Origin of the sequence: Niallia sp. 01092, assembly GCF_052318935.1 — a bacterium.
Classification (GTDB): Bacteria; Bacillota; Bacilli; order Bacillales; family Cytobacillaceae; genus Niallia.
Window position 1 is genome coordinate 1 of record NZ_JBQRKO010000008.1, and the last position, 57,671, is coordinate 57,671.

Sequence of the window (57,671 nt, forward strand, 5' to 3'; positions counted from 1 at the left end):
TCACACTTTTCAGGGTAGCAAAAATAAAAAAGGACCATATCCGTTAAAAATCATAGATTTGGTCCCTTTTTTATTTTTTTAGGCTGTTTTCTAAATGTTTGTTGTTTTTGCATAAAACAATAAACATGGTTGAAACACTGAGCAGCCTGAATACTCGTAGACTCCTGCTTAGAAAAGCGAGAAAGACGAGACTTGTGCAGGAGCGCTAGCGACGAGGAGGCTCGGCACTCGTCCGCGAAAAGCGAAGTGTATGCCGGCTGAGGGGTAAATAACAACTATCTATTGCAAAGAGCCATTTTTTATATCTCAATCCTTTTCCCCATTTTTTTAGCGCTTACATTTTCCACTAAAGATAGTTTATTTCCTGATAAGGTGAAGATGGAGAAAACGGTAAATACAAAAGCAATGGATCCTAGTAAAAGATAAGCGCTTTGGAAGCCTACCGTATCATACATATTTCCGGCAATCGTTGATAAAAAGATGGCACCAATTTGTTTAGTGAACTGGAAACCAATTAAATAGATGGTTGCTGATAAACGCATATCAAAATGTGCAGAAATATATTTAAATACTGCCACTAATAGAATCGGAACCTCTAAAGCATGCATTAGTTTCAGTAAACTGATTGCAATTGGTCCTTCAGCAAGACCAGAGCCTATAATTCGAAAGGACATAATAAATCCTGCGTACAATAAAGCATTTTTCGCACCAATTTTTTTGATAATAAAAGGAGCTAATATCATGATAATCCCTTCAAGAAAAACTTGTAATGTTACAAGATTTCCAAAAACCGCTGTTCCTTTTTCAGGTGATGAAAAGAAATGGGTGAAATAGACAGCAAATTGTTGATCATAAACGTCATAAACACAACCAACTCCAAGCATATAAATAATAAAAAACCAGAATTTTTTATTTTTGAAAAGCGCTTTTGTTGATCCTTTTGGCAAATCAGGCTGTGCTTCCTTATTATCTGAAACGATGTGGGAATCTCCCATTCTAGCAAAAACAAATACTACTGCCAAGATAATGGCCATCACCGTACTAATCCAAAAGATTAAATTTGGATTTGAGTTGAATAAATGGCCCTGTTACAAATGTACTTGTCGCAGCACCAATATTACCAAATACTCGAACACGTCCATATTCAAAAGAGTTGGCATGACTAACTTTTTCAATATACGCTTCGATTGCTCCAACTCCACCGTTAAAAATTGCTCCAAGATAAGCGCCGCCAATTATAGCCCCTATTACAATATTAGCTTTTAGCAATGCGGGAAATATATAGACAAAAAATGGTGCGATAAAGATAAGCAAGAAAATAAAAACCCAAAGCAAATTCTTTTTTAACCCCAGCTTATCGGAAATGATTCCAAAAAACGGTTGATAACAAATTGCAGCAATCGAAATTGCCGAAAAGATAATACCCGTCTGAGTAGAAGTTAAACCAGCTTCTTTTGTTAACCATAAGGATAAAAACATGGTACAAGCTGCCCATATGAAGAAATAAATCATAAAGAATACACCGAAAATCCAATAATTTCTGTTTAGTTTTTTCAATTTGATCTTCTCCTTAAACAATTAGAATAACTATCGGTAAAACGCTTTCAAAAAGATAACTAGTTAACTTGTATTTTTTTTACTAAAATAAGTATATCAAATACAACGCTTACATACATAATTTTCTGATTTTTATTATTTTTTATAAAAACTAGTCTATACTTAACTAGTTTTTTACTGAAATTTTTACTAAAATAAAATGAATTTTATTTATTTTATATACCATTCCATAAAAAAATGCCTCAATTTTTTTGAGACATTTTTTTATCATAGGCTATTTTCTCAAAGTTTGTTGTTTTTCACAAAAAAAAATGGGAGAAGACGTTCTCAGCAGACGGAATACACGTAGACTCCTGTGGGAATGCGAGAAAGACGAGACCCCACAGGAGCGTATGCGACGAGGAGGCTCGACGCTCGCTAAACGGACGGAGTGTATTCGGGCTGCGGGTTTAAAAGCAACAACCTATACGAAAATAGCCTAATCATATGATCTTCTTTTTAAACCTCAACAAATCGCCAAACATGACTTTTGAAGTCGCCATGCAATTCAACAGGGATACTTACACCTACATATGCAAGCTCATCTCCTCCATAAACTTGATCTGTTCCAGCAAGCTGATATTTCTTCGTTACATCCACCCCTTGTAATTTTAAAAATTTCAAAGGTGCTGCTGGTTCAGCTAGAATAGTAAAATAGAAGGCAATCACTTCTGATTTATCTGAATTAGCAAACAGCCATGCCGTATCATTTCCTTCAAATGGACTAAGCAAACGATAAAAATCTCCAAATTGAATAATCTTTCTTATTTCTTTATATGTGGAGATTTGCTGTTTAACCGTTTCTTTCTCCTCATTTGTCAGCTGAGTTAAATCCAGTTCATAGCCTAAATTGCCAGACATCGCTACATCGCCGCGCATCTTCAGAGATGTACTTCGATGCACTTGATGGTTTGGAACAGCTGATACATGGGCGCCCATCGTGATAATTGGGTAGACAAGGCTTGTTCCATACTGAATTTTAAGCCTGGAAACAGCATCTGTATTATCACTCGTCCACGTTTGCGGCATATAGTAAAGAATTCCTGGATCAAATCTTCCTCCTCCACCTGAACAGCTTTCAAATAACACATCTGGGAAAGCTGAAGTAATAGCATCCATCACTTTATATAAACCAAGCATATACCGGTGAGCAGTTTCTCTTTGTCTATCAGCAGGAAGGGCAGCAGAGCCAATTTCTGTCATATGACGGTTCATATCCCATTTTACATAAGAAATAGGTGCCGCATCTAAAATAGCGCTTACCCGTTTAATCATCTCATCACAAACATCGTCACGAGAGAAATCGAGAATTAATTGATTGCGACTTTCCGAACGAGGCCGATTCTGCACATGAAGACACCAGTCTGGATGCGCCCTATATAAATCACTATCAACAGAAATCATTTCCGGCTCAAACCAAAGTCCAAATTGAAGATCCATCTCATTAACACGTTGGGCAAGACTTTCTAAACCATCCGGAAGTTTTTCTATATCGACAATCCAATCCCCTAATGAAGACAAATCATCATTTCTTTTTCCAAACCAGCCATCATCCAGTACAACTAATTCCATCCCAAGTTCTTTTCCTACTTTTGCAATATCCAAGATTTTTTGTGCATTAAAGTCAAAATAAGTTGCTTCCCAGTTATTAACTAAAATTGGACGCTCTTTATCTCGATAATTCCCTCTTGTCAGCCGTGTGCTATATAAGGAATGAAACGTTCTTGACATCTCTCCTAGCCCTTCAGATGAGTAAACCATTACCGCTTCCGGCGCTTGAAACGCTTCATTTGGATCTAGCTTCCAACTAAAATCAAAAGGATTAATCCCCATTGTTACTCTTGTTTGTCGAAATTGATCCACTTCTGCCTGTGCAAGGAAATTTCCGCTGTATATAAGGTTAAAAGCATAAACGTCTCCACTTGTTTCCGTTGTATCTTTTCTAAGTAAGGCCATAAACGGGTTGTGCTGATGACTGCTGGCGCCTCTAGAGCTATCGACAAACTGAATACCATGTCTAAGTGGAGTTCTTTCTATATGTCTTTCTTTCACATGCGCCCCATATAAGTGAAGAAAGTCAAACTCTGCATCATGAAAATCAATATTTAAACTTAATGCTCTTAATAGTTTAATAGATTGAGAGCCAGTATTGACATATCTAACCGATCTTGTTATCACATTAAAGTTTTCGAATACGGTATAACATAAGACAACCTGCAAGCCAGTTACTTGATCCTCCATGATAATTTCAAGCGTTTCTGCTTCCTCATCCGTCTCCACATAAGTAGCCGGCAGACCTTCCAGCGAGGGTTTGCCTTTTCTTATTTTGTGTGAATGATACCGTATATCCGAGATAGTGGAGCCATCCTCTAATTGTACTTGATAAGCAGGTTTGCGAAAATCAGTGTTTCCATATTGAGGAAACTCTTGTGGTAGCGTATCTAATGAATATGCCCGATCTTCCTTATATGGATTGCCAGAAAACCCTCTGTCCAACAGTTGAATTTTATTCGAATGGTGGTATTCATTTATCTTTCTCCCCCAATAAAGATGAAGCAAATATCCATCTCTAACAATTTCCATGACATAACTTGTGTCTTTTCCTTGCAGATGAAACAATCTTTTTGCAGAATCAAAGTGAATTCCCATTTATCAAACAGCTCCTTCTTATGACACTATTTTCGTTTTCTGTCTCAGCTGGCTTATTTTCAAAACTTAGACTTTGTACTGTCTCGAATAACAAGCTCTGTTGGCAAAATAACTTTTAATGGGATGTCTCTTCCCGTTTTGATTCGATCATACAGCAGCTTTACTGCTGATTTTCCCATTTCTTCTGTATGAACTTTTACAGTAGACAAGGCTGGATTTAAAAAAGCAGCAGCGTCAATATCATCAAAGCTGAAAATCGAAATATCCTCAGGAACATTAATTCCATTTTCTTGTAACGCCTTCATTGCACCAATTGCCATCGGGTCGCTTGCAATAACTACTGCACTTGGCAATGGACCCTTTTTTATTAATTTTTCCATTAAGGCATATCCGCTCGACGGACCAAATTCTCCCAAGAGGACATTTTCTTCTTTATAGATCCCCTTTTCTTTCATTACTTTTTCAAAAGTCTTTTTTCGCACATCCTCTTTATCCATCCTTTTTCCATTATGGATACTCCAAATGGAACCTTTTCCGCCAATATAGGCAATTTGGCGATGTCCCCCATTAAATAAATAATTTACTATTTCACTAGTAGCTGTTTCAAAGTCTGAAAGCACCACATCGCATTTTTCTCCTTCTGGGAAGAAATCTACATACACGATATGGTTATTTCCTTTATAAACTTCTTGTAATTCCTTCATATTTACATCACCAAGAACAATCAATCCATCTAATTCTGCCATATCCTCAACAGATAAATGAGTTTTCCTTAAATGAAATATAGAGGAAATATGAAAAGAATAATCTTGGCAAACCTTCTCAATCCCTTGCCTTATTGACATAAAATACGGATCAACTGCCTCATCATTTGTTATGACAAGCCCAATGCTATACCTTTCTGATTTAATCGATTTCGTTTTCTTTTTTCTGCCTGGTTGATAATTCAACTCACTTACAATATTCAGCACTCTTTGCCTTGTTTCACTTGAAACAGAAAGCAATGGATCATTATTTAAAATCCTAGATACCGTAGCAGTTGAAACATTTGCCATTTCTGCAATATCCTTAATCCTTGTCATATAAAGCACCGATCCCCTCACTTTACTTATTTACTAAAAATTTAGTAAATTAATTCTATTTTATTACTATATCAGAGAAACCGCTTACAAACAATGTTTTTATATAAAAATCTTTAGTGTTAGCGCTATCTTTTTCTATTAACTTCGAACTTCGTATTTACATTGCTAAAAAAAAGAAACAAATTATACACCTGTCGACTATCGAAAAATTACCAATCAAGATTAAAAAACGTATTAGTAAAGCTAATATGAAAAAGGCAAATAATATTTTAACAAATATTGGCTAATTAAAAACCAAAACTATTCGAGAAATGCCGAAATACTAGCTGCTCTATATCAGAATGTCCACCCATTTTTAATTCTTTTTAAGTCCATACCTGAACATGCTATACTTAACCTTGGAGGTGTTTTTTATGCGTTTAAAAAATAAAAAGGTAATTGCGCTTGTTAGTCCTGATTTTGAGGATTTGGAACTTTGGTATCCGGTTTTGCGTCTTCAGGAAGAAGGGGCGGCGGTTCATTTAGTTGGAGAAAAAGCGAACGAAACCTATATCGGAAAATATGGAGTGCCGGCTGTGTCCGACTATGCTTTTTCGGACATTCAAGCATCTGATTATGATGCCATTCTTGTCCCTGGCGGCTGGGCACCAGATAAATTACGCCGCTACCCTGAAGTTTTAGATATGGTCCGTTATATGCATGAGCATAAAAAGCCTATCGGACAAATTTGTCATGCTGGCTGGGTGCTGATTTCAGCGAAAATCCTAGACGGAGTCAATGTAACAAGTACACCAGGAATTAGAGATGATATGGAAAATGCTGGAGCCGTTTGGCATAATAAGCCAGTTGTTGTCGACGGTCATATTATTTCAAGCCGCCGACCACCCGATCTTCCACCATATGCAAAAGCCTTTGCCGATGTTTTGGCGGAGCAGTAAAGAATACAAAGCGAGCGTGGAATACCTGCTCGCTTTGCATTCTTTTACTTCCCATTGTTAATGAGTGAATAAACTAGATTATCTAATCTCCCATCTGTTTGTTCCAATCCACTACTGATTTTCGCATAACAACAAAAAAGCTGCTTCATTAAGCTATAGACATTACCTATCCGAATATAAAAATCTATTCGATTCGTATTTCTATAGCTTAAGAAGAGCTTTCTTCCATGTATTCCTGATCAAGTAGAAATAAACATATTTAGTTTTTTTTACAGCTATAATTCTATCTCCCTATCATTTAGTTATAATTAAATCAACTAATCCTTTGTAATTATACCAATGTTTCAATATTATTTCTTCTAAAAGCAAGACAGACAATCTCCACTCAATTCCACTTATCTACTCTTCTGGAAACAATGCTGTAGATAAATATCTTTCTCCTGTATCGGGAAGTAATACGACAATCTTTTTGCCTGCATTCTCAGGTCTCTTAGCAATTTGAACTGCTGCAAATGCTGCTGCTCCAGAAGAAATACCTACAACGAGACCTTCACTTCTTGCTAGTAATCTAGCTGTTTCAAAGGCTTCTTCATCTTTTACTGTAAAAATTTCGTCCACTACAGCTTGATTGAAATTGTCTGGAACAAAGCCAGGTCCAATCCCTTGAATTTTATGAGGTGCCTTCGTTCCTCCAGAAAGGACAGGAGAGCTATACGGTTCGACTGCTATTATTTTTACAGATCTTTTTCTCTCTTTTAAAACTTCCCCCACTCCACTAATAGTACCTCCAGTACCAACTCCACCTACAAAAATGTCTACCTCTCCATCTGTATCCTTCCAAATTTCTTCCGCTGTTGTTTTTTTATGAATTTCTGGATTGGCTGGATTTTTAAATTGCTGCGGTATGTACGAATTTGGTGTCTTTGCAGCAAGTTCTTCAGCTTTTTTGATTGCACCAGGCATACCGTCTGCAGCTGGTGTAAGAACGAGCTCTGCTCCTAATGCAATCAGCAGCTTTCTTCGCTCAATGCTAAAACTCTCTGGAAGGGTAATAATGAGTTTGTATCCCAAAGCTGCAGCTGCAAAAGCTAGAGCCACACCCGTATTTCCACTTGTTGGTTCAATAATCACTGAGTCCTTATTTATAAGTCCTTTACTCTCTGCATCTTTTATTAGAGCAAAACCAATTCTATCTTTTACACTGCCAGCAGGGTTGAAGTACTCTAGTTTGGCAAGAATTTTCCCTCCCACTTTATTTTCTTCATTAAATTTGACTAGTTCTAACAATGGAGTGTTACCAATCAATTGTGTTAAATTCGTTGCGATATTAGTTACTTTATTAGCCATTTTCGTTCCTCCATCCAAATTTAATTCCGATTTATTTTATCGGTTAAATCAACATTACTACTTTTTGGAATAAAATACAAGTATCATTTTTTAAAATTAATCCTATTTTTTTGCCAATAAAGGTGTCTCTCCCCCCATGCTTTAAAGCATTGGGAGACAGACACCTTTATTCATTACTCCTATTATAAGTGATAAGTGATAATCGAATGTTGTTTAAACTATTTTGTTTATCTTTAACATTAAAGAGAGTTCAGAATATAAAAATCCAAATTTTTTATATGACTCATACTCAATATGAAAAAATGTGATCTATTTTTTTTATGAGCACATTCACCCTACTTTCCGAAATCGCATCCATTTGGAACCATTTTTATAGAAAGCAAACAATATTGTGAGAATAACGATAATAACTAGCGCTACAAAAGATGACCTAAACAGCAATAGTCCGAATAAAATGCTCAATGAAACGGCGACCCCTTTCATAAACGGACTCTTGAATAATTTGATTGCCGAAAGAATGCCAATTAAAGCATTTGAGATGAAAAATGCATTTGCTAAAGCCACAAGATTTTCGACTGTAACAATATGAAGAAGTACAAATGTTGCAACAGTTATATGAATGATAATGAGCAGTAGGATAGAAGCGATTGGTGCTCCGTTTTTGGATTTTCTTGTTAGGATATGGAGTGCAGGAACCGACTGTGCAAGAGACGCAATTAGTCTTGATACTCCCCCTGCAATCATCAAATAAGTCGTTAAGCAAAGCCCCACCGCTACAATCGTCAATAAACCAATGGATACCCCTCCAAACAGAGGGTACAAAACGCCAGTTAATTTAATCGAAAATTGGTTGCTTGAAAAATCCGTCCATTGTACAGCTGTAGCAATGAGCAGATTGACTGCCGTAACCACAAAAGCACTTAAAAAAACCGCTTTGCGAATAGTACTTTTTGGATTTTTCACTTCAGCCGAATAGTTCCCAACGATTTCCCACCCAACCATAATCCAAAAAAGCAGCAATAAGCTATGTCCAAATGAAGGTGCATGAAATTCCTGCAACATGAATTCACTGCGATGATAAAACAGCAAGGAAACCACACTCCCGCTTGTTAAAATGAAAACGGCAATAGACGAAATAATAAGGGAAAGATTCCCAAGAAAAGTCAATCGAAATAGCAAGGTTAATCCACTTAAGGCTAAAAGGGCAATGGCAATCCACTCCGTTTTAATCGCAGATTTAAATAACCAAGTATCCAAATATTCAGCAGCCGTCATCATAACAGCAATCGGTCCCATAAATGCTGCGGACATTAAAAAAATCGACGAAAGATTTTTCATTCGCTGTCCAAATGCCTCTGCAATCGCATTGCCGATGCCAGCCTCCCCCGGAAACATCAGCGTCAACTCCCCGCAAAGAAAGGCGAAAAACACGCCAATAATTGACATGATTAGCCATGCAAAAATCGCATAATCTCCAGAAGTATCATAAATAATAGGCGGCAATAAAATAATGCCTGACCCTAGTAGAGGTCCGATTATTAAACCACTTAACGTAAGTGCACCAATTTTTCTTTGATTCATATTCCTTCCCCTTTTCAAAATAATAATGTTTTAATCCTCGAGAAAACACGCGTATTTTTTTCTTTATCCTTATTGTATTCACAGGTCATCATTCAGTAAAATAGATATGTATGATAGATGATATCGGATATTCCGATAATTGGAGGGATTAGGTTGGAAATTCGTCATTTACAAACGTTTAAATCAATAGTAGAGGCTGGCGGATTTGCGAAGGCAGCACTTCAGCTCGGCTATGCGCAATCCACAATCACAGCCCATATCCAAGCATTAGAACATGAACTGGAAGGACCACTGTTTGATCGACTTGGCAAAAGTGTTGCCTTAACAGAGCTAGGAAAGTCTTTTCTTCCGTATGCAAATGAAATGCTGCGCTTGCATAAAGGAGCAAAAGAGCTTCACCAGTCTTCTGTTACAAAAAAAGGGCAAATTACAATTGGTGCCTCAGAGTCTCTAACCGTTTATCGTTTGCCTACTATCCTTCAGTCTTATAAAGACAAGTATCCCGATGTACATTTATCGGTTCGAGTTGGAACATGTGAGGAAATCCAGCATTTAGTGGAAATTGGCGATTTAGATATTGCCCTACTGCTCAATTTAGATTTTAAAAAACCTCCTACCCTTGAAATGGAAAAAATGATCGACGAGCATATGAGTATTATTTTTTCGCCAAACCATCTTCAGCCTAATTCCATTATCTACTCAGAAGGAAACTGTCCATATCGTTCATTAATGAATAAATTTATCGCAGAGGAAAAGATGTCTCCAACATCCTTTCACGAATTCTGGAGCATCGAGGCCATAAAGCAGTGTGTCCAATGTGGATTAGGCATGGCGCTTGTTCCTGAAATTACGATTCAGAATGAATTAAAGGAAGGAAAGCTGGCAGCGAAACGTCTACATGAAAAGCATGGCAAAGTTGCTACATTCCTTTTTTACCATAAAAGCAGATGGGTTTCTCCAATCGTACATTATTTTATCGAGGAAGCAAAACAGTACTTTGAAGTCGAAAAACAAAAAACATCTTGCTGAGTATGTAGCAACATATTCTTCAACATATTTTTTAAATATCCATTTACTTTTCAGAAAAAACATGGATACAAAGCTTTAGGGGTATCTGTCAAAAAGAAGATTAACTATCTAAGCCTCTCGTATGATGAAGCCCAGAAAAAAAAAGAGCCTTAAGCCCTCCATTTATCAATTAATCGTATTATATACATCCATATTATACCAACAGAACAAATATAGTAAAAAATAAGCAGGATCCATCCTGTAGGATCAATCGGGAATAAGGATGTAAGTGTAATTAGCGGGATCACAAAGTATAAAATATCCTTTAAATAATTGGTTATAATTTCCGGAGAAAGTTTCCAAGTCACAAATGATTTAAAAAGGCCAAAAAGAAAATCCAGCAACATAAATCCAAACACAGCCCAAACGGCATATATCACCCAGCTTGAAATTTGAATCATCTCCTTTCTTTCACTATAGTACTTTATCCTATGCTGAAGGTATTAATTGTGACTGTCCATTTTGTCGAAAAATTGCCGACAAAAAACAACCACCTTTTGATGGTGCTCATGCACCTAATTCCACAAGAAAAACCGAGCCATTACGCTCGGTTTTTCCTTTTACTTATGCAACTTCATGCTCACTCTTTTTATTTCGTTTGTTCTTTCTTTTTGGATGAAAGAGGCTGTATAGAACTGGAATGATAATTAACGTTAGAATCGTTGATGTTGTTAACCCTCCGATTACAACAACAGCTAAAGATCGGGATACGAGTCCTGCATGGCTTGAAACAGCCATTGGAATCAAGGCTCCGACTGTTGCAATGGCTGTCATAAGGATCGGGCGAATTCGGACAGCACCTGCTTCAAGCAAGGCTTCGTGGATGCTTAAACCAATCTTTTCGTTTTGCTTTACACGATCTAGCAGCACAATCGCATTGGTTACAACAATTCCATTTAGCATCATGATGCCGATCATGGCCGGCATTCCAATTGGTTCTTTTACAACAAACAATCCAATCAAAGCTCCAATTAAAGAGAATGGAATTGCAAAAAGAATCACAAATGGTGCCTTTCCTTCTCCAAAAGAGATAACCATAACCATATAAACTAGTAAAATACTAACCGCAATAGCGATCGTCATGTTTTTAAAGCCTTCATCCATCGCAGCTGAAGCTCCTTCTTTATACCAGGATACTCCATTTGGCAAATCTAGTTTTTCTAGTGCTGCATTGGCTTTATTGCTTACTTCTCCTGTATTAGAATCTGTAATGGCTGCTCGAAGCATTACGTATTCTTTGCCATTTAAGTAGCTAATAGAAATTCTATTTTTTACTTTTTTAAGCGTGCCAAGGTCTTTTAAAGCAACCTCTTGACCTAATGGGTTCTTAATTTTTTGCTCTCCGAGTGCTTTAATGGATGAAACATCGTCTAATTGAAGCTTTAATTGCAAATCTGTTTTATCGCCATCCATCTCAAGTTCTGTTACCGTATCACCCGTAATAAGGGTGCGAAGGCTTTGCGCAACCATTCCTGGCATAAAGCCATGTTCACTCAGCTTTTTCTCGTCTAAATCCATATTAATTTCAGGCTTTTCTCCTTCAAGGTTTGTGCTGATATCTGCTAATCCATTTATTTTTTTAAGCGCTTGAGTCATTTGCTCGCTTCCAGTTTTTATATCTTCTATATTTGGACCATTTACAATAATCTCTAAGTAAGATTGACCGCCACCAGTCATGTCTCCAGTGCTAGTTAACGTGATTTCCTTTGCACCATTTATGTCCTTAAATTCATTTCGAAGCTCTTTAGCTAATTTTTTAGGATCTTTCACCGAATCCTTCATAACAAAAGAAACAGATGCTGAACCTTCCCCTACTGAAGTTGCAATTTGCTTCACTTCTTTTCTAGTCATTAAAATACTTTCTACTTGACTAGCAAGTTCATTTGTCTTCTCTGCTCCAATTCCTTGCTCCATAGAAATAGAAGTTCGGTATTCAAGCGTTTCTTCTTGTGGCAAAAAGGTCGTTCCAAGTCTTGGCGCAATCGTCACTATACTTGTAGCTAATAAAAGTACAGCGATTATTAAGGTCACTGCTCGATGAGAAAGTGCCCATGCCAATGCCTTTCGATATGCTTTTTGAATCCCGTTCTCTTTATGTTCCTTCGGTTTAATGTTTAGTAAAAAGATTCTAGATAGCAATGGAACAATTGTGACTGCTGTCAATAAGGAGAACAATAACGAAATAACCACTGTCCATGCAAGCGGTGCAAAGAATCTCCCTACAATGCCAGGGACGAATGCCATTGGCAAAAAGACAGCAACCGTCGTAATCGTCGATGACGTGATGGCGGATGCCACTTCTCTTGTCGACTCTTCAACTAGCTTTTGATCACGATTTTTGGAAGCACTCACTCGACGGAATACATTTTCAATGACAACGATGGAGTCATCTACGACTCTACCAACCGCTACTGCAATCCCTGCTAGTGTCATAATGTTTAAGGTGTACCCTAACATTTTTAACAATAAAAACGACGAAAGGATGGAAAGTGGAATAGAAATAATCGCAATAAGGGTTGAACGAATGTTGCGCAAGAATAGCAGCGTAACAATAACAGCCATTACAGCACCTAATATCGCTTCACGCAGCATCGATGAAACCGATTCCTGAATGGATATCGACTGATCGGAAAGAGTAATCAGTTTATAGTTTGATGGGATATCCATTTCTTTTAACGTTTTATTTGCTTCTTTTACAATCGCAACTGTATTTTCTCCCGATTCTACCGTTAAATCAATAATGACAGCTGGGTTGGAATTGATCCTTGTAAAACTTTTTTGCTCCCCATTCCCATTACTGACATTTGCAATTTCTTTTAATTTTATCGATGGAATAGACGGTGCTGATTCTCCCGCTTTCACCGTTGCTTGATTAGGTAAAAGAACGTTGATATTTTGAATGTCCTTGACTGAGTTAAGCTCCTTGCTCACACGTACAGGCAATACTTCGTCATTAACTGCTACTTCACCTGTTGGAATGGATAAATGATTGGCCATGATTGTTTGCTTTACTTCATCAAGCGTCAATCCATATTGGGTTAGCTTTTCCGGTAAAAGCTCGACATACAGCTTGTTTTCATCAATGCCTGCCGCCTTGACCTCTGCTACTCCTTCAATTCCTTCTAAAGCAGGAACCACTTCTGTTTTTACATAGTTTTGAACATCCTTCTGTTCTCCATCGGCATAAATACCCACTTTATAAACTGCTTCACCGTCAGGAGATTGGCGCATGTATTCAGGCTGACCTACTGTTTCTGGCAGCTTTACTTTGGAGATGGCTTGTCTTGCTAGATCCTCCCCGTCATCCATATCTACACTCATTTCGTATTCGAGTGTGATCCAAACTCCCCATGCCGAAGCTTCGGAGTATACGTTTTTCACTCCATTAATATTCATCGCTTCCTTCTGAACAGGCTCAGCAATATCTTTCGATGCCTGCTCCGGCGATGCCCCAGGATAGGAAATGAACACACTTAAATAAGGAATATCCACTCCAGGATATTTTTCAACGTTCATTTTCTGTACGGAATAAATACCCCCTCCAATCAGCATCGCCACAATTAAACATAAAGCGACCGTGTTTTTCATACTAAAACGAATAATTGATTTCATTGCATCCTCCTAAAACTTTAATAATTGCCTGCTTTATTATACTAAACTTTCCACATTTTGTATAATGCACCAGAGGTTTAATTATAACTACGACCTAAGACGTAGAAAGGGCTATGGGTGCCTGTTCCCATAGCCCTTATGCTAATCTGCAAACCTATCGTTTTTCTCGCGGTGGTTTCGTTTTTCTCGCGGTGGTTTCGTTTTTCTCGCGGTGGTTTCGTTTTTCTCGCGGTGGTTTCGTTTTTCTCGCGGTGGTTTCGTTTTTCTCGCGGTGGTTTCGTTTTTCTCGCGGTGGTTGCCTGTCTCTCAGCGCTTTTAAAGCACTGGAGACAGGCAACCTTATTAGGATAGAGACCCTAAACCATTCTCTATATAGTATTCGTCCATTAATAGACTACGAACTTGCTGCTCCCAGACTTTCTTGCTTTTAAGCAATCGATCAAAATCTTTATATAATTTTTTAACCATTTCCCTGTTGACAATAACAGATTTATCTAGAAAGCCTAATTCGATTTTCTCTAAGTTTCCAATTAATAAAAAGGTAGCAGTGGAGTTATAAATGATAGACTGATTCACAAGTTTCGTACCAATTTCTGTGCTCGGAAGATGGTAGTTTACTTTTATTGTGAATATATCAGAAAGTAGTTGAAAGTCTTTTTCGACTTCGTTCAGTGGTAAATGATTAAATAAAATGATGACATTGGACGCATTGCCCATATAAGGCTGCTTATACGGAAGAATATACTCCAAATCATGAGTAAGTGGTCTTCTTTGATTGATTACATAATGTTCTGCAGCAGCATGCTTTTTCGAATTGATAATAAACTGAACAACAATAAACATTAATAACCATGAAACTAATAATCCTGCAATCAGTACTCCTGACTTATTCATACAAATCCCTCGCTTCATATTATGGTTATAGCTTGACGATTTCATAGACACACTCTTTTTTTAACCCCATTGAATTATAGCTTATTAAGCCTGCCTAAACAATATTTTTCACAGAATATTCAATCAATTAATAGGATTTAAAATGAAAGGTGCTCCTCTCAAAGTAATAAATGAAAAGAAGCGACCTTCTTTAATGAAGAATCGCTTACATTACTTAAGTTTTCAAAATGTGATATAGCTCACACATCAAAATCCTGATCATTAAAATGAACTATTCGCATTAAATGATTCCTTCGGTTTTCTTACTAAACTCATTATTCCTGCTATCAAATACAAAATGGCTGGTAAAAATCCTCCACCAAGGGTAGAAATACCGATAATAAGTGCACTTAGGATAAACAATATTCCTGCTTTTTTAGGGTTCTTATTCTTTTTCACACTTGCTATTGCAACAATACCAAGGATGAATACTAAAAGAGCTGCAATACTAATTAACCACCCTCCACTTGTCATCGAATGCATAAAACTATTTAAATCAGCACCGGAAATTCCAGAATCTTGCAAACTCGATCTTATTTTCGATTGCGTACTTTCATTATATTGTAAAATCAATTTAAAAACCCCAAGAATTACAAAAAATGCTGACAATATAACACCAATTACTCCTAAAACTATTTCTCCTGTACGTTTCATTACGAATCCTCCTTTAATTCTTCCAAGTTAAATGATACCATTTTTGTTAAAAATATCAATCGTCCCAAGCAGATTATTTTAGAAAATATTGAATCCTACTTTTACTTCTTCTGCCTACTCATAGCACTTGAACTCCTTTTTTTGTAACACGCAGAATAACTTGCAGGTAATTTTCAAAAACCTCCCCTCATTCTACAATTTTCCTTTTTCCATTAGATTTTACGTCTTATCCTTTAAAAAGTTTCAACTAAAAAAATTCTCAACTCCTAAAAGAAATAGAGATTTTTTTAATATACTTAAATAATACGAGTTGGCTAAGGGAGCCTGTCTAAGCGTTGAAGGACAGCCATTAATTTTAGAAAATAATATAGATTAATCCTTCTTACATATCTCCTGCTGTTTTATAGACATATCTAAGAGTATATTCGTTCCAATCAAAAATAACTAATCCAAATAATATTGAGAAACTAAAAAGAAGGCAGTCACACTAATCTACATTCCTAATGCACTATTTTTGTACTAGTACTTTTTTTAATCATCTTTGAACTCGCTTTTTGTCTAAACCATTGAATGATATAAGGAAAAACAAGTAATAATAATAAATCAGTAATAATGATTATGACTTTCATATTCATTTCTAGTGTATTAATATGTTTTAAAATAAAATAAGTAGCAGCAATTATTGCTATTAGGATACTATAATGTTTAGAAAAATTCATTCGTAAATTTTTGAATAGAGAACTAATGAAAATAATGAATCCGCAAGGGAGATAACCAATGAAAATAGCATAAAACCAATCCCAATTCCCTTGATTTGGCACTACAAAAAGGAAGTAAATAAATAAAGAAGTTAGTACACAAAAGAAGAAAGAACTCCCATTTGCCAGAAAAAGCTTCTGAATGCGTATTATGGAAAAGGGGACATCTAGTAATTGAAAAACATCTGAATTTACTTGTTCTTCCCGATTTATTTCCTCAAGCACTCCAAATGTAAAGATCACTCCCGCTAAGGAAACAAAAACAGATAACATTAGATTATATGGGAGATATTTAGGTAATTTCCACCATAACAGCGCAATAAAAAATAAAATTAGTAATAAAAATAAGATAATTTTCTTGAAATTAAAGAATAACCGTATATCTTTATAAAAAAAAGCGTTTAAAGTGGATGAAGCATTAATTTTTTTCATTTTCTTTCCCTCTCGTAATTATGAATTCGAAAGCTAAATAACAAGTACACCGCTAAAAATAGAAAAAACATAATCGTATTTGTAACAGTAATATTCATATGTGTTAAAAATAAAGTAAGTATTGGGACTATTAAGATCATTGGATACACACATAATTTTTTATACGTATTTATATACTCCATTAAAGTTACAACAAATAGTATATTTACTAGAATAAATATCCAAGCCACTAACAACATCGATCCGCTTAAATGTACTTTAAAACTCAATACAATGAAATTAAGTAAAAAAAACATACTCCCTACCATTATCTCAAAGGAACTAATAATAAACGGAACAAAATATAGTATGTTTATTTTATCTATTTTTAAAAAATCTATCAGTGTATGATCGGCTTTTCTATGTTCTGATAATAGAAGGAAAGGTATTACTATAGGCAGTATAGTTAATCTTAACAATAGAAATCCTTCCATTAGTAAAAACGCTGATTTTTGTGAAGCGGAATACCATGTAATAAGTGAACTAGCCATTAAGAAAAAAGCTACGCTTCTAATTTTCCCTAAATATAAATAATATTCTTTTTGATAATATGCCTCTATTAAATTAAACAATTGAGTTTTTAATTTCATTATACCACCAGCATTCTTGCACTTTATTTTTCTGTACCATTGTACGCGCAGAACAACCTTCACAAATCTGTTTATTTTCGCATTTTTCACATGAATTTTGATTAGGAGAAGATAACTTAGCAAATTGTCTACCAATTGTTCCTAATATAGTAGTTAAACTTTGATCATATATATTACCCATTTTTAATAAGTGTGGAGCACAAGGATATACATCGCCAATTGCATCAATCTTAAATATTTTATAGCCAGCTCCACAATTTTTTTTAGACTCAGTTGATATATCTATCTCATCTTGAAGAACAACAAAATTATTATGCTTGCTATTCAAAGATTCTATTAGCTTATTTAAACTTACACTATTCCATTTGCTTTCTAGGTCGTTACTAGATGCTCTTCCTTGTTCATTTAAAAGACCTAATCTATATTTGTTAACGCCTTTCTTAAATAATAAATCACATAAAAGTTCTATTTCTGATTTTTTTTGTTCAATTAAACAAGAGGCAACCGTTGTTTTGATATTTTTATCAACTACCTGTGTTACAAACTCAAGAGCCTTTTGAAAAGCTTTTGTTCGTCCCCTTATAGAATTGTGGGTTTCTTCTAAACCATCAATACTAACTTGAATAGATAATTTTCTATTCTTATTTAATAAATTTAGTTTTTCGATAATAGCAGTATTAAAATACGATCCACTGGTGGTGATTTCAACTCCAAAATCATATTCATGTGTTAGTAAATCAAGCAACTCAAGAATATGCTTATAGAATAAGGGCTCTCCACCAGTTAATTGAATAATATTTACGCCTATCTTTTTTAACTCTCCTAGTATACTATGTAATTCTGTCCTACTCATTGAAGGACCATCACCAGCATTTATATAACAATGTTGACATTTTAATGGACATCTCCGCGTTAATTCCAATGTAGCAATAAATGGGCTGTAAAACTCTTTTCCATCGAAAACCTCCCCTTTACACCTGTTTGGAATTTCAGAAAAAACCAATAATTCCAATGAAACTAATTGTTTAAGAAATTCAATAACCTCAATTTCATTAACCTTTCCGTGAAGGTTCTCCAAATAAGTACATATATCTTCTTCAGAATTTTCTCCATTACAAAGAGTTAAAGTATCATAAGCAGATTGATTAACTCTTTGAATTAATAAAGTATTTTTGTCATTATAACAAAAATAATACTCACTATTATTATATTTTTTAATTCTCGATCCATTTTTTAAATAATAGTACACAAAATCGCTCCTTTATGTATATACTATAAGGGGACCCTTAGACGTAGGAATACAGCCTAAGGGTAATAACTATTTGAGGGCTCTTAAATAACAGATTACTTAAGAGTCCAATTTTTTATCCAGCTGCTACTGCAACCCAGCCACAAAGTGTTATTAAGGCTAGCCCTTCTGTAATTACAGGTATGGCAATTTCAGGTTGAACAGCACAAATTCCAACGTTTGCATCTAAAAATTTTGGTGCTTCCATTTTTCTCAACTCCTTGTATATGCAACCTTTTTTTGGTTTCTGGCAAGAATGCTCAATTTTCCAATTAACTTCTATTCACTATTTAATAATTTTAACCAGCTGCTACTGCGACCCAGCTGCAAACTGCTGCTATGGCTACCCCTTCTACAATTACAGGTATGGCAATTTCAGGTTGAACAGCACAGATTCCAACGTTTGCTTCTAAAAATTTTGGTGCTTCCATCTTTTTCACCTCCTTTCATATGCAATGACATTATTATTATCTTGACAGGGTTCCCAATTCATTATCGTTAAATTTTTCTACTTAAAGATTCTAGCTATCTGCTATTGTATCCATCTACAAAATGATTGAAAGACCTCCTTCAGTCATTAAAAAATCACAATTTCCTATTACATAGTACAAATTTCAGCATTTAGGATGAACTTTTCGTTTCATGTTCCCTCTTCTTCCATATTACTTTTTATAATAGATAAATACGTTTCGCGAATATTAAATCCTAATTCGTCTTTATTTCCATTAAACAGCAATTTACCATTATCCAAAATCATGATATAATCGGCAATTTCCTGTACAAAATATAAATCATGTGTTGCTAATATTACTGTCTTTTGATTTTCCGTAAGGCCTTTTATAATTCTAATAATTATTTCTAGACTTTCGGGGTCTATTCCAATTGTTGGCTCATCTAAAACTATGTAATCAGCTTCCTTCATAAGAGTAATGAATAAACCAAGTCTTCGCTTTTGTCCTGTAGATAAATTTTTCACTTTTTGTCTTTTAAAAGAATTAATTTGTAATTGTTGAAAATAGGTATTTAATGTTGATCCAACTTCCTTAATCCCGAACAGTTTTTTATAAAAATTTATATTTTGATCTACAGTTAAATCTGCATAGATAGGATTTTCAGAAGGAAGATAGGAAAAAGTAATATTATTTTTATCTATAGACCCCTGATTCGGTTGAAGAAGATTCAATAATAAACGAATGAACGTAGTTTTTCCTGCACCATTATGCCCTAATACAGTAATAATTCCATCACTTGGAACAGAGGTTGAAAAATTATTAAATATGCTATTATTTTTATCATAAAAGAATGAGACCTTATTAAAATTAATTGCTTTCTTCATCTATAATCTCCTTCAAAGTTAATAAAAACATTTCCCCTTTGCAACAATGTATAGAATTCAATAGATTTAGAACATTCGTGTTTATATGAATTATTCCCAATTCTGTAATCATTGTTATCATACAATCAAGAGTCATATAGTTGACCACAAGATTTAAATCCAATATTTCTAAGTATTCATGTATATTTTTATTTAAATACTTATCTTCTTTAATACATAATTCAATGTTATATTGATTTTCTAGTAAAGATAAATTAGAGTAATTAGCAAATCCAAGACTTTCATCATTATTTATACCAGCATAAAACTCGTTACTAATAAAATTAATAAGTCTACCTTTTTCAAAAATAGGAATAAATTTGGGCATATAGCCATCATCATCTAGATATAGATTTTTAATTGAAATTGTTAATTGATTTTTTAATAATTCGCGATTTTTGTCTTTAAAATCAAAATAACTTTTTTGATTAATTATTAAATGAGCATGAAATGGTAACAAAGCATTATTTATTAACTTGTTTAGTGTTCTTTTATGAATTTTTAAATAATCATGTGTTTTTAATATTGAATTAGATAGTACGTCTTTGTGTACAATTGCTGTAATAATCTTCTTCGTATTTTCTAAGTCATTTATATTTTTAAAATCACTAATAAGAACTGGCTTAGATTGAATTTCTAAATATAGTGCTTGTTCAATAGTAAATATTTCCTGTTCCGCAACTAATGCATTATGTTGATTTATGTATGTTTTGACTTCTTTTTGTATGCTAACTTCTTCCAAATGATACCTAACGGAAGATGGTTGAAAATATTCTATTAGTTTTTGAATATCATCTTTTATCACATACTGTGAGGTCTTATACTTATTTATTTCTTTATTTGCATATCTATTTTTTAAATATTGTGAATGCATCAAATTGTATATTTCTTCACCATTTAAGCTATCCTTGTTTTTTTCTATGCTAATCGTATTAAAATTTGGAGTTAGATAGTGATTCCTATAATACATATTTTTTTCATCTATTCCTATAGAATAACAATTATTAACAGTGGAATTAATTGTCTCCGAACTACTATTATCTAAATTATATATTTTCTTTGAGACAGATTTTTTTATTTGTCTAATAGATTTATTTTTTGATTTTAATTCATTTATTAGTTTCAACAAAATCACCCTGTATGTTGATTTTTTCTATTTCGATATCAGGAGATCCAACAACTACTGGAATTGTTTGTCCCATCTTATGACATAAAACTGGTTTCCATTCAAAATTGGATGAATCTCCTATATAAACTACGTTTCTTAACGTCTCTATAGAATTTCCTGTAATTAAAATATTATTTGAAAATAAGGATTTTCCATCGTCATGAATTAAGTATCCTTTACCTTGTAAAAAAAATTGTTGTGTTGATGGTATTACTTGTCCGTTATAAATATCAGTTATAATGACATAATGATTATTATTTCCTATACTAATTGAATTTCCATGATTAAATGGCTTAATGAAGGTCGCCCTCATTCTTGGTAATAACTTAGAATATATACTTTCTCTTCTATAAACACCTTTATTTCCTTCAATAATTTCTTTTAAACTTCCATTCTCTATTAACTTTATTGCTGCTAATTTTGTACCTGCATCATCATAACGATTTAAGTTAAGTGCATTCTCATAACGTAAAGGTGTATCTTCTACTGATAAAAATTGTGGGAATTCTACATTTTTAAACACATTTTCTAGTTTATAATTGTAGAAATAATCTTCTTCAAGTAAATGTCCTACAGTTTCATGAATAAAATATCCTCCAGTAGCCTTTGTAAGTAGTATATTTGTTTGTAAAGTTATCCTTTTTGTTTCATTACGTAAGTAAATTAACTCTTTTCTAAATTCTGCAATTAGGCTGGAAAAGAAATCGACAGTTAAACTAGAAAGTTCAATTTGTTTAAAAACTGTATTTTTTTTATTTTTCTTATCTGTTAATATGATACGAGCAATATTATATTTTCGATCATCAACTTTGAGAAAATTGTCAGAGCTAATTTCTAGATAACTCTTTTTATTGTTAATATATACGTTTAAAAAAATATCCTCTTTTTGTAATTTTTCCCATGTCTCACAAATAAATTCTTTCAAACTCAATGTTAAAATAGAATTTTTTTCTTCTACCATACTCTCGATAAAATCTTCCGGGATATTAATTTTTTCAATAGGCATCGTTCGGGTTAAAATGTTATTATTTAAAAAAACAGTTGAAGCAGATGTACAATGAAAATCAAAAAATAATTTTCCTTTGTATAGATTCCCGATTTCTTCGCACTCGACTTGTTTTTGCCTCATGTAATCACCTTTTTAACATATTGTTATAACTAAATTGATAGAAATTTCAAACAGTACTCTTAATTATCTTCTCATTAAAAATACAAAACAAATTTTCAAAAAAAAACCTTCTTTATAAAAGTGTGTACTTACACCCCAAAATGTATTTAGCAGGAGAATTACTTGAATTAATATCATAGTTATAAAATATTTATTTCTACATCTCTCTTTACTTTTTTATAATAATCTTCCTTATTTTCAGCAAAAGAAACATGTTATGATAATCTTGTAGTAATTCATCTTCATTTTGTACAATTTGAATATAACAAATTACCTTTAATCTTTTATCCGTATTTCACGCAAAATAATAACCATTCAAAAAACAGACACAAATTCTATTTTATCTCTATGACACCATTTTCCTATTTTCTCTTTACAAAATAATGTAGAATCCAAACTATATTTCACGCAAAATATTTTTTTAAAAGTGATTTTTTGTAGAATAAAAAGGGGAAAATCTGTTATTATTAAACTAGGTAATCACATACATATTTAGGAGGTAATTAACATGGATGAAAGATTATGGGACATTATTAAACTACTATCAGAAAGAGAAGAAATTGCTTCAGCAGATATGGCACTTGCTGAAGAGTATTTAGACCCTAATGTATTTTCAATATTAAAAGCACACATTGAAAAAGGGATTACAATGATGGTAGACCCTTGGTTATAATGGTATACAAATGAATATAAAAAAAAGTATAAGTACTTATCTTCATGGCTATTTGAATAATGATGAATTGGATAAAAATATACAACAAGTGGTTTATGATCTTTTACATATAAAAGGAAAAATCTTCAATGATGAAACTTATTTTACATGGAGTGAATTTTTCTACTATGCATCCTCCATTTTTTTAAATGAGGATGTTCATCAACAGAAAAAAATCGCATATGCAGGAGCTGTTGAATTTCTTATTTTAGCCACAGACATTATCGATGATATTGTAGATAATGACAGTGAAAGTGAGATTTTAACAAAGCTACCAACTCCAAAAGCTCTTACTATCTCCAATGTATTATTAATGGAATCATTATATTTGTTTCTACAGTATTCAAAAACAAATACAATTCAAGAATTTTATAGTATTATCTGTAATTTAAGAACTGCAGCTATGGGACAATGGAAGGATATATCTTTTACTATTTCACAAAGTATTCCTACTGAGGCTGATTATTTTGCTTTAATTAAACAAAAATCAGTTTCTTTAGTTCGATTAATTTTCGAGCTGCATCATTTAACAATCGAATCTAGATGGGATATGATAGCTACTCACATTGGAATTGCAGGTCAATTAAAAAATGATGCTAAAGATATTCTCATTGAATCGAAAAGTGATTTAATTAATAAAAAAGCAACCTTACCTCTAATAAAAGCTTTAGAGTTTAGTAAAGAAAAAGATCAAGACTGGCTGCTTAAAACCATTCTTCAAATGGACTCTAACAACAAAGATTTGATAAAAAAAATAAGAAATTATATTCAGAAAACGGGTGCTATCGATTATTGTTTAATTTTATCTAAACTTCATATCAACAAAGCAATTGCACTGCTTAAGAATCAAAGTACTAATAACAAATCGCAAATGGAAGCACTCATTAAATATCTTGATAGGTGAGGATTTTGAATAAAAAAGTTTACCCATTAATGCTTATATTACTTTTTTTTGCTCTACATATATATAGCCTATATAAGTTTATAAATTTAAAAGAAGCGAACGGTTTAGTAAGTTTATGGAAAAATCCCATTTCATTTGATTCTTTAAGCTTTATCCCGACTATCATCTCTCACTATATTTCTTTGTTTTTGATCGGATTATTTTTTATTTGTGTTGGGCTTTATTGTTATCTAAAAAAAACAAAATCGATGGTAACCTTACATTTTTTACATATAATGTATGTAAGCGGATTCGCTATCAGTCTCTCTATTCCATCAAGTAAGGGAATATTTTTAGCTAAGATATTCGAGGCATTAACGGTTAGCTTTTCCCCTTATTTTTTAATGCTTTTTTTTGAGTACTTTCCTGCTTCCTCTAAACCAAACGTTTTTAAGAAAATAAGATTATTTATTATGTGTATTGCTATCACAATCAGTGGAAGTATCCTAACTTTAATCCTTTTTAAGCTACATAACTATGCTGTATTTCATCAATTAGCTATAACTGGTATTGTTTTCAATTTCACTTTGTCAGTCTTTGCTTGTATTGGTCTGATCTTCTTACATTTAAAATTGAACTCTGCAAAGGTTAAAAACCAACTTTATTTTTTAATTGGTAGTCTAGTTATTTCTTTTTTACCTGTACTTTTATTTAGCCTTATTCCAGAAGATATATTCTATCTACCGAATATGCCTTATTACTACAGTCTCAATTGCATCATTATATTTCCTATAACTTTAGCTTATCTCTTAACTAAACAGGAAATCATTGACTTTAAAATCAGCCTAAAATGGCTATTTTATAAATTGGTCACAACATTATTATTGCTTCTTTTGTTCAATACATTAGCATCTTTCTTTTTCAATTTAACAAGAACATCTTATTACCAATTAAACATTTTTATTATTACCATTCTCGTCGTTAATAGTGGAATTCAAAAGGCCCTAGAATTGTTAAAAAAGAAAAAATGGAAGAATAAAACAGACATGGTTCAAAGAGAAAAACAAATAATTTTTCAGCAACTATTACAGGGACAGCATATTGCCACCTGTGCTCGACTGTTAATCGATTTAATTCAAAAAACGATTAAGGTAGACAGTGCCTACATAATTTGGAACAAAGCAACACCTATTGTTCTTGCTAAAACTGAGAGTTTTATAGATATCAACGAAGTAATCCAACAACTATCGAACAGTACAAATAAAAATTATTTTCGAATAAATTTATTGCATATATTCCCCCTAGAAGTAAAGAATGGAATAAAAGGCTGGATGATTATTGGTGAAAAGGAAAACGCTGCAAAAGTGGCTAAAGAAGAACTTTTTCTATTAGAGAAAATAAAATTGGAAGCAATTGCATTATTAACAAACACTGAATCACTGTATAATATCGAAACGGAAGTAAAAAAATCTCAAAAAGAAGCTTTAACCGTAGAAAAGATCAATCAACTGCTTTTAATTGAAAAAGAGGAGGAAAAAAAGCGTTTATCGATTTTTCTTCACGATGAAGTTCTTCAAAACATCATCCTTCTTTCAAATAAATTCGTTTTGTTGCATCAAGAGGAAATAATAGAGGATGAGGCCAGGCTAGAAATAAATGAAATGTTTTCTAATTGTATTTATGAAATAAGAGAAATGTGCAACGAATTATACCCTGTAATGGTTGAGGACTTAGGACTGGAACAAAGTGTTCAGGCACTAAAAAGGACACTGCAAATGAACCATAATATTCAGATTCAAACAGATTTCCAAATTTATTTAAAAATGATTCCTAAATCGCTTTCTATACACATGTTTCGAATCATAAAGGAGCTGTTACATAACTCTATTAAACATGCAGACTCTTCTATCATATGCGTTTCCATAAAAGAGAATCATGATTCATTAAACATTCATGTTAAGGATGATGGCAAAGGTTTTGAAGTACCAAATGATCTATCTAGCTTATCCGAAAAAAATCACTTAGGTTTGCTATCCATACAAAAACGTGTAAATCAACTAAACGGAACACTAGACCTTTATTCAGAACTAAATTTAGGTACCAATATTACAATTACTCTTCCAATAGAATGGAGTGAGATGAATGACAATAAACGTATTATTAGTAGATGATCATAATTTAATGTTAATGGGTTTAAAGCAACTTTTAGAAAAAGAGCAGGATTTACATATTGTTCATACGATATCCGATCCTTCGACTCTTGAAACCGATATACTTACCTTTCATCCAGATGTACTAGTAATGGATATTAAAATGAAAGCTTATAATGGAATTGAGCTAACCAAAAGAATGAAACAAACTTTCCCTGAATTAAAAGTTGTCATCCTATCTGGTTATGATTATGTGGAGTACATCGAAGCGGCTCGTAAAGCAGGAGCTGATTCTTATGTTACAAAAGAAAAATCAAACATAGAGTTAACAGAAGCAATTCGACAAGTGTATCAAGGTAACAAACTATTTCCTAACTTTTATTCTGCACATATCGGCGAGCAGCTTACTGCGAAAGAAAAGGAAATCTTAACATTAATTGCAGCTGATTTGACAAACATAGAAATAAGCAACGAATTAAAAATCAGCAAAAGAACTGCCGAATATCATATTTCATCCATTATTCGCAAGCTAGATGCTGATTCTAGAGTAGGAGCTGTAGTAAATGCAATTAAACAAGGATTATTAAATGTTTAAAATTTGTACTAAGGATTCCTATCCCCTGGCGAATATAATTTCATCTTATTAAAGCATTTTTCACAAATTATTTTTCCTTCATTTTGTAAAAATGCTTTAACTTCTGTCATCCCTCTGCTTTTTGGATAACGCATCTTCACATAAATTTCTTCATATGCGTGAATTTCTTTGTCACAAACAGAACATTTAGCAGTAACTTTAAACAAAACTTATTCCCTCCTTCTTTATCTTTTTACGAATTATTCCATAAAAAGTTTCAACAAATTAAAAAAAGCCCCAACCCCTAAAAGGAATTGAGACTTTATTATAGTTTGCTTAAATAACACGAGTTGTAACGATGCCTTCGATTTGTCCGATTTTTTCCTTTAATCCAGGAATGATATCGCCATTTACTTCATTTTCAATATCAATCATCGTATACGCATATCCATCACGGCTTCTGTTCACCATATCAGCAATGTTTAAATTATAGCTTGAAATTGCAGATGTAAGCTGGCCAACCATGTTTGGAACGTTTTGATGGAAAACTGCCACGCGTTTTTTTCCTGTATATGGAAGATAAACGTTTGGAAAGTTCACTGAGTTTTTAATATTTCCTGTTTCTAGATAATCCTTTGTTTGACGAGATGCCATAATCGCACAGTTTTCTTCTGATTCTTCTGTAGAAGCTCCTAAATGCGGAACTGGAATAGTGTTTTTCATTTTTAACACTTGCTCATTTGGGAAGTCCGTAATATACTTGCCGACTTTTCCACTTTCAATTGCAGCTTCCATATCCTCTTCATTCACAAGTCCACCACGTGAGAAGTTTAAAATAGTAACGCCATCCTTCATGATGCTAAATGTTCCTTGGTTAAACATTTCTTTTGTATCAGCAGTTAACGGAACATGGACCGTAATAAAATCAGAATTAGCAAACAATTCTTCAATTGACATAGCACGCTGAACATTGCGTGACAAGTTCCAAGCTGTATTAACAGAGATGAACGGGTCAAACCCAATAACATCCATATCTAAATCAAGAGCAGTATTTGCTACAAGTGCACCGATTGCACCCAACCCGATTACACCTAGCGTTTTCCCCTTCACTTCATTTCCAACAAATTGTTTTTTTCCTGCTTCTACAAGCTTTGGAATTTCTTCACCTTGATCTGCTATTGTCTTTGTCCAAGCAACACCATCAAAAAGGTTGCGAGATGAAGCCATTATTGAAGTTAGCACCAATTCTTTTACAGCGTTAGCGTTAGCACCAGGTGTATTAAATACAACAATTCCTTGCTCTGTGCATTTGTCAACTGGAATATTATTGACACCAGCACCTGCACGCGCGATTGCTTTTAAATTATCGCCAAGTTCAATTGAATGCATGTTAAAGCTACGAAGAAGAACTGCATCTGGATTTTCGCTATCATTGTCGATCGTATAGTTATCATTATTGAATACTTTAAGCCCGCTTTCGGCAATATTATTTAACGTTTTAATAGTTTTTACTTTTTCAGCAATTGTTGATGTCATTTTAGTTCTCCTCTTCTCATTTATGATCGTTTTTAAATTACTAAATAAATGCATAAGATTTAGGTCCGGGATCTAGCCACTATTCAACTTTGATGAAATAATCTATCTTTTCCATTAAAAGTAGTATCGACTTAAATATCCCCTCCTAATAAGCAGAAAGAGGCAAGGGATAAAATCCCTTACCTCTGCCCAGGCGAACGGCTACGACACTATGTGCTCCCTCACGGTTATCCGCGTTTCGCCAGTCACACATAGCCTTTTCAATTACCTTAACTTTAACAAATTCCTGAGCATTCTTCAACCTCTATTTAAAGTTTTCCATATTTTTATTTCTTAGGCTAAGTGTTGCAGTTAGAATTTTACTGTTTGATTATAGCATAACTTAATAGAAGATTACTATGCGAATTAGTAAAGTTATGAATTTACTGATAATCATCATATAAATAGTAGAAAGGACTTAAGATTTTAGAACAATAGTCTATTCCAAATACTTCATTCTATTATAAGCATAAATCATTTTCATCAAAATTAGTGACACGATGACAATAAAAACAATCGCGGCAAAAGGCAATAACAAAGGATATCCGAAAACATTAATAACTTCAAAATTTTTAAATAAACCACTTACTTTCATTAAACCATAGGAAGTAAAGCAAAGGATTATTTTTGCAATTTTCGAATATGCATCCAAATCAATCCAGATAAAGTTTATATAAACAAACCCGCTAACAGCAAAAGAAATAAATGCATTTTTAGACAACGATGAAACGAGCAGAATAAATAAGCAATAGCTGATCGTTGCAATGAGTTGAATTCCTAGCTGTATAAAATAATATTGCCCCATTGTTAGAGCATAAGGAGATTCATAAAACGAATATACATATTGAAGAAGTGATGACCATCCAAAATGACCATTACAGAATTTAATTAAACATAATGCATATAAATGAAAAGTAATACAGACAATTGTTGAAAAAATAACCGCTGCTAATATTTTTGCCGTAACGATCTCTTTGCGGCCTTTTTCAGCGCTTAAAATCAGCTGATCCACCCCAGTTGTATTTTCGATTGAAAAGATGCCCGCTAAACCGATCGTAATCAGTACAGCTATTAAAATAGCAATCGTTTCCGAATAGTAAATTAAATCCATCAACCCTATATCTTCATAATAAACTGGTTGTGAAATGTTCTTTAATAACTCTCTTTCCATTATACTTTTACGATATTCAAATCCTTCCCCTTTAAGCGAAGACAGTTTTTCCTCAATCACTTTCGTCCGCTTATCTAAGTTTTGAAGAATTTGGACATTGTTTACCATTTCCCCATAAATTTCTGATGGTATCTGTGATTTTTGTTTATCATTAGCAGTGCCTGAAACCATTGAAATAACTTCTTCTGGTATAGGTCCTTCATATTGCGCTTTATTAGTTGTTTTGTCTTCAAAAGAAGCATTACTGATAATTCCTAATGACAAATATCCAAATAGAAAAATACTCAAAAAATAGATTGGCTTTTGCTGAAATATTTTATATAACTCAAACTTCAATAATTGTTTCATACCATTTCATCCTCACCAAAAGATTTATAGCCGTTTCACTGCCATTTTTAATTTCTCTTACTAACTCCTCGTCTGGTATCATTGTTCCACCACAATTAATAGAACGAGACATGGATATAAAAGGTTTTAAAATCTAGTAGTTTTTTTGAGGTTATTAGCGAACGATGATTTGAAAATAATCATAGGCTTAACAAGCATATCTTTTCTGCTTTTTCCCTAATTTTGCTAATATGAAAGGTGAATCAAACAAAAGGAGATGCTGCTCTGTGACGAAACTTACGAAATTAGGAAAATCAGATTTATATGTAAATCCAATTGGTCTTGGGACAAATGCAGTTGGAGGGCATAATTTATATCCTAATTTAAATGAAGAAGAAGGCAAAAACCTTGTACGTACAGCTTTGAACAACGGCATAAACTTTTTGGATACAGCTTTTATTTATGGACCAAAGCGTTCAGAAGAATTAATCGGAGAAGTAATCAAGGAAATTGGAAAACGTGAGGATGTTGTAATCGCTACAAAAGGTGCTCATAAGTTTGTTAATGATCAAGTAGTGTTTGATAACTCTCCTTCCTTCTTAAAGCAATCGGTTGAAGATAGCTTAAAACGCCTTCAAACAGACTATATTGATTTGTACTACATCCATTTTCCTGATGAAGCAACACCGAAAGATGAAGCGGTGGGTGCTTTAAAAGAGTTAAAGGATGAAGGGAAAATTCGATCGATTGGTGTATCCAATTTTTCTTTAGAACAATTAAAAGAAGCAAACAAAGACGGCTATGTTGATGTTATTCAAGGAGAGTATCATTTACTTCAGCGAGATGCGGAAAAAGAAATGCTGCCATATACTGCCCAAAATCAAATTTCCTTTATTCCTTACTTTCCACTAGCTTCCGGTTTATTAGCAGGAAAATACAGCAAAGAAGACACCTTTAATGACTTACGATCAAACATGCCTCATTTCCAAGGGGAAAATTTCATCAAAAACTTAGAAAAAGTCGATCAGCTGCACCCTATCGCAGAAGCCAAAAATGCAGAAATAGCTCACATCGTTTTAGCATGGTATCTAACGAAAGACTCCATTGATGCCATTATTCCAGGTGCAAAGCGATCAGAGCAGGTTTTAAATAATCTTCAAACGTTAGAAGTTCAATTATCACCAGAAGATATCAATAAAATTGATCAGATTTTCAAATAAAAACGTTGCTTAAATTTTTGTCAAATAGGTGGGCAACATGATGAATAAGAACTGTCCATAAGTGAACTGCACCCTAATTTTTAGGCAACGTTGAGCCGTACCCCGATTGTTAGACAAAAAATCTAATAATTGGGGTTTTTTAGGTAAGGTGTAGGAATAGCCGTTTTCTACTTCCATCCGGCGAGTTTCCTTTCTTGTCCGGCGGATTTCTCCTTTTGTTCAACTTTTAAAGCATAAAAAATAGAGGCTCCCACAAAAGACCGTATAATACGGCTTTTGAGCACCCTCTACTAAGACTTTTTATTAATTATTCTCTTACACAATCGCCTTAAAAATAGCTAAGACAATTCCAATTAGAAAACCGCAAATAGCACCATTCACTCGAATCCATTGCAAATCTTTCCCGACGTTTTGTTCCATTAAATGAATAAGCGTTTCATTATCTAATTTATCGAGATTTTCTTTTACAAGCATACCTATTTTGCTATGATTATTTTCAATAAAATAAGAGATTTGTGCTTGAATCCAATTTTCCATTCTATCTAATTTTTCAGGATCAGCTTTTATTCCATCTATAAAGTCTCGAATAAATGTAAGCACATGCTTCTCTATAAATTCTTTATCTTCTGTTAGCAGAAGCAATTTATTCTGAAACTGTTCCAAGCTTTTTGTAATTTGCTCTGTTGGACTCCAACTGCTTACCATCTCATCTTTCCATTCATTTATATCTGCTATCAGCTCTGCTCGATCTTGCACACTTTCCAATTCTTTGTGAACTCGAGCAAGAATCAAATGGCGATATGGATTATCACTCTCTTGTAAAAGAGCGATTCTTTTCAGAAAAAATGGTTGAAGCATATTCCCAAGCTTCTCCTCATTAATTAAATTGCTAAACGAATGAAGAGCCATCTTTAAAAAGCCATCTGCTTTCGTATTGTCCAGCATTTGTTTCGCCATTACCCCAATTTTTCGTTTTGTATCTTCTTTTGCCAGCCACTTTTCCGTCTCCACCAATACATAATTCAGCGCTTTTTCGTCCAAATTTCGATTGATCGCTTGATTGACAAGCGACTGTAGAAAGTTCTTTACATCAAACGAAAGAATATGTTTCTTTAGCTCCTTCTCGATAATTGGTGCAATTTTTTCTGGATTCACATAGCTAATAGCCTGATGAAGCATCGATCCAATCCTTTTATAAAAGCCATCTGAATTCAATTCTTTCTCTGCAATTTGCAATAATTTGTCTGTAAATTTTATTTGTTTTAATTTCTTCTGGATGCTTTCTTTTGTCAGCCAATTATTTTCAAGCATGGAAATAAGACCGTTGACCAAAGTAGCACGCTTTTTTGGAAGCAATGCAGTGTGTGGAATCGGAATGCCAAAAGGGTGGCGAAAAAGAGCGGTAACAGCAAACCAATCGGCCAGTCCTCCTACTAGCCCTGCTTCAAATCCTCCTTGTAGCAATCGGCCTATTATTGAATCTTGAAAAGGAATAGTGAGGAGAAACCCAGCTCCCATTATTCCTAATGAAATTTTTGCAAAGTATCTTGATTTATTCTTTTGTTTTGACATCGTAATTAACTTCCTTCAAATATTAATTTTTTCACTATACTATAGAATAACATTTTTCTTATTTATAGTAAAAACATCCATTATTTTTAATGACATTTATCTTCAATAAATAATTATTTTTTAAATGTGCAACATAGGTAGTATGGAAATTGGAAGGAATGAAGGAGGAGAGATAATGGAATCAAGTGTAATGAATATTGTTCAACATGAACTATATATGTTGACGATGGTGTTTATTTTTGGACTTATTGCAATGAAAGCAGCAGAACGTATTCATATTCCTGATGTAGCATTGTTTATGATTGTAGGTATTATTTTAGGCCCAACGGTTTTAAATTTAATAACAGCACCAATTGAATCAGTTTCTTATCAATTCATTATTGTACTAGGTTCTATCTTAATCCTATTTGAAGGCGGCAGAGCCATTCAAATTTCCATTCTTAAAAAAGTATGGTTGACCATATCCCTTTTATCTATAGTAGGTGTAGTTGTTACCGCAATAGTTGTTGCAATTAGTGCCTATTATTTATTAGATCTTCCACTTTTGTATGCTCTTTTATTAGCATCTGTGATTGCATCTACAGATCCTGCAACTTTAATTCCCGTTTTTAAACAAGTTGCCATTAGGGAAAAAGTAAGGCAAACGGTAGAAAGCGAATCTGCTTTTAATGATGCAACAGCTTCCATTTTAACTTTTACCTTATTAGGTGTTATTCTTGGACAGACAAAATTATCTTTATCTTCTAGTGTATGGAGTTTTTTGCGTGAAGCTGGCGGCGGAATTATTATCGGAATATTAATTGGCTTCATTGGTATATTTCTGACTGCTGAACATAAGTGGGGATTATTGCAAAAATACAGTTCAATAGTAAGCATTGTTATTGCCATTAGTGCTTATTTGACTGCAGGGGTTATCGAAGCTAGTGGATTTATGGCTACTTTTACAGCAGGACTTATTCTAGGGAATCCACAGCTGTTTCGTTTTCAAATTACACAAGAGACTAATTTAACTGTCTCTCGCTTTTCAGAAACATTAACTTTACTTCTAAGAACACTTATTTTCATGCTGCTAGGAACCCAAGTAGATTTTAACGTATTAAGTCAATTTTGGATGCAAGGGATACTGATTGTATTTATTTTTATGTTTGTTGCTAGGCCGCTCACTGTCTTATTGTGTACTTTACCAGACCGAAATGCAAAATGGAGCTGGAAAGAAATTGTCTTTATGTTCTGGGTTCGTGAAACAGGCGTTATACCAGCTGCTCTTTCTGGAATGATTGTCGCTGCAGGGGTTGACTATGCAAATAAAATTTCTTCTGTTACCTTTATTGCCATACTTGTAACTATTCTTTTGCAAGCAAGTACAACTAGTTTTGTTGCAAAAAAGCTGGGTATTATTTTAAAATCTCCTATGAAGGGAGCAAGAAATTAATTGTATTTAAAAAATCCATTTAGTTAGGAAGATTAAAATGAAAAAAATGTATTTAGATCCTCCAAAGATACTAGTACTAGGCTTTGCGACAATCATCATTATTGGAGCTATTCTTTTAACCCTCCCCATTGCTACGGTTGATGGAGAAGGATTATCTTTTTTAGACGCATTATTTACAGCTACATCTGCTACATGTGTAACAGGGCTTGTTGTAGTAGACACAGGATCTACCTTTACTCGATTTGGACAGGCAACCATTCTGTCCCTTATACAAATTGGCGGACTAGGATTTATGACGTTTGGAACATTAATCGCTTTTCTTTTAGGAAAAAAAATCTCACTAAAAGAAAGATTGCTGCTTCAGGAATCATTAAATAACATTTCAATTGAAGGAATTGTGAGGTTGGCTAAAAGAATTTTAATTTTTACTGCAGTTATAGAGTTTGTCGGAGGTGTCATCTTATCTTTCCGTTTTGCTCTAGATATGCCGATTGGTAAAGCCATTTATTATGGTTTTTTCCATGCTATCTCCAATTTCAACAATGCTGGTTTTGATTTAATGGGAGAGTTTAGAAGTTTAACCCCCTATGTAGATGATCCAATCGTAACCTTAACTGTTTGTGCTCTTATCACACTTGGGGGCATAGGTTTTATTGTTATGAATGAAATTTATGAATACCGTCAAACCCGTCGTTTTTCTTTACATACGAAAATAGTTTTGATAACTAGCTTATTTCTTACTATTGGTGGGACGCTCCTAATTATGCTGTTAGAGTATTCAAACAGTAAGACCTTGCAGCCTTTATCCTATTCTGGGAAAGTACTAGCATCATTTTTTCAATCGGTTACGCCTAGAACAGCAGGCTCTAATACATTGAATATTCCAGACTTGACACAGCCTACTTTATTTCTGATCATTTTCCTTATGTTTGTTGGGGCATCTCCAGGTTCGACAGGCGGAGGGATTAAAACAACTACTTTTGCAACATTATTAGGTACAGTACGAGCACAGATAAAAGGGAAAGAAGATGTTATTTTCTTTCGAAAGCGGATTGCTTTTGACACGATATTTAAAGCCATTACCGTTACTTTTAGTGGCGCATTTTTGGTTGTAGTCATCACTATGCTGCTGTCTATCACAGAGACTGGAAAAGATTTTTTAATGATTTTATTTGAAGCTACTTCTGCATTTGCCACGGTAGGACTCTCCATGGGCTTGACCCCTGAGTTGTCTCCTATTGGCCGCATACTTATCATTTTTACGATGTTTGCAGGAAGAGTTGGACCTTTAACAATTGCATTCGCAATTACAATGAGACGCAAACCGGATCCTTTCCGTTATCCAAAAGGGAAAATTATGATTGGTTAATTAAAACTTTAAGGAGTGTAAAGATTATATGCCAGAACAACAATATGCTGTCATTGGACTAGGACGTTTTGGGTCCAGCGTTGCTGAAAAATTATTCGAGGCTGGACAACAAGTAATGGGGATTGATATTAAGGAGAAGCGTGTTGAAGATGCAGGTTCATTGGTTACTCACGGCGTTGTTGCAGACACTACGGAAGAAGAAGCGCTAAAATCTATTGGAATACGAAATTTTGATACGGTAATCGTTGCAATTGGAGATGATATGCAAGCAAGTATTTTAACTGTTTTACTCTTAAAGGAATTAGGAGTAAAACAAGTGATCGCAAAAGCGGTGAATAAAAAACACGGAAAAGTTTTACAAAAAACAGGAGCTGATTGGATTATATTCCCTGAAAGAGATATGGGTGAACGTGTTGCTCATCAGCTTTTATCTCCAAATGTTTTAAATTTTATCGAACTTTCTAGAGATTATCATATTGAAGAAATAAAAGTTCCTTCATTTATGATCGGAAAAAGTTTAAGTGAACTTGATGTGCGTGCTCAATATAACTTAAGTGTCATTGCCATTGTTAGAAACGGAGATATTATTATCACTCCATCTCCTGAAATAAATATTCAACAATCCGATATTTTGGTCGTGATCGGGAATACAAAGGATTTAACAGCTTTTTCGAGGCTTGATTAGCAATCTGTACTCCTCCTTATTTTTGAACAATTTATGACATCTGCAGAATGGTGATTTATATCACTATGCTCGATAAAAATCAAATGTATGCTTATTGTATCAATGAATGAGGGAGAGAAGTAAAATGTTTTGTTATCAGTGTGAGCAGACGCCAAAGGGTGGATGCAAGGTCATCGGCGTTTGTGGGAAAGATGAAACAATCGCAAGTTTACAAGATACGATTATTTTTGGATTAAAAGGGATCGCTGCTTATCGTACCCATGCCGCTCAGCTCGGTGCGACAGATCCTTTTGTGGATGCAACAACCCACGAAGCATTATATATGACACTGACTAATTCCAATTTTAATGTGCAGGAACATATTGATATGGCAATGAAAGTAGGTCAATCAGCTGTTCGTGTCATGGAATTGCTTGATGAAGCTCATACCAACCGATTAGGCATTCCAGTGCCTATTCGAGTTTCACAAAATAAGATAGAAGGCAAATGCATTATCGTAACAGGCCATAATTTATTTGCATTAGAAGAATTATTAAAGCAAACAGAGGGTAAAGGAATCAATATTTATACACATTCCGAAATGCTTCCTGCCCATGGTTATCCGGCATTAAAAAAATATTCCCATCTGAAAGGAAACATAGGAAAGGCTTGGTATGATCAACGCCGTTTATTTGAAAAATTCCCTGGCGCCATTCTTGCAACAACAAATTGTGTGATGCCAATTAAAGGTTCCTATGCGGATAGAATGTTCTCTTATGAAGTAGCTGGTTTGGAAAATGTCCAAAAGATTGAGGGAGATGATTTTTCTGTTCTAATCAATCGAGCATTAGAGTTGCCAGAAGCGAATATCGAATCTGATGAAACTCTAGTAACCGGCTTCCATCATGAAACAGTGCTTGGGCTTGCCCCCGAAGTCATTTCAGCAGTGAAAGACGGAAAAATTAAACGTTTCTTCGTGATTGCAGGCTGCGATGCTCCAGGAAAAGGGGGAGAATATTATCGTGAACTAGCAACCTCTCTCCCACCAGAAACAGTCATTTTAACGACTTCCTGCGGCAAGTTCCGCTTTAACGATGTCGATTATGGTGTCGTACCTGGTACAAATATACCAAGATACATTGATTTAGGCCAATGCAATAATTCTGGTTCTACGATTAAAATTGCAAAGGCGTTAGCCGAAGCATTTGAATGCTCTATTCATGACTTGCCAATCAGCATAGTTCTTTCATGGTTTGAACAAAAAGCAGTCGCTATTTTATTAGGTTTATTTAGTTTAGGCATTCAAGATATTCGAATTGGACCAAAACCTCCAGAATTTATCTCAGACGGAGTTATGCAAGTTCTGCAAGAAACTTTCAACTTAAAATTAATTGGTACAGCACAAGAAGATTTGCAAGAAATGCTTCAATAAAAAACGGTGAGCTACTCACTGTTTTTTTATTGAAATAATCGATCAAGCAATTTGTCCGGATGTATGATGATATCTCCTTCATAAGTACGGATTAATTGCTCTTTTTTTAGCTTTGTAAATGTTCTGCTGACCGTTTCTCTTGTTGTTCCAATCATATTCGCTAGATCTTTATTGGTAAATTCTCCTGTTAAAAGAACAAATCCGTCCTCTAATTTTTTCCCATGCGTTTTGCTTAATCGAATCAGCAATTTGATGATTTGCTGATATGTATTGTTTAATATTTGCTCCCCTAACCGATCTTGAAGATCCACAATTTTTTCCCCTAGTACTTTAAATACTTTAATACATAGCTCGGGATTATCTATTAACACTTTTTCAAACTCTTGAATGGGAATAACGACCAATGATGCTTCTTCCTGCACTTTTGCAAAAGCTGGATATCCACCCTTTCTGAAAAAACCTACATGCGGGAACATTTCGCCTTTTTTTAAAACCGCCACGATTTGTTCTTTTCCATTTAGATCCGTTCTATAAACTTTCACTTTTCCATCAAAAATAAAATACGTATTTTTAAGCGGTTCACCTTGCAGAAATACGTGGCTCCCTTTCTTAAATGTTCTAACCATGCCTATTTCCACAATCCTTGCTAATTCACGATTATCCAACTCTTTAAAAAGAGAAAATTCTGATAACAGTTTATTAATGTCTTGACTATTCATTATGCACCTCTAAAGTGAATGGCTTTCTATTATTTTACCAAAAAAATTAAATTGATTTAACGAAAAAAAATCTCACACTTGTTAACGTTCAAAGTGTGAGAATGAAGGAGTGAAAGGATTAAATAAATAATATATAATGTTTGTTTTGGAAACTTTGAATTATAGGTTGCCTATTTTTTTATTTATTTTCATTAAATAATCAATAACTTCTCTTCTCCTGATAATCACAATAAAAATCTCTTTGTCATCTAATACAGGAATAAAATTTTGTTCTAATACTCGTAAAAATACATCTTCAATTTCAGCATTAATTGTTATCGGTTGATTAACTCGATGAATTGGCACTTCAGAGATGTTGACTCGTTCTGTATTTTTAAAATTTAAAGTTGGTGTATGTTTTAATTTCCAAAGTAAATCACCTTCAGTAAGTGTTCCAGCGTACTTCCCTTCTTCTGTTAATAAAGGAATTGCCGTATATCGATGGTATTCCATTTTTTCTAATGCTTGCCTCATTGTTGATTTAAAAGGAAGATATACAACATCTTTTTTCGGAATTAAGAAAAATGCTATATTCATTTTTTGTTTTCTCCTTACTTTCCAACTGAAACAATATGAATTTCAATATTGGAAGTTTCCCTCATAATGCTGTTGACAATGGAGCCTCTTATTATTTCTTCCCATCTAGATTTTGCAGATTGCCCTAGTAGGATTTGCGTTATTTTATATTGTGCTGCTATTTCTACAATCGCTTTTGCGGGCTTACGTTTATTTGCTTCCTGTAATAAAAATTCAGCATTAAATTGTTTAGCTAATTGCTTCCACTGGTTAATTTTTTGTTGTTTCTCACTAGAAATATTGCTGGCATTTCCTATTACATTTAAAATATAGAGTTCTGCTTTCAATCGACTGGCCATGCGAAACCCTCTTCTAATTAACCTTTCAGCAGTTGGTCCATATTGTACACACACTAGAATTTTTTCATGTACCCCCGTGTGAAGCAATGAAGAATTTGAAATATTTTGCATGTTTTTTTCATCTACATCGTCAGCCACTTCTCTTAAAGCTAATTCTCTCAATGAAGATAGATTTGAAGATGTAAAAAAATGATTTAAACTCTGTGCTATTTTTTCTTGCTTATAGAGCTTTCCTTCTTTCAGCCTCTTTTGCAGTGTTTCTGGTGTAACGTCGATCAATTGAACCTCATTAGCTTTTTGAATAAAAGTATCAGGCACTCGTTCTCTAACAGCAACTCCAGTGATTTGATAGACAATATCGTTTACACTTTCTAAATGCTGAATATTCACAGCTGATAGAACATGTATGCCAGCATCTAATAGCTCTTCTACATCTAAGTAGCGCTTCACATGTTTGGAACCGGGAATATTTGTGTGTGCTAATTCATCTACAAGCACAATTTCTGGTGAACGACTAATGATTGCTTCTACATTTAATTCATAGAATATTTTCCCTTTGTATTCAATTGCCTTTAGCGGAACCTGTTCCAAATCCATTATTTGCTCTTCCGTTTCTGCTCTGCCATGTGTTTCAATTAGTCCGATGACAATATCCTTCCCCTCTGCCCCCAGTTCACATGCATCTTGCAGCATTTTGTAGGTTTTTCCTACACCTGGTGCTGCACCTACATAAAGTTTTAGTTGTCCCCTCTTTGATTCCGCTATTTCTTCTAACAGTTCCTCAGGTGTTTTCCGTCTAAAATAAGGATGATTTTCTCCCAATTCATTCACCTCATAAAAAAAGCTTAGGGCGCCTTGCTCAGCTCCGAAGAAAAATGTTCATTCGACTTAGATAAAGTGCTTTTTACTTTTAGAGGCAAAGGGTTATTTCTCACTGGGGCTTAGCTAGAGAGCTAGACACTCATCTAAGTTCAAAAATTTTATACTTCTTATCTTCTAAATCTATGGAGGCCGACTCTTAGAGTCAACCTCCTTCATCCTTTACTTTATTCTTTTATCAAGATATAGGTTTAATAACAGAACATTAATACGTTCTTCGCCTAATAAACCTAGTTCTTTTCCTTCTGTGTGTTTTTCTACTAATTCTTTTAATTCATTAGTAGAAAGATTTGTTGCTTTTGAGATGCGGTCAATTTGAGCATATGCTGCCTCAGGACTAATATGCGGGTCTAAACCTGATCCCGAATTTGTCACAAGGTCTATTGGTACATGATGAATTGGAATATTAGGGTTTTCTTTCTCCCATGCTGCTATAGACGCTTCTATTCGTTTGACCATTTCTTTATTTGATGGAGCATAGTTATTCGATCCTGAACTTGCACCATCATTTTTAATGCTTGATACTCTTCCATGGAAATACTTTGATCCTGTAAAATTTTGACCAATTAACCGTGAACCAATAACTTCATTATCCTCATTATATAATAAACTTCCATCTGCTTTTTCTGGCATCACTACCTGGGCAATCCCAGTTACAACAAGTGGATAAACTAAACCACACAAAAGCATCATAACCAAGCTTATGCGAATGATTGGACCAATTATTGATTGTTTCACTTCCATTCTATTCCCTCTTTTCTAGATAAATAATGATACAAACATATCGATTAATTTAATTGCTATAAAAGGTACAATCACCCCGCCAAAACCATAAATAGTTAAATTTCTTCTAAGCAGCGCATTGGAACTCAATGGTTTATAGGCTACACCTTTCATAGCCAGCGGTATTAACATTGGGATAATCAACGCATTAAAGATTAGAGCTGATAAAATAGCAGAAATCGGTGAATCTAGTTTCATAATATTTAACGCATCCATTTCTGGAATTGCAATCATGAACATGGCAGGAATGATTGCAAAATATTTGGCAATATCATTCGCTATACTAAATGTTGTAAGCGCCCCCCGAGTCATTAACAATTGCTTGCCAATCGAAACAACCTCAATGATTTTTGTCGGATTTGAATCAAGATCCACCATATTTGCTGCTTCTTTGGCTGCCGTTGTTCCACTATTCATCGCAAGACCAACATCTGCCTGTGCAAGGGCTGGTGCATCATTTGTCCCATCACCTGTCATCGCCACTAACTTGCCCTGCTGTTGTTCATATTTAATCACTTCTATCTTATCTTCCGGTTTGCATTCAGCGATAAATTCATCAACACCTGCTTCTTTTGCTATCGTTGCAGCAGTTAGAGGATTATCCCCTGTACACATAACCGTTTTTATTCCCATTTTTCTCAGTTGATCAAATCTTTCCTTCATCCCTGGTTTAACTGTATCCTTTAAGTAAATCAACCCATAAATACGGTCATTCACTGCAACAGCTAAAGGAGTGCCGCCAGCTTTTGAAATTCCACTTGTTTTCTCATCTAAGTTGTGTGGAATGGTTCCTCCTTGTGAGCTTACCCATTTCTTAACCGCATCGACTGCCCCTTTTCTTACCTTCGTTCCGCCCTTTAAATCTATTCCACTCATTCTTGTTTCTGCTATAAATTCAATAAACTCTCCACCATTTGCAACTTGTTCATCATATTTATAATCATGCTGCTTTAAAAGTTCCAATACAGAACGACCCTCCGGTGTTTCATCACGCAGCGAGCTTATCGCTACCCATTTTGATAAGTCATCTTGACTTTCTTCACCGACTGGAATAAAATCACTCGCCATTCGATTACCAAATGTAATAGTTCCGGTTTTATCTAAAATAATCGTGTTAATATCACCAGCTGCTTCTACTGCTTTACCTGACATTGCCAAAACATTGAATTGAGTAACACGGTCCATTCCTGCTACACCAATAGCTGAAAGGAGGCCTCCAATCGTTGTTGGAATTAAACAAACAAGCAATGCAATTAGCACTGGTATTTCCAGTTGAAAATCTAAATAATTCGTAAAGAAAGGCAATGTGACAACAACAATCATAAAAATTAATGTTAAGCTTGTTAGAACAGTATTTAAGGCAATCTCATTAGGTGTCTTTTGACGTTCCGCCCCTTCAACAAGTGAAATCATCCGATCTAAAAACGATTCACCAGCATCACTTGTTATTCTCACCTTAATCTGATCGCTGACTACTCTTGTTCCACCTGTGACAGAGTTAAAATCTCCTCCTGCTTCTTTTATAACCGGAGCTGATTCACCTGTTATGGCCGATTCGTCAACAGAAGCTAAACCTTCTATTACTTCTCCATCACCTGGGATCATTTCCCCCTGAGAAACAATTACGATATCTCCTTTACGTAAATTTGCTGATGAAATCTGTTCTGTCTGTCCATTTGCTAATAATTTATTCGCTTGGATGTCTTGCTTTGATTTTTTCAATGAATCCGCCTGTGCTTTCCCTCTACCTTCTGCAAGAGCTTCTGCAAAGTTGGCAAAAAGAACAGTAAATAGTAAAATAAATGTAACTGACCAATTAAACCACGGTTCAACATGCTGATGTCCAAATATATTTGGTGCTATGGATAAAATAAGTGTAATGACAAATCCAATCTCTACGACAAACATAATTGGATTTTTTACCATTTTACGTGGATCCAGCTTGATAAAAGATTCTTTTAATGCTTGAATGACCATTTCTTTTTCCATTGGTTTTTTACTTCCACCTTTATTTCCAGGTTCAGATTGACGACGGTTATTTCTTTGACTATTTGGTTGAGACTGCTGTGGAAAATCGTTCACGCTGCCTCTCGCATTTAATGATTGATTAGCCATTTGCTTTCCTCCATTCAACTTATAAAGTTAAATATTCTGCTACTGGTCCTAATACTAATGTTGGAAAGAACGTTAAAGCCCCAACAATAAAAATTGCGCCTACTAAAATGACACCAAACAAACTTGTGTCTGTTCTAAACGTACCTACTGTTTCTGGGATGACCTTTTTAGCAGCTAATGAACCAGCAACAGCTAACATCGTAACTAATCCAAAGTATCGGCCTAAATACATCACAATTCCTGTTGAGATGTTCCAGAACGGTGTGGCATCTCCTAATCCTTCAAAACCAGATCCATTATTGGCAGCTGCTGAGGTGTATTCATAGACAACTTGGCTAATGCCGTGGAAACCAGGATTAGAGATCCCCTCAACTCCTAATGGGCTGAATAATGCGATGGCAGAAGCACCAAGGATAAGCAACGGATGCATTAACATGGTGATGGCAATTAATTTCATTTCCTTGCCTTCAATCTTCTTGCCTAAGAATTCAGGTGTACGTCCAACCATTAAACCTGATAAGAATACGGCAATCATTGCATACATCATGACATTGATGAATCCTGCTCCAACACCGCCAAATACAGTATTTAAAAGCATGTTGGATAAAGCTATCATTCCGGTCATTGGTGTCAATGTATCATGCATCGTATTGACGGCTCCTGACTCTGAAGCGGTTGTTGCTACAGCATAGAGAGTAGATTGACCAACACCAAAACGAACCTCTTTTCCTTCCATGCTGCCTTGGTCATGTTGAATTCCTAGTTGATTTAAAGCTGGGTTCCCCTGATACTCAGAAACTAATGCTGTACCTAAGAAAACCACGAAAATCATCGCCATTGATACAAATAAAACTCGACCTTGCTTAGTATTTCCAACTATTTTCCCATAGGTAAATGGCAATGCTGTTGGCAATAGAAACATTAAGACAATTTGGATAAAGTTGCTTATTGCATTTGGATTTTCAAATGGATGTGTTGAATTTGCTCCAAAAAATCCTCCACCGTTATTGCCTAATTCCTTGATGGAAAGGAAAGAGCCAACTGGTCCACGAGCGATGGATTGCTTTGCTCCTTCAATCGTATTTGCTGTAACAGTTGGATCAAGTGTTTGAGGAACACCTAAAGCAATAAAGATAAAGGCAGCAACAAATGAAATTGGCAATAAAACCCTTGTGATCGAGCGAACTAAATCAACAAAAAAGTTCCCCATTTCTTTTCCAGAAAGCGCCCGAACAAATGCTATTGCTGCAGCAAGAGCTGTACCTGGTGCAACAAACATCATAAACAGAACGCCAATCATTTGGGATAGATAACTTAAACCACTTTCACCGCTATAATGCTGTAAATCCGTATTCGTCATAAAGCTAATAGCCGTATTAAACGCTAATGCAGGATTCATACCTAGGATATTACTTGGATTTAAAGGTAGAACTCCTTGAAATCGAAAAACCAAGTAAACAAGAAAAATTATAAAAGCATTGGCTACAGCTAAAGATAGTGCATATTGCTTCCAAGTTTGATTTACATTTTTTATGCCTCCAATCTTAAAGAGAAGCTTTTCAAATGGACCAAACACTTTATCTAAACCTGTTTCGTTATAGTCAAACACTTTTGCTAAATATAAGCCAAAAGGTTTAGCCAACAAGAATACAACCGCAAGTAGAATGACAATAGTAAGGATTGTTAAACTCAATGTTACTACCCCCGAATTAGAATTTTTCTGGATTGATTAACACATATAAAAGATAGATAGAAACCAAACATGCCAACACAAATAAAATAATCATTGCTTTTCACTTCCTTGATTAATCACTTGCGACGACCACTTTGTTAAACCAACCATAAGAATTGGCAAAAGAATAAAGATTCCAACCATTAAAATATCGAGCATGATTCCATTCCCCTCTTTCATTTCCATAGGATATTTTTAGTTAGTACATTAATAAAAAAGTTTGTGTACTTGTTTAAATAATTATACTTATCTCAAAAATGAATACAAAAAACCCGCAAGAAGAGGACCTTCATGCGGGTTTTAGACATCACTAAAGAAGCATTGTCTATCCACAATTTTTTTGGTTCCTCTCACAACGCTTACGGGGTTAGCTGTCGGATTCGGGACAGAGAGTATCCCTTCTTAACATTTTTGTTAAGATTCACCCCTAGCATGTAAAAATCATGCAAAATGGTTCCCCCGCTCTTTAATAAGATTAAGCGACTTTTTTTGTAAAATATGTTATTTTTTTCTTATAAAGGCATAAAAAAGACCACTGAGGGTTCTCAGTGATTTTTAAAAATCACAAGAAATCCCCTCTCTCATAACGCTTACGGAGTTAGCTGTCGGATTCGGGCTATAAGAGTAGCCCTACCAGTTTCCTGGATTCACCCCAAGTGATCACTTTGCATCACAAAATTGGGTCCCCCGCTCCTATCGGATTAAGCGATAATAGGAATCATTCTTTGCCTTATTTAAATTCATCTACTTTTCTATGTCACTTCCTTTCTCTTATAACGCTTGCGAAGTTAGCTGTCGGGTTCGGACAATAAGAGTTGCCCTAACAAAAAGAATTCACCCCAATTTATGGTTCCTCCGCTCCAACATAGGATTCAGCGACTGTTTAAAATGTTAATGCAACATTTTATGAACGTAATATTACTCCTCAAATTTCTGCTTGTAAAGGGATAAATATCCTTTAATTTAACTATTTTCGTGCAAAATTAACCACTATTTATGATTTTTATGGTAAAAACTAACTCATAATACGTTTTTCTCATATTTTCTATCAAAAGCATTTTTTCTTTATGATATTATGGATGATTTTATAGGTTTTACTATTTGTAAAGTTATTATTAATTTTCCCCACTTTGTATTTTAAGGGTTTAGACATATAGATAATCAAGATCTAACCAAGTGAAGTATACTCTTTCACCTCATTCCCAAAGTTTTAGCTTACTGAAACGAGTTTACTAGTTTTCTGCTTTTGACTGCTTATTTTTAATTGGGCAATTGCCACAATAACCGATTCCTTCAACATCTTTTTCTAATTTATAGTACATGCAGCACGTTTTCCGACATGGATTCAATTTAAGTTCCTCTCCTATTTTCAAATAATATGTAATCGGATTCTCTTTTAAATTAAACAAGTCTCCACTTGCATTTTTCAAGAAATGAAAGTCGCTGTTTACCCTTTCTATTTTAATAGGATCACATTCTTCTGCTAGTATTTTCCGATAAATTGAGTTAATCCGAATGGCCACGTTTTCCCACAATATGGATGTTGGAATGCGGGATGTCTTATTCAATATCTCTAAAACCGGCGTTATATGTGATGAAAAAAGATCGCGCAGTACGTTTTCACGCCATTGTTCCCTCTTCATACTCTTTACTTCCTGCCATTTACACATACCTGTTTGAATACATAATTTCCGTTCTCTACTTAATGTGCAAGCTTTTACTGGAAAATGGAGAATACCGTTGAACTCTACCATGCTATATAAAGTGGACGACACGACAAGATAAGCATATCTTTTAGAAAACATGGAAGCTGCTATCGAAAAATTCGGGGCTTTTATCTCAGTCATATGTTTTTGTAAAAATGCCAAACATTTTTCTTCATTTAACAAATCTAATATGGCAATCTCCTTAGAATTCTCATGTTCAAAATGTATATCAAACGCTTTAAGCTTATTCATTACAATGCTGCTCATTTTTTATCATCCTTAAATTGAATTGCGATTATTAGTCAGTCAAAAAGATGGTTCATCCATACTAGATATAATAACTTTTTTTATTGTAATCGAAATGTTTTATATAGGTATTCCAGTTTTTAATTCAAACTACAATTGCATTTTCTTTTACTTTTCTCCCTTTTCCATGCGGAATACATAAAGGAGTCCCAAATAACGGATCTTTCGTAATTTCACAATTCATGTGAAAAACATCTTTGACCATATCTTGAGTTATTACTTCTTCTGGCCTTCCTTGTGAATATACCTTTTGATTACTAACAGCTACAATATTATGGGCATACCGGCACGCTAAGTTTAAATCATGTAAAACCATTACCACGGTTCTATTTTCCTGTTCATTTAGTTCAAATAATAGGTCTAAAATTTCGATTTGATGGGTCATATCTAAATAAGTTGTTGGTTCATCCAGTAAAATAATATCTGTATCCTGCGCTAAAGTCATCGCAATCCATGCTCTTTGCCGCTGTCCACCTGATAAGGAATCAACTGTTCTTTCTGCAAATTCTTTCATTTTGGTAGCTTCAAGTGCTTGATTAACAACTATTTCATCTTCAGTTGACCATTGCTTTAACCAGCTTTGATGCGGGTATCTTCCTTGTTTCACAAGTTGTAAAACGGTAAGGCCTTCCGGTGCAATTGGCCCCTGTGGTAAAATAGCAAGTCGTTTTGCCACTTCTTTAGTAGATAAATTTTCTACTGCATCTCCTTCTAGAAGGATTTGACCAGATTGGGGTTTTAAAAGTCTAGCAAGCGAACGCAATAATGTCGACTTCCCACAGCCATTTGCTCCAACGAATACTGTAATTTCTCCAGTCGGAATCTTTAAATCAAGATCTTCTATAATAATTTTGTCACTATAACACAGTGTTAGAGAACTTGCTTCCAGCACACTCATCGTCACAGCTCCTTTTTAAAAAGTTTTATTAATTTACATATTACGATTTTTGTATAATAAATAAATAAAAAATGGTGCACCCATACCAGATACAAAAACTCCTGCAGGCAGGTCTAGTGGTAAAAAGGCTGTTCTCGAAACAATATCTGCTAATACAACTATTATTCCCCCAATTAACGCAGAAACTGGTACTAAACTTCCGAATGATCTTCCAACAAGTTTTCTAGCAATATGAGGTGCAATTAAACCTACAAAACCTATTCCTCCGGCAAATGCAACTGCAGCACCAGCCAAAGCTACACTAATACCTATTAAACCAAAGCGAGTTAATTGCACTTTTGACCCTAAACTTAGTGCCAGATCATCCCCTAGTTCAAGAACATTAACTTTTCGAGACATTATTAATGAAAGCGGAACAAAGATTAACACCCATGGCAACATAGAATAAACATTATTCCAATTTGCTCCATAAACGCTGCCTGTCAACCAAATATAGGCTTCACTGGTAGAGTACGTAGGACTTAGCACCATTAACATCGTTATAATAGCTCCCATTGTAACTTGAACTCCTATACCAATGAGCACAAGCCTTATTGGTGTAACTCCCTTTTTCCAAGCTAATATATAGATTAGGAGGCAAGCAACTCCTGCACCTACAATCGCTATAAATGGAAGTAATTTAATATTAACTTCCGGAAAATAGGTAATAAATGCAACTGCAGCTACTGCACTGCCACTCGTAATCCCAATAATATCAGGGGAAGCTAATGGATTTCGGACCACTCCTTGCAAAATTAGTCCAGATACTGCTAGGCAAATTCCTGCAAGAAAAGAAAGAACCATTCTAGGAAGTCTAAGCGTTTCTATAACAAAAGCATATTCCCCATTCCCTAACCCTAGCAAATGTTGAATAATGAATAAGGGGTTGATCATCGTACTGCCTACTGACAAACCTATAATAAATAACAGTAAAGATAAGAACAAAAGCAATAGGAATACAAAAACTGCTTTATTTTCAATCAATAAGGAAATCGAACCTGATCGATTCCGTATAATAGTATGTTTCCTCATTCCTTGCTAAACCCCCTTCGTGCAATATAAATGAAAAATGGCGCACCAATCATTGCTGTCATTACTCCAATTGGCATTTCTTCAGGCATAATGACAAACCTTGCTGCAACATCTGCCAGCAGCAGCAAACTTGCACCATAAATTGCACAGTAGGGGATAATCCACCGATAATCAATACCTACTAAGCCACGAACCATATGAGGTACAATTAATCCAATAAAACCAATTAAACCACCTACTGCCACGGATCCACCAGCTAAAAAAACAATAACAATCGCCATTAGAATTTTAACTAAAATAGTCTGTTGTCCTAATCCTTTCGCAATATCTTCTCCCGTCGTTAAAATATTGACGGCGTTTCCTAAAAAGAAGGACAAAATACCTGCCCCTAACAAGAAAGGTAAAACTGGCTCCAGCATATCTAATGTTCTTCCCGCAACCGTGCCACCTATCCAAAATAATACCCCTTCTAAACTTTGTTCATCTATCACAAGCAGCCCTTGTGTAAAAGAACTAAAAAGGGCAGTCAAAGCAGCGCCCGCTAATACAATCTTAATTGGCGACAAACCATCCCTTCCGAGTGAGCCAAGAAAAAAAACCATGATGGCAGCAACAGCTGCTCCTAAAAATGCAATCCACATCAAATAAATTAGTGAATGAACAGAGAAAAAAACGGTGGCTGCTACAACAAAAAATAAAGCTCCTGCATTTATTCCAAAAATATCAGGGGCAGCAAGTGGATTTCTAGTTAGTGCCTGCAAAAGTGCGCCAGCTATAGCTAGACTTGCTCCGATTACGGTAGCAATTACTACCCTTGAAAGACGAGTAGTTGTTATAATAATATGTTCTGTAGAAGATTCATCAAAATGAAGAAAAGCATTCATTACAGTACGAATAGGTGTCAATGTTTGACCAAACACCATGCTTGATAAAATAGAAATAAACAAAATACATAGACCAATTAAAAGCCCAAGAATCTTTAGTGAGGTTCGAGGAAATAATGGTTTCATAATCTCACTCTTTTCAAAATAATTTTTATATGTAAAAGGGGTCGGATCTGCCGAGTGATTGTGCTTGGTATGTTGTTTTTTCCCTATGGGGAGGGTGTGACTCCGCTCGCTCTGCCTTTATTAGGTGAGAATCTGCCTTTTTCTTGTGAGATAGTGGAAATGAGGCACGAGTCTCCATAGGAGTTTTATATGAAAAAATTAGGAGGAGGAGTCCCTCCAACCTAATCTAATAGTCACCTATTTTTCTAAATCAAAACGATCATAGATTTGATCTAACATATCGTTTGCCGAAATATAGCCTCCGCCCATATTCCATGCAACCTCATCCACCATATAAGTACGATTATTTTTAACAGCATCAAGATTTTTCCATAGCGGATGGTTTGTCCATTCATCATATGTCTTCTGAATTGCTTCGGCATCTGCATTGTGCCCATCAGCATTAAAAATGAAGAATACATCTGCATTCATGGAAGGAATACTTTCCTTAGTTGTTAACTGAAGTACTACATTGCCTTCTTTCTCAGCTTTTTGTTGAGATTCAGGCCGCACAAACCCAAGCTCGCTTAAAATATCACCAGCAAAACCTGTTATATAAATACGTGCATGGTCTGCTCTAAAGTTAAGTACTGATACCTCAATTGGCCATTGATCACCTAACTTATCTGTAATTTTCCCTTTAAAATCTTCAATCCGATTATCCCAATCTACTAAAAGTTGATTTGCTTCTTTTTCTTTATTCATCGCTTTCCCCATCAAATCAACCGTTTCTTTAAATTTAAACACTGTATCATGCGTCACTGTTGGAGCAATTTGCGAAAGTTGTTCATAAACTTTTTCGTGACGCAACTTTGAAGCAATAATTAAGTCTGGTTTAAGTTTAGCGATCTCCTCTAGATTTGGCTGTGTTTCCAAACCAACCTGTTGTACACCTTCTAAATCTTTTCTTAAATAATTATAAACAGGTTGTTGTACCCAAGATTCTACAACACCTACTGGTTTAACTCCTAATGCAACTGCGACATCTGTAGCCCCTTGATATAAGGTAACTATTCTTTTTGGTGTTCCTTTGATTTTTGTTGTACCCATCGCATGTTTTATTTCACGAACACTTTCTGAATCCGTAGATTCTTTCTGTTCAGTACCTTTGCTATCTTTAGAAGCTTCTTGTGATGATTGATTTCCACAACCAGCTAAAAACATGACAAAAGATAAAATGATTACAAGTAAAGAAAAGGAATATTTGTTACTTAATGAATATGTATTTGCTGACATTTATTTCCCTCCTATGTTGTCTAAACATTAAATGATAACGATTATCATTATTAACTAAATAATATACTGGTTTGCTAGTAAAAATCAATACCTAATTTATTTGAGAATTTAAATATATTTACTATTTTCTCCGGAAACTATCAAGTTTTCGCGGAATTATCAAAATTTACCCGGCATTCTTGCCAATTTTTTAATTCACAACGCCTCGTATATTAATGCACTTATATAAAAACTTGCATTTAATCACATAATGTATTGCAAAGGTACATGCACTAACCTAAAATACAGTATAGCTAGATTATTTTTGGAATTATTAGAACTATATAGAACACTTTATCTTATAGGAGGAATTTTTCGTGCCAGATACATATCTAGGATCCAAATTAAAAGTTTTTTCATTAAACTCCAATCCAGCGTTAGCACAAGAAATCGTTGAAACGATAGGAATTGAACTAGGAAGATGCTCCGTAAAGAAGTTTAGTGACGGAGAAATTCAAATCAATATTGAGGAAAGCGTTCGCGGCAGTGATGTTTTTGTCATCCAATCGACTAGTGAGCCAGTGAACCAAAGCATTATGGAGCTTCTTATCATGATTGATGCGTTAAAACGTGCATCCGTAAAATCGATCAATGTGGTAATTCCATATTACGGTTATGCTCGTCAAGACCGTAAAGCTCATCCAAGGGAGCCGATTACCGCTAAATTAATTGCTAATTTAATTCAAAAGTCAGGTGCACATCGTGTTATTACATTAGACCTTCATGCACCACAAACTCAAGGCTTCTTTAATATACCAGTGGATCAATTAGTTGGTATGCCAATACTATCCCAGTATTTAAGTACAAAAGAGTTTGCTCATGATGTCGTAGTCGTGGCGCCTGATCATGCAAGTGTAACGCGTGCTCGCCAAATGGCTGATCGATTAAAAGCACCAATTGCCATTATTGATAAGCGGGGACCTCGAGACTTTGATGCAGGAGAAATCAATATCGTTGGGAATATCGAAGGCAAAACAGCAATCATAATCGACGATATCGTTGATACTGCGAAAAGAATCACAAACGCAACAAAAGCATTATTAGAAAATGGCGCACAAGAAGTATATGCTTGCTGTACACATCCTGTTCTATCTAAACCTTCCATCGAAAAAATAAAAGAATCGAAACTAAAAGAACTAATCGTTACAAACAGCATTGCCCTTCCAGAAGAAAAAAGAATCGATAAAATTACCCAACTTTCCGTTGCGACATTAATTAGTGACGCGATCATTAACGTTTATGAGAATAAATCTGTTAGTGCATTATTTAAATAAAATACAGTAATCCTCTGGAAAATTTTCCAGAGGATTTTATTTTTTATCTAAATAGTATACTTAATCTTGTCTTTTAATCCATCTTTTCCATTGTCTTAATTCTTCATCTTGCTGCCATCTATGCCCATTAATTTTTCTATCATATTTGTCTCTTATATTTTTGTTTATCTTTCCTACTATTCCATTATTTCCTTTATTTCTATTTACTCGTTTTCCAGCTTCTTTCGAAGGTACATATACAGCTAAATACCCATTTACTAACGGATTTTTGATACCTTTTACTGTTACTGTTAAAATTCCATCTTTGTCTGTTTTTAACTTATCCTTGTTAAAACTTAATGCATCTTCAAATGTTTGATTGGCATGTCCTTTACCCATGTCTACATTAATTGTCGCATTTGTATTTGGATTATTTCCAATAATCGTTGCCACTCCCGAATTTTTGTTTGTTCCATAACGAACACTGGCAATTAAATCATTTCCTGGTGTCGAGGAAGTATTAGATGGGAAATAGGTAATTTTTTGATCTCCTGAAACGTACTGATTCCGTACACCTAACAGCTTGACTATTAAATCATAATAGACAGTTTTAGTTGCCATATATGGATCATCTGATTTATACATATCTCCATAAAAGACAGTTGGAACGGTATCTTTATTCGTTAAAATGTATGCATATTGACTTGGGACATTATATGGAGCATATTCCTTATCTGTTTTTTCCCGATCCTTTGCATACTTTTTAAACTGAATGGCTTCATGCTGTAATGTATGTGGTTTTGCCCCATTCGCTTCTGCTTCGGACACTAGAATTTTTTCTAAAATATTATGTTCTTGATCATGGTTGTTTACAAATGACCAGTTCGGAACTTTTTTTGCATTTTGGTTTGTTCGATCAACAAAGGAAGAGTTTATTATATTGCTTAAAGGACTTGGGTTACTGGCCTTCCCTAAACTGTCTCTCATAGCAGCCCATTGCTTGTGGTCATATACTAATTGCCCATTGTTTATACTATTTTCAAAATCCACTTGGTTATCCGTATAGGATTCTATATAACTTAAATGATTGTTTAAATTTTTGCCAAAACGATTACTTATTAAATCATGCAGCCCTGAAAGAATATCTGTGTTGTAATGAGATGCTGCATCGATGCGAAATCCATCAAAACCATATTGATCGATTAAAAATTTTGCCCAATTGGCTTGTTCCTGTTGGACTTTTTGATTCGTATTATCGATATCTGTTCCAATTAAAAATTCGTATTGCAACACATTTTTATTTACATTTTCATTGACACCATTATTAAAACGCATAATACTTTGCGGGTCAGATGCTGCAGAGTAGCCTGGCTGTGCACTAATATAACTGTCCGTTAATTTCGTAACTGCAGTGCTGTCGCCTGCTATTATTTTTTGTCTTACTTCCTCATCACTGTTTCCACTAAAGCCATTCGCTCTCATATAATCCAAATAGTTCTGTTTCGTAGATCCTTCTTGTCGATCAACATAATAAAGAAGAAGAGAACGCCATACTTGATCCTTTTCTGTATTGGCTCCTTTAACTGCAAAAGCTCCATCTACTGTTAAATAATTATCTATCGTATTGATTTTTCCGTATTTTTGAGCATCTGTATTTTCTAACCAGCTCGGAAGGTGATTGTTCTTGTCATTAGGCCCATAATAACGGTATGGTTTCTTATTTTCATCCACCATCACTCGGTAAATCCCCAATTGCTGAGGGCCTGTACCATTAAAATAAGTGTGATTCCATTCCTTGATGACTCCGTATTTTGCCTGGCCTTGTCCCCCACCCTTGCTATAAAGTTCAACAAGTTTGTCTTTCACATTTGCATTGTTTTCATTTCCATATTGGTCAACAGCAGTTATACTAGCAATTTCTGGTTTCGGCAGCCCCATCATTTGATTTGGTACAAGATCTTCTTGGACGCGAATGCCCTTTTTATGCAAGCCTGATATTAACTTCTTAAGTTCTCCACTCGTTCCATATTTTGTTTGCTTTTTACCATTCTGACCTTGAGCAAATTCTCCTAAATCATATCTATCCATGATCGCATACCCTTCGCCATAGTACGATTGACCAAATGCTCGGTAAGCAGGCGGCATCCAGACATCGGAAATTTTCCATTTATTTAACATGGCACTATTTTTTTGGAATATTTTATACATATTGCTTTCATATGGCTGATACAGACTGAAACTTTGAAAAATAACATGCTTATCCAGGTCTGCATTAGAAACAAATCCAGTTGATTTGTTTGGTGATCTATCTTTCCCACCATTTTCAACATTTATTATATTGGTATTTTCATTTTTCACATTTGTCATCCGATTATTGCTTTCCTTGCGTGATGCATTATTGTTACCACCAACTGTACAACCCGCTAAACTAAATAACAGAATTGCAGAAGTCATTATTTTTATCCCTTTTTTCAACATGTCCACTCCTTAACATTATAGTTAGCAATTATAGGTTTTCTTTTATTGATAAACCTATACATCACTAGCAAGGTCAGTGATTTGCAATTTATGGGTTTTTTTATCATTTTTATTGGTTGTTTTCGTATAGATTGTTGCTTTTAAACCCGCAGCCCGAATACACTTCGTCCGTTTAGCAAGCGTCGAGCCTCCTCATCGCATACGCTCCTGTGGGGTCTCGTCTTTCTCGCATTCCCACAGGAGGCTACGTGTATTCAGTCTGCTGAGTACTTCTTCTCTCATTTTTTTACGTAAAAAACAAAAAACTTTGAGAAAACAGCATTTTTTATTAAAAGATGCAGGAATATTCAGTTAGTTCAGATAATAGAATGAAAGAAAAATGTATACAATTGTATACATTAAAATAGAAAGGACTGATGATGTGAATGGATCAAGATTTTCGAAAGAAAACATTTCGAGGTGCAAAAATTGAAGACACCATCTTAGAATTAGAGAAATTAAGTCAGCTTTGTGAAGAGAAAATTAAAAATAGCCAACAAATAGAAAGACAGCGTTTCTATGAAGGGATGGCTATTGCTTATACGACTATTACATTGAGATTAAAAGGCGAGTTCGATTATATTGAACCAAAAGTAATAAACGAGCTATACAATGCAGTCGAGAAAGAACCTAAAAATACAGTGGATACTGAATACATTGATGCTTGTTCCTTTTGCCGGAGAAGTAAAGAAGAAATCGGAGAATTAGCTATAGGACCAGGTGTTTCAATATGCAGTGAATGCTTAACATTTGGTGAAGAAGTTATTAAATCACACAAAAAAGGGGTCTGACCCCTTTTTTCCATCTACTTTCCAGGCATTATTTTTCTCTTTAAAGCAGGATTTAAGTCATTGGCTTTCCAATATGCTAGTCCTGTTGCTGCCAACAGCAGCATGCCTGTTATCACAAACACACTTTGAACTGGAAGAATACCGCCAATAAATCCGCCAATCATGGGACCAATCATCCCTCCCATTTGATTGGCGGTTTGGTTTAATCCAAATGCCCTGCCACGAAAATCAGCATCCGTTGACTTTACAACGAGACCATTTAATGCAGGGAAGACCGCACAGAAAAATATGCCAAAAACGAAGCGGGTAATGGAAAAACCCCAAATATCGCTGAATATTATTTGAGCTAAGGTCCCAAGTCCTCCACCTAGCAGCCCAATGAATAGAACTCTATCGAATCCTACTTTGTCTGCCCATTTCCCCCAGTATGGAGCAATCAATGCACTTGCGAGTCCTGGAAGAGAGAATACAAAACCTGCAATTAAAGAAGCTTTATCAGAAGAACCACCAAGTTCAACAATATATAAGGGAAGAATCGGCTCAATCGTCATGATCGAACAGGTTGTTACAACAGTTAAAACAAGGACTAGCATAAAGGGCCGATTTGTATAAGCCACCATAATATCATTTTTGACAGAACCACGCTCCTTACTTGGCGTGAAATTCTCCTCTTTCACCAAAAAAATGACCAGAATCGTCGCAATGAAGACTAGTAATGCAGCACTGGCAAATGCTAACCTATTTCCAACAAGTTCGGCAATTAATCCCCCCAGCAGAGGTCCAACAATGCCTCCCGTAGCGGTAGCCGTGGAAATCATCGAAAGGGCATATCCTATTTTATCACTTGGCGTATTCGTTCCGACCAATGCAATAGCTCCTGGAATAAATCCAGATAATAACCCCTGCATAATTCGTAATGCTAATAACTGATACGGGTTGGTTACAAAAGCAACTAGAATATAGATGATAAAGAGAGCAAACCCCGCTCGGATAATCATTGGCTTCCTCCCATATTTATCAGCTATCCTTCCCCAGAAAGGCGAAGAGATTGCTCCTGCAAAAAAAGCGGAGCTAAATATCAACCCTGACCACATTTCCGTATGTTGATGCACATTAATCTCCAGAAGAAAAATTGGCAAAAAAGGAATTACCATAAAAAAACTCGCTGCTGTAAAAAAGCTCCCAATCCATAATATCCATAAATTACGTTTCCAATTTAGCATATTGTTCGCTCCCTATGTATCATCAGCCTTCCTACTATTCACTTCTGCCAATGATATTTTCATATTGCCATCATATCATATCAGTTAATTATTTTCACTCTCGAAATTTTTTATTATCGAATAAAACGACCTACCACCAGCTGATAAAAATAGAAAATAATAACACGTAATAAGTATGTTTTACTTTTTAAGATCCTCTCGCAAAATAACTTGAAATTCCTACTTGCTAATTACGTAACGTAATGTAATAAAATTTACATATCAAAGTTTTTTTCAGGCTATTTTCGTATAGATTGTTGTTATTTAACCCGCAGCCAGAATACACTTCGCTTTCCGTGGGCGAGCGTCGAGCCTCCTCGTCGCATACGCTCCTGCGGGGTCTCGTCTTTCTCGCATTCCCACAGGAGTCTACGTGTATTCTGGCTGCTAAGAAACGCTTTTCCAAATATAATATGTAAAAAACAACAAACTTTGAGAAAACAGCCTTTTTTTAAAATATAACGGGAGTGGAAATATGACTGATCAGCGATATTTTATAGGTGATTTTGCCAATATGTCAGGTTTAACCATTCGAACATTGCAGCACTATGATAACATCGGCCTTCTTCCCGCTTCTGGAAGAACAGAAAATGGACGCAGGTTTTACATCAAATCAGATATTTTAAAACTAGAGCAAATTGTTTTCTATAAAAACCTGGGATTTTCCTTGCAGCAGATACGGGAAAAACTTGTCCATACTTCTGATTTGCAAGAGATGGACAAGATTTTTTTAAACCAATCTACAGTTTTATATTCACAGATGGAATCAACTCACACAAGCTTAGCAGTTATTGAAGCTTGTCGAGAGGTTATTGAAGTGAAAAAAAATCCTCCTTGGGAGTTTCTGTTTTCATTCATCAGTAAACTTAATAACAGTGATTTTCTAACCTGGGATTCATCCGATTTCACCAAAGAGCAACAGCAGATCTTTAACAATCACTTTCATAGCATTGATGAAATTATAAGTATTTTTCACACATGGAAATCTCTATCCATTAAAGCCGTGACTTTTTATGCAGCTGGCATTCAACCCTCTGAATCA

At 34.8% G+C, this 57,671-nt stretch carries 51 protein-coding genes and 4 riboswitches (1 of these 55 running past the window's edge); of the genes, 14 read left to right on the forward strand and 37 right to left on the reverse strand.

From position 1 onward, the window contains the following. Window positions 1–299 precede the first annotated feature (299 nt). The 4 genes from ACTXGU_RS08975 to ACTXGU_RS08990 form a co-directional block, all read right to left on the reverse strand. The gene (locus ACTXGU_RS08975; RefSeq protein ID WP_443481337.1) at window positions 300–1,034 is read right to left on the reverse strand and encodes an oligosaccharide MFS transporter; all 735 of its coding nucleotides are present in this window, start codon (window positions 1,032–1,034) and stop codon (window positions 300–302) included. 7 nt (window positions 1,035–1,041) lie between these two features. Further along, the gene (locus tag ACTXGU_RS08980; RefSeq protein WP_443481173.1) at window positions 1,042–1,557 is read right to left on the reverse strand and encodes an MFS transporter; all 516 of its coding nucleotides are present in this window, start codon (window positions 1,555–1,557) and stop codon (window positions 1,042–1,044) included. Window positions 1,558–2,055: 498 nt separating this feature from the next. Continuing rightward, window positions 2,056–4,245 (reverse strand): alpha-galactosidase, encoded by a 2,190-nt coding sequence (locus tag ACTXGU_RS08985; RefSeq protein WP_443481174.1) that lies wholly within the window; start codon window positions 4,243–4,245, stop codon window positions 2,056–2,058. Window positions 4,246–4,304: 59 nt separating this feature from the next. Then, entirely contained in the window at window positions 4,305–5,327 is a 1,023-nt protein-coding gene (locus ACTXGU_RS08990; protein ID WP_443481175.1) for a LacI family DNA-binding transcriptional regulator, read from the reverse strand. Window positions 5,328–5,740: 413 nt separating this feature from the next. Here ACTXGU_RS08990 and ACTXGU_RS08995 point away from each other — a divergent pair, with 413 nt between their 5' ends. Further along, on the forward strand, window positions 5,741–6,265 hold the full coding sequence (locus ACTXGU_RS08995; protein ID WP_443481176.1) for a type 1 glutamine amidotransferase domain-containing protein: 525 nt from the start codon (window positions 5,741–5,743) through the stop codon (window positions 6,263–6,265). Window positions 6,266–6,664: 399 nt separating this feature from the next. Here ACTXGU_RS08995 and cysK read toward each other — a convergent pair whose 3' ends face one another. Next, window positions 6,665–7,612: a cysteine synthase A gene (gene cysK, locus ACTXGU_RS09000; protein ID WP_443481177.1), complete on the reverse strand. Its 948-nt coding sequence runs from the start codon at window positions 7,610–7,612 to the stop codon at window positions 6,665–6,667. A 330-nt stretch (window positions 7,613–7,942) separates the two neighbouring features. Next, window positions 7,943–9,193 carry an APC family permease gene (locus ACTXGU_RS09005; RefSeq protein ID WP_443481178.1) on the reverse strand — a complete coding sequence of 417 codons (1,251 nt, stop codon included), beginning with the start codon at window positions 9,191–9,193 and terminating at the stop codon, window positions 7,943–7,945. Window positions 9,194–9,346: 153 nt separating this feature from the next. On the opposite strand from ACTXGU_RS09005, the gene ACTXGU_RS09010 reads away from it, so the two are divergent. Continuing rightward, window positions 9,347–10,222, forward strand: coding sequence for a LysR family transcriptional regulator (locus tag ACTXGU_RS09010; RefSeq protein ID WP_443481179.1), 876 nt, complete (start codon window positions 9,347–9,349; stop codon window positions 10,220–10,222). Between the two features lie 149 nt (window positions 10,223–10,371). Here ACTXGU_RS09010 and ACTXGU_RS09015 read toward each other — a convergent pair whose 3' ends face one another. From ACTXGU_RS09015 to ACTXGU_RS09070, 12 genes are all read right to left on the reverse strand, one after another. Further along, window positions 10,372–10,662, reverse strand: coding sequence for a hypothetical protein (locus ACTXGU_RS09015; RefSeq protein ID WP_443481180.1), 291 nt, complete (start codon window positions 10,660–10,662; stop codon window positions 10,372–10,374). A 163-nt stretch (window positions 10,663–10,825) separates the two neighbouring features. Next, a complete protein-coding gene (locus ACTXGU_RS09020; protein WP_443481181.1) occupies window positions 10,826–13,873 on the reverse strand; it encodes an efflux RND transporter permease subunit in 3,048 nt (1,015 codons plus the stop codon). A 342-nt stretch (window positions 13,874–14,215) separates the two neighbouring features. Then, a complete protein-coding gene (locus ACTXGU_RS09025) occupies window positions 14,216–14,767 on the reverse strand; it encodes a DUF4825 domain-containing protein (protein WP_443481182.1) in 552 nt (183 codons plus the stop codon). A gap of 261 nt (window positions 14,768–15,028) precedes the next feature. Further along, window positions 15,029–15,460, reverse strand: a complete 432-nt coding sequence (locus ACTXGU_RS09030; protein ID WP_443481183.1) for a DUF4064 domain-containing protein — start codon at window positions 15,458–15,460, stop codon at window positions 15,029–15,031. Between the two features lie 500 nt (window positions 15,461–15,960). Continuing rightward, window positions 15,961–16,650, reverse strand: a complete 690-nt coding sequence (locus tag ACTXGU_RS09035; RefSeq protein WP_443481184.1) for a hypothetical protein — start codon at window positions 16,648–16,650, stop codon at window positions 15,961–15,963. Further along, window positions 16,647–17,279, reverse strand: a complete 633-nt coding sequence (locus ACTXGU_RS09040) for a hypothetical protein (protein WP_443481185.1) — start codon at window positions 17,277–17,279, stop codon at window positions 16,647–16,649. Before ACTXGU_RS09040 ends, ACTXGU_RS09035 begins: the two co-directional genes overlap by 4 nt. Then, on the reverse strand, window positions 17,254–18,528 hold the full coding sequence (locus tag ACTXGU_RS09045; protein WP_443481186.1) for a radical SAM/SPASM domain-containing protein: 1,275 nt from the start codon (window positions 18,526–18,528) through the stop codon (window positions 17,254–17,256). The genes ACTXGU_RS09040 and ACTXGU_RS09045 overlap by 26 nt, the downstream gene beginning before the upstream one ends. 115 nt (window positions 18,529–18,643) lie before the next feature. Next, a complete protein-coding gene (locus ACTXGU_RS09050) occupies window positions 18,644–18,775 on the reverse strand; it encodes a hypothetical protein (RefSeq protein ID WP_443481187.1) in 132 nt (43 codons plus the stop codon). Window positions 18,776–18,866: 91 nt separating this feature from the next. After that, window positions 18,867–18,998 (reverse strand): hypothetical protein, encoded by a 132-nt coding sequence (locus tag ACTXGU_RS09055; RefSeq protein WP_443481188.1) that lies wholly within the window; start codon window positions 18,996–18,998, stop codon window positions 18,867–18,869. A gap of 209 nt (window positions 18,999–19,207) precedes the next feature. Next, window positions 19,208–19,903: an ATP-binding cassette domain-containing protein gene (locus tag ACTXGU_RS09060; protein WP_443481189.1), complete on the reverse strand. Its 696-nt coding sequence runs from the start codon at window positions 19,901–19,903 to the stop codon at window positions 19,208–19,210. Next, a complete protein-coding gene (locus ACTXGU_RS09065) occupies window positions 19,887–21,068 on the reverse strand; it encodes a hypothetical protein (protein ID WP_443481190.1) in 1,182 nt (393 codons plus the stop codon). The genes ACTXGU_RS09060 and ACTXGU_RS09065 overlap by 17 nt, the downstream gene beginning before the upstream one ends. Further along, complete coding sequence (locus tag ACTXGU_RS09070; RefSeq protein WP_443481191.1) at window positions 21,052–22,239, reverse strand: metallopeptidase TldD-related protein; 1,188 nt, start codon at window positions 22,237–22,239, stop codon at window positions 21,052–21,054. Before ACTXGU_RS09070 ends, ACTXGU_RS09065 begins: the two co-directional genes overlap by 17 nt. Window positions 22,240–22,786: 547 nt before the next feature. Between ACTXGU_RS09070 and ACTXGU_RS09075 the strand changes: the two genes are divergently transcribed. From ACTXGU_RS09075 to ACTXGU_RS09090, 4 genes are read left to right on the forward strand one after another with little or no spacing between them, the layout of a single operon-like run. Then, on the forward strand, window positions 22,787–22,951 hold the full coding sequence (locus ACTXGU_RS09075) for a hypothetical protein (protein WP_443481192.1): 165 nt from the start codon (window positions 22,787–22,789) through the stop codon (window positions 22,949–22,951). A gap of 10 nt (window positions 22,952–22,961) precedes the next feature. Beyond that, window positions 22,962–23,894 (forward strand): polyprenyl synthetase family protein, encoded by a 933-nt coding sequence (locus ACTXGU_RS09080; protein ID WP_443481193.1) that lies wholly within the window; start codon window positions 22,962–22,964, stop codon window positions 23,892–23,894. A 5-nt stretch (window positions 23,895–23,899) separates the two neighbouring features. Beyond that, window positions 23,900–26,044 (forward strand): ATP-binding protein, encoded by a 2,145-nt coding sequence (locus ACTXGU_RS09085; RefSeq protein ID WP_443481194.1) that lies wholly within the window; start codon window positions 23,900–23,902, stop codon window positions 26,042–26,044. After that, window positions 26,016–26,618 carry a response regulator gene (locus ACTXGU_RS09090; RefSeq protein WP_443481195.1) on the forward strand — a complete coding sequence of 201 codons (603 nt, stop codon included), beginning with the start codon at window positions 26,016–26,018 and terminating at the stop codon, window positions 26,616–26,618. The genes ACTXGU_RS09085 and ACTXGU_RS09090 overlap by 29 nt, the downstream gene beginning before the upstream one ends. Window positions 26,619–26,626: 8 nt before the next feature. Here the strand turns inward: ACTXGU_RS09090 and ACTXGU_RS09095 are convergent, their stop codons facing one another. From ACTXGU_RS09095 to ACTXGU_RS09105, 3 genes are all read right to left on the reverse strand, one after another. After that, window positions 26,627–26,824: a Fe3+ hydroxamate ABC transporter substrate-binding protein gene (locus ACTXGU_RS09095; RefSeq protein WP_443481196.1), complete on the reverse strand. Its 198-nt coding sequence runs from the start codon at window positions 26,822–26,824 to the stop codon at window positions 26,627–26,629. Between the two features lie 109 nt (window positions 26,825–26,933). Then, entirely contained in the window at window positions 26,934–28,133 is a 1,200-nt protein-coding gene (locus tag ACTXGU_RS09100) for a phosphoglycerate dehydrogenase (protein WP_443481197.1), read from the reverse strand. Window positions 28,134–28,313: 180 nt separating this feature from the next. Further along, a riboswitch (ZMP/ZTP riboswitch) is annotated at window positions 28,314–28,392 on the reverse strand. A 219-nt stretch (window positions 28,393–28,611) separates the two neighbouring features. Further along, a complete protein-coding gene (locus ACTXGU_RS09105) occupies window positions 28,612–29,691 on the reverse strand; it encodes an ABC transporter permease subunit (RefSeq protein ID WP_443481198.1) in 1,080 nt (359 codons plus the stop codon). 230 nt (window positions 29,692–29,921) lie between these two features. Here ACTXGU_RS09105 and ACTXGU_RS09110 point away from each other — a divergent pair, with 230 nt between their 5' ends. Further along, window positions 29,922–30,890, forward strand: a complete 969-nt coding sequence (locus ACTXGU_RS09110) for an aldo/keto reductase (RefSeq protein WP_443481199.1) — start codon at window positions 29,922–29,924, stop codon at window positions 30,888–30,890. A gap of 315 nt (window positions 30,891–31,205) precedes the next feature. On the opposite strand, the gene ACTXGU_RS09115 is transcribed toward ACTXGU_RS09110, so the two are convergent. Continuing rightward, on the reverse strand, window positions 31,206–32,462 hold the full coding sequence (locus ACTXGU_RS09115; protein WP_443481200.1) for a DUF445 domain-containing protein: 1,257 nt from the start codon (window positions 32,460–32,462) through the stop codon (window positions 31,206–31,208). A gap of 175 nt (window positions 32,463–32,637) precedes the next feature. Between ACTXGU_RS09115 and ACTXGU_RS09120 the strand changes: the two genes are divergently transcribed. From ACTXGU_RS09120 to hcp, 4 genes are all read left to right on the forward strand, one after another. Next, entirely contained in the window at window positions 32,638–33,894 is a 1,257-nt protein-coding gene (locus ACTXGU_RS09120) for a cation:proton antiporter (RefSeq protein WP_443481201.1), read from the forward strand. 37 nt (window positions 33,895–33,931) lie between these two features. Then, a complete protein-coding gene (locus tag ACTXGU_RS09125) occupies window positions 33,932–35,263 on the forward strand; it encodes a TrkH family potassium uptake protein (protein ID WP_443481202.1) in 1,332 nt (443 codons plus the stop codon). 28 nt (window positions 35,264–35,291) lie between these two features. Next, on the forward strand, window positions 35,292–35,948 hold the full coding sequence (locus ACTXGU_RS09130) for a potassium channel family protein (RefSeq protein ID WP_443481203.1): 657 nt from the start codon (window positions 35,292–35,294) through the stop codon (window positions 35,946–35,948). Window positions 35,949–36,072: 124 nt separating this feature from the next. Continuing rightward, complete coding sequence (gene hcp / locus ACTXGU_RS09135; protein ID WP_443481204.1) at window positions 36,073–37,359, forward strand: hydroxylamine reductase; 1,287 nt, start codon at window positions 36,073–36,075, stop codon at window positions 37,357–37,359. Window positions 37,360–37,385: 26 nt separating this feature from the next. On the opposite strand, the gene ACTXGU_RS09140 is transcribed toward hcp, so the two are convergent. The 13 genes from ACTXGU_RS09140 to ACTXGU_RS09200 all read right to left on the reverse strand — a co-directional run bounded on the left by ACTXGU_RS09140 (window position 37,386) and on the right by ACTXGU_RS09200 (window position 50,767). Beyond that, window positions 37,386–38,078, reverse strand: a complete 693-nt coding sequence (locus ACTXGU_RS09140) for a Crp/Fnr family transcriptional regulator (RefSeq protein WP_443481205.1) — start codon at window positions 38,076–38,078, stop codon at window positions 37,386–37,388. Window positions 38,079–38,237: 159 nt separating this feature from the next. Next, window positions 38,238–38,654, reverse strand: a complete 417-nt coding sequence (locus tag ACTXGU_RS09145) for a CBS domain-containing protein (RefSeq protein ID WP_443481206.1) — start codon at window positions 38,652–38,654, stop codon at window positions 38,238–38,240. A 14-nt stretch (window positions 38,655–38,668) separates the two neighbouring features. Further along, on the reverse strand, window positions 38,669–39,814 hold the full coding sequence (gene kdpDN / locus ACTXGU_RS09150) for a KdpD-like non-kinase potassium sensor (RefSeq protein ID WP_443481207.1): 1,146 nt from the start codon (window positions 39,812–39,814) through the stop codon (window positions 38,669–38,671). Between the two features lie 219 nt (window positions 39,815–40,033). Continuing rightward, on the reverse strand, window positions 40,034–40,615 hold the full coding sequence (kdpC, locus tag ACTXGU_RS09155; RefSeq protein ID WP_443481208.1) for a potassium-transporting ATPase subunit KdpC: 582 nt from the start codon (window positions 40,613–40,615) through the stop codon (window positions 40,034–40,036). 15 nt (window positions 40,616–40,630) lie between these two features. Next, on the reverse strand, window positions 40,631–42,643 hold the full coding sequence (gene kdpB, locus ACTXGU_RS09160) for a potassium-transporting ATPase subunit KdpB (RefSeq protein ID WP_443481338.1): 2,013 nt from the start codon (window positions 42,641–42,643) through the stop codon (window positions 40,631–40,633). A gap of 145 nt (window positions 42,644–42,788) precedes the next feature. Further along, window positions 42,789–44,450 carry a potassium-transporting ATPase subunit KdpA gene (kdpA, locus tag ACTXGU_RS09165; RefSeq protein WP_443481339.1) on the reverse strand — a complete coding sequence of 554 codons (1,662 nt, stop codon included), beginning with the start codon at window positions 44,448–44,450 and terminating at the stop codon, window positions 42,789–42,791. Window positions 44,451–44,478: 28 nt separating this feature from the next. After that, window positions 44,479–44,556 (reverse strand): K(+)-transporting ATPase subunit F, encoded by a 78-nt coding sequence (kdpF, locus tag ACTXGU_RS09170; protein ID WP_443481340.1) that lies wholly within the window; start codon window positions 44,554–44,556, stop codon window positions 44,479–44,481. After that, window positions 44,553–44,660, reverse strand: coding sequence for a signal peptide protein (locus ACTXGU_RS09175; RefSeq protein ID WP_443481209.1), 108 nt, complete (start codon window positions 44,658–44,660; stop codon window positions 44,553–44,555). The genes kdpF and ACTXGU_RS09175 overlap by 4 nt, the downstream gene beginning before the upstream one ends. A 183-nt stretch (window positions 44,661–44,843) precedes the next feature. Further along, window positions 44,844–44,993: riboswitch (cyclic di-AMP (ydaO/yuaA leader) on the reverse strand. A gap of 79 nt (window positions 44,994–45,072) precedes the next feature. Next, window positions 45,073–45,219, reverse strand: a riboswitch (cyclic di-AMP (ydaO/yuaA leader). 43 nt (window positions 45,220–45,262) lie between these two features. Then, window positions 45,263–45,389: riboswitch (cyclic di-AMP (ydaO/yuaA leader) on the reverse strand. Window positions 45,390–45,733: 344 nt separating this feature from the next. Then, complete coding sequence (locus ACTXGU_RS09180) at window positions 45,734–46,474, reverse strand: IucA/IucC family C-terminal-domain containing protein (protein WP_443481210.1); 741 nt, start codon at window positions 46,472–46,474, stop codon at window positions 45,734–45,736. A gap of 124 nt (window positions 46,475–46,598) precedes the next feature. Next, on the reverse strand, window positions 46,599–47,411 hold the full coding sequence (locus ACTXGU_RS09185) for an ABC transporter ATP-binding protein (protein ID WP_443481211.1): 813 nt from the start codon (window positions 47,409–47,411) through the stop codon (window positions 46,599–46,601). A 33-nt stretch (window positions 47,412–47,444) separates the two neighbouring features. Continuing rightward, window positions 47,445–48,482 (reverse strand): FecCD family ABC transporter permease, encoded by a 1,038-nt coding sequence (locus ACTXGU_RS09190; RefSeq protein WP_443481212.1) that lies wholly within the window; start codon window positions 48,480–48,482, stop codon window positions 47,445–47,447. Next, entirely contained in the window at window positions 48,479–49,492 is a 1,014-nt protein-coding gene (locus ACTXGU_RS09195) for a FecCD family ABC transporter permease (RefSeq protein ID WP_443481213.1), read from the reverse strand. The genes ACTXGU_RS09190 and ACTXGU_RS09195 overlap by 4 nt, the downstream gene beginning before the upstream one ends. Window positions 49,493–49,729: 237 nt before the next feature. After that, the gene (locus ACTXGU_RS09200; protein WP_443481214.1) at window positions 49,730–50,767 is read right to left on the reverse strand and encodes an ABC transporter substrate-binding protein; all 1,038 of its coding nucleotides are present in this window, start codon (window positions 50,765–50,767) and stop codon (window positions 49,730–49,732) included. A 356-nt stretch (window positions 50,768–51,123) separates the two neighbouring features. Between ACTXGU_RS09200 and ACTXGU_RS09205 the strand changes: the two genes are divergently transcribed. Next, a complete protein-coding gene (locus ACTXGU_RS09205; RefSeq protein WP_443481215.1) occupies window positions 51,124–52,080 on the forward strand; it encodes a ribose-phosphate diphosphokinase in 957 nt (318 codons plus the stop codon). Between the two features lie 60 nt (window positions 52,081–52,140). Here the strand turns inward: ACTXGU_RS09205 and ACTXGU_RS09210 are convergent, their stop codons facing one another. Then, window positions 52,141–54,534, reverse strand: coding sequence for a glycoside hydrolase family 70 protein (locus tag ACTXGU_RS09210; RefSeq protein ID WP_443481216.1), 2,394 nt, complete (start codon window positions 54,532–54,534; stop codon window positions 52,141–52,143). Between the two features lie 428 nt (window positions 54,535–54,962). Here ACTXGU_RS09210 and ACTXGU_RS09215 point away from each other — a divergent pair, with 428 nt between their 5' ends. Beyond that, a complete protein-coding gene (locus ACTXGU_RS09215; protein WP_443481217.1) occupies window positions 54,963–55,367 on the forward strand; it encodes a ClpX C4-type zinc finger protein in 405 nt (134 codons plus the stop codon). 14 nt (window positions 55,368–55,381) lie between these two features. On the opposite strand, the gene ACTXGU_RS09220 is transcribed toward ACTXGU_RS09215, so the two are convergent. Beyond that, window positions 55,382–56,590 (reverse strand): MFS transporter, encoded by a 1,209-nt coding sequence (locus tag ACTXGU_RS09220; protein ID WP_443481218.1) that lies wholly within the window; start codon window positions 56,588–56,590, stop codon window positions 55,382–55,384. Window positions 56,591–57,104: 514 nt separating this feature from the next. Between ACTXGU_RS09220 and ACTXGU_RS09225 the strand changes: the two genes are divergently transcribed. After that, window positions 57,105–57,671: the 5' portion of a MerR family transcriptional regulator gene (locus ACTXGU_RS09225; protein ID WP_443481219.1), read on the forward strand. 210 nt of this gene lie beyond the right edge of the window; the window shows 567 of its 777 coding nt (coding positions 1–567); its start codon is at window positions 57,105–57,107; its stop codon lies beyond the right edge, outside the window.

What these genes read in the sequence shown, in the direction of transcription:
- ACTXGU_RS08975 (WP_443481337.1), bottom strand. Translation starts at nt 1,034, where the DNA reads ATGGCCATTATCTTGGCAGTAGTATTTGTTTTTGCTAGAATGGGAGAT.
- ACTXGU_RS08985 (WP_443481174.1), bottom strand. Translation starts at nt 4,245, where the DNA reads ATGGGAATTCACTTTGATTCTGCAAAAAGATTGTTTCATCTGCAAGGA.
- ACTXGU_RS08990 (WP_443481175.1), bottom strand. Translation starts at nt 5,327, where the DNA reads ATGACAAGGATTAAGGATATTGCAGAAATGGCAAATGTTTCAACTGCT.
- ACTXGU_RS08995 (WP_443481176.1), top strand. Translation starts at nt 5,741, where the DNA reads ATGCGTTTAAAAAATAAAAAGGTAATTGCGCTTGTTAGTCCTGATTTT.
- cysK (WP_443481177.1), bottom strand. Translation starts at nt 7,612, where the DNA reads ATGGCTAATAAAGTAACTAATATCGCAACGAATTTAACACAATTGATT.
- ACTXGU_RS09005 (WP_443481178.1), bottom strand. Translation starts at nt 9,193, where the DNA reads ATGAATCAAAGAAAAATTGGTGCACTTACGTTAAGTGGTTTAATAATC.
- ACTXGU_RS09015 (WP_443481180.1), bottom strand. Translation starts at nt 10,662, where the DNA reads ATGATTCAAATTTCAAGCTGGGTGATATATGCCGTTTGGGCTGTGTTT.
- ACTXGU_RS09020 (WP_443481181.1), bottom strand. Translation starts at nt 13,873, where the DNA reads ATGAAATCAATTATTCGTTTTAGTATGAAAAACACGGTCGCTTTATGT.
- ACTXGU_RS09025 (WP_443481182.1), bottom strand. Translation starts at nt 14,767, where the DNA reads ATGAATAAGTCAGGAGTACTGATTGCAGGATTATTAGTTTCATGGTTA.
- ACTXGU_RS09030 (WP_443481183.1), bottom strand. Translation starts at nt 15,460, where the DNA reads ATGAAACGTACAGGAGAAATAGTTTTAGGAGTAATTGGTGTTATATTG.
- ACTXGU_RS09035 (WP_443481184.1), bottom strand. Translation starts at nt 16,650, where the DNA reads ATGAAAAAAATTAATGCTTCATCCACTTTAAACGCTTTTTTTTATAAA.
- ACTXGU_RS09040 (WP_443481185.1), bottom strand. Translation starts at nt 17,279, where the DNA reads ATGAAATTAAAAACTCAATTGTTTAATTTAATAGAGGCATATTATCAA.
- ACTXGU_RS09050 (WP_443481187.1), bottom strand. Translation starts at nt 18,775, where the DNA reads ATGGAAGCACCAAAATTTTTAGATGCAAACGTTGGAATTTGTGCTGTT.
- ACTXGU_RS09055 (WP_443481188.1), bottom strand. Translation starts at nt 18,998, where the DNA reads ATGGAAGCACCAAAATTTTTAGAAGCAAACGTTGGAATCTGTGCTGTT.
- ACTXGU_RS09060 (WP_443481189.1), bottom strand. Translation starts at nt 19,903, where the DNA reads ATGAAGAAAGCAATTAATTTTAATAAGGTCTCATTCTTTTATGATAAA.
- ACTXGU_RS09070 (WP_443481191.1), bottom strand. Translation starts at nt 22,239, where the DNA reads ATGAGGCAAAAACAAGTCGAGTGCGAAGAAATCGGGAATCTATACAAA.
- ACTXGU_RS09075 (WP_443481192.1), top strand. Translation starts at nt 22,787, where the DNA reads ATGGATGAAAGATTATGGGACATTATTAAACTACTATCAGAAAGAGAA.
- ACTXGU_RS09080 (WP_443481193.1), top strand. Translation starts at nt 22,962, where the DNA reads ATGAATATAAAAAAAAGTATAAGTACTTATCTTCATGGCTATTTGAAT.
- ACTXGU_RS09090 (WP_443481195.1), top strand. Translation starts at nt 26,016, where the DNA reads ATGACAATAAACGTATTATTAGTAGATGATCATAATTTAATGTTAATG.
- ACTXGU_RS09100 (WP_443481197.1), bottom strand. Translation starts at nt 28,133, where the DNA reads ATGACATCAACAATTGCTGAAAAAGTAAAAACTATTAAAACGTTAAAT.
- ACTXGU_RS09105 (WP_443481198.1), bottom strand. Translation starts at nt 29,691, where the DNA reads ATGAAACAATTATTGAAGTTTGAGTTATATAAAATATTTCAGCAAAAG.
- ACTXGU_RS09110 (WP_443481199.1), top strand. Translation starts at nt 29,922, where the DNA reads ATGAAAGGTGAATCAAACAAAAGGAGATGCTGCTCTGTGACGAAACTT.
- ACTXGU_RS09115 (WP_443481200.1), bottom strand. Translation starts at nt 32,462, where the DNA reads ATGTCAAAACAAAAGAATAAATCAAGATACTTTGCAAAAATTTCATTA.
- ACTXGU_RS09120 (WP_443481201.1), top strand. Translation starts at nt 32,638, where the DNA reads ATGGAATCAAGTGTAATGAATATTGTTCAACATGAACTATATATGTTG.
- ACTXGU_RS09125 (WP_443481202.1), top strand. Translation starts at nt 33,932, where the DNA reads ATGAAAAAAATGTATTTAGATCCTCCAAAGATACTAGTACTAGGCTTT.
- ACTXGU_RS09130 (WP_443481203.1), top strand. Translation starts at nt 35,292, where the DNA reads ATGCCAGAACAACAATATGCTGTCATTGGACTAGGACGTTTTGGGTCC.
- hcp (WP_443481204.1), top strand. Translation starts at nt 36,073, where the DNA reads ATGTTTTGTTATCAGTGTGAGCAGACGCCAAAGGGTGGATGCAAGGTC.
- ACTXGU_RS09140 (WP_443481205.1), bottom strand. Translation starts at nt 38,078, where the DNA reads ATGAATAGTCAAGACATTAATAAACTGTTATCAGAATTTTCTCTTTTT.
- ACTXGU_RS09145 (WP_443481206.1), bottom strand. Translation starts at nt 38,654, where the DNA reads ATGAATATAGCATTTTTCTTAATTCCGAAAAAAGATGTTGTATATCTT.
- kdpC (WP_443481208.1), bottom strand. Translation starts at nt 40,615, where the DNA reads ATGGAAGTGAAACAATCAATAATTGGTCCAATCATTCGCATAAGCTTG.
- kdpB (WP_443481338.1), bottom strand. Translation starts at nt 42,643, where the DNA reads ATGGAAAAAGAAATGGTCATTCAAGCATTAAAAGAATCTTTTATCAAG.
- kdpF (WP_443481340.1), bottom strand. Translation starts at nt 44,556, where the DNA reads ATGATTATTTTATTTGTGTTGGCATGTTTGGTTTCTATCTATCTTTTA.
- ACTXGU_RS09175 (WP_443481209.1), bottom strand. Translation starts at nt 44,660, where the DNA reads ATGCTCGATATTTTAATGGTTGGAATCTTTATTCTTTTGCCAATTCTT.
- ACTXGU_RS09180 (WP_443481210.1), bottom strand. Translation starts at nt 46,474, where the DNA reads ATGAGCAGCATTGTAATGAATAAGCTTAAAGCGTTTGATATACATTTT.
- ACTXGU_RS09185 (WP_443481211.1), bottom strand. Translation starts at nt 47,411, where the DNA reads ATGAGTGTGCTGGAAGCAAGTTCTCTAACACTGTGTTATAGTGACAAA.
- ACTXGU_RS09190 (WP_443481212.1), bottom strand. Translation starts at nt 48,482, where the DNA reads ATGAGGAAACATACTATTATACGGAATCGATCAGGTTCGATTTCCTTA.
- ACTXGU_RS09195 (WP_443481213.1), bottom strand. Translation starts at nt 49,492, where the DNA reads ATGAAACCATTATTTCCTCGAACCTCACTAAAGATTCTTGGGCTTTTA.
- ACTXGU_RS09200 (WP_443481214.1), bottom strand. Translation starts at nt 50,767, where the DNA reads ATGTCAGCAAATACATATTCATTAAGTAACAAATATTCCTTTTCTTTA.
- ACTXGU_RS09215 (WP_443481217.1), top strand. Translation starts at nt 54,963, where the DNA reads ATGGATCAAGATTTTCGAAAGAAAACATTTCGAGGTGCAAAAATTGAA.
- ACTXGU_RS09220 (WP_443481218.1), bottom strand. Translation starts at nt 56,590, where the DNA reads ATGCTAAATTGGAAACGTAATTTATGGATATTATGGATTGGGAGCTTT.